The 57,671-nt window shown below is 45.9% G+C and carries 57 protein-coding genes, 1 pseudogene and 2 riboswitches (2 of these 60 running past the window's edge); of the genes and pseudogenes, 15 read left to right on the top strand and 43 right to left on the bottom strand.

Features of this window, described 5'->3' with window-relative positions; genetic code table 11:
* From MKX41_RS27380 to MKX41_RS27370, 3 genes are all read right to left on the bottom strand, one after another.
* On the bottom strand, positions 1–144 hold the start of the coding sequence (locus MKX41_RS27380) for a MerR family transcriptional regulator (RefSeq protein ID WP_042184564.1). 249 nt of this gene lie to the left of the window's left edge; the window shows 144 of its 393 coding nt (coding positions 1–144); it begins with the start codon at positions 142–144; the stop codon falls past the left edge of the window.
* A gap of 148 nt (positions 145–292) precedes the next feature.
* Entirely contained in the window at positions 293–928 is a 636-nt protein-coding gene (locus tag MKX41_RS27375; RefSeq protein WP_339800095.1) for a ThuA domain-containing protein, read from the bottom strand.
* Between the two features lie 42 nt (positions 929–970).
* Positions 971–1,693, bottom strand: coding sequence for an SDR family NAD(P)-dependent oxidoreductase (locus MKX41_RS27370; RefSeq protein ID WP_340973959.1), 723 nt, complete (start codon positions 1,691–1,693; stop codon positions 971–973).
* A gap of 227 nt (positions 1,694–1,920) precedes the next feature.
* On the opposite strand from MKX41_RS27370, the gene ytxJ reads away from it, so the two are divergent.
* On the top strand, positions 1,921–2,247 hold the full coding sequence (ytxJ, locus tag MKX41_RS27365) for a bacillithiol system redox-active protein YtxJ (protein WP_042123836.1): 327 nt from the start codon (positions 1,921–1,923) through the stop codon (positions 2,245–2,247).
* A complete protein-coding gene (locus tag MKX41_RS27360; RefSeq protein WP_042184561.1) occupies positions 2,244–2,483 on the top strand; it encodes a glutaredoxin family protein in 240 nt (79 codons plus the stop codon). The genes ytxJ and MKX41_RS27360 overlap by 4 nt, the downstream gene beginning before the upstream one ends.
* A 218-nt stretch (positions 2,484–2,701) precedes the next feature.
* On the opposite strand, the gene MKX41_RS27355 is transcribed toward MKX41_RS27360, so the two are convergent.
* The 6 genes from MKX41_RS27355 to MKX41_RS27335 all read right to left on the bottom strand — a co-directional run bounded on the left by MKX41_RS27355 (position 2,702) and on the right by MKX41_RS27335 (position 10,249).
* A complete protein-coding gene (locus MKX41_RS27355) occupies positions 2,702–5,026 on the bottom strand; it encodes a histidine kinase (protein ID WP_042184560.1) in 2,325 nt (774 codons plus the stop codon).
* A 199-nt stretch (positions 5,027–5,225) separates the two neighbouring features.
* Complete coding sequence (gene kdpC, locus MKX41_RS27350; RefSeq protein ID WP_340975107.1) at positions 5,226–5,834, bottom strand: potassium-transporting ATPase subunit KdpC; 609 nt, start codon at positions 5,832–5,834, stop codon at positions 5,226–5,228.
* Positions 5,835–5,889: 55 nt separating this feature from the next.
* Positions 5,890–7,923 (bottom strand): potassium-transporting ATPase subunit KdpB, encoded by a 2,034-nt coding sequence (kdpB, locus tag MKX41_RS27345; protein ID WP_042184559.1) that lies wholly within the window; start codon positions 7,921–7,923, stop codon positions 5,890–5,892.
* A 16-nt stretch (positions 7,924–7,939) separates the two neighbouring features.
* The gene (kdpA, locus tag MKX41_RS27340) at positions 7,940–9,616 is read right to left on the bottom strand and encodes a potassium-transporting ATPase subunit KdpA (protein ID WP_340973958.1); all 1,677 of its coding nucleotides are present in this window, start codon (positions 9,614–9,616) and stop codon (positions 7,940–7,942) included.
* A 12-nt stretch (positions 9,617–9,628) separates the two neighbouring features.
* Positions 9,629–9,706 (bottom strand): K(+)-transporting ATPase subunit F, encoded by a 78-nt coding sequence (gene kdpF / locus MKX41_RS32370; protein ID WP_076101420.1) that lies wholly within the window; start codon positions 9,704–9,706, stop codon positions 9,629–9,631.
* 132 nt (positions 9,707–9,838) lie between these two features.
* On the bottom strand, positions 9,839–10,249 hold the full coding sequence (locus MKX41_RS27335; RefSeq protein WP_340973957.1) for a hypothetical protein: 411 nt from the start codon (positions 10,247–10,249) through the stop codon (positions 9,839–9,841).
* A 190-nt stretch (positions 10,250–10,439) separates the two neighbouring features.
* Positions 10,440–10,629, bottom strand: a riboswitch (cyclic di-AMP (ydaO/yuaA leader).
* Between the two features lie 420 nt (positions 10,630–11,049).
* Positions 11,050–11,215: riboswitch (cyclic di-AMP (ydaO/yuaA leader) on the top strand.
* A 133-nt stretch (positions 11,216–11,348) separates the two neighbouring features.
* Here MKX41_RS27335 and MKX41_RS27330 point away from each other — a divergent pair.
* Genes MKX41_RS27330 through MKX41_RS27320 form a run of 3 tightly spaced genes read left to right on the top strand, consistent with a single transcriptional unit; the run spans position 11,349 to position 12,858 of the window.
* Positions 11,349–11,840, top strand: a complete 492-nt coding sequence (locus tag MKX41_RS27330; RefSeq protein ID WP_340973956.1) for a hypothetical protein — start codon at positions 11,349–11,351, stop codon at positions 11,838–11,840.
* 16 nt (positions 11,841–11,856) lie between these two features.
* Entirely contained in the window at positions 11,857–12,366 is a 510-nt protein-coding gene (locus tag MKX41_RS27325; RefSeq protein WP_052404137.1) for a hypothetical protein, read from the top strand.
* Positions 12,367–12,405: 39 nt separating this feature from the next.
* Entirely contained in the window at positions 12,406–12,858 is a 453-nt protein-coding gene (locus MKX41_RS27320) for a hypothetical protein (RefSeq protein ID WP_042184551.1), read from the top strand.
* Between the two features lie 98 nt (positions 12,859–12,956).
* Here the strand turns inward: MKX41_RS27320 and MKX41_RS27315 are convergent, their stop codons facing one another.
* The 13 genes from MKX41_RS27315 to MKX41_RS27255 form a co-directional block, all read right to left on the bottom strand.
* The gene (locus MKX41_RS27315; protein ID WP_042184550.1) at positions 12,957–13,148 is read right to left on the bottom strand and encodes a hypothetical protein; all 192 of its coding nucleotides are present in this window, start codon (positions 13,146–13,148) and stop codon (positions 12,957–12,959) included.
* A gap of 34 nt (positions 13,149–13,182) precedes the next feature.
* Positions 13,183–14,472 (bottom strand): ABC transporter permease, encoded by a 1,290-nt coding sequence (locus tag MKX41_RS27310; protein ID WP_340973954.1) that lies wholly within the window; start codon positions 14,470–14,472, stop codon positions 13,183–13,185.
* Positions 14,465–15,367: an ABC transporter ATP-binding protein gene (locus MKX41_RS27305; protein ID WP_042184547.1), complete on the bottom strand. Its 903-nt coding sequence runs from the start codon at positions 15,365–15,367 to the stop codon at positions 14,465–14,467. Before MKX41_RS27305 ends, MKX41_RS27310 begins: the two co-directional genes overlap by 8 nt.
* 4 nt (positions 15,368–15,371) lie before the next feature.
* The gene (locus MKX41_RS27300) at positions 15,372–16,229 is read right to left on the bottom strand and encodes an ATP-binding cassette domain-containing protein (protein ID WP_445671350.1); all 858 of its coding nucleotides are present in this window, start codon (positions 16,227–16,229) and stop codon (positions 15,372–15,374) included.
* A 91-nt stretch (positions 16,230–16,320) separates the two neighbouring features.
* Complete coding sequence (locus tag MKX41_RS27295) at positions 16,321–16,716, bottom strand: GntR family transcriptional regulator (protein WP_042184543.1); 396 nt, start codon at positions 16,714–16,716, stop codon at positions 16,321–16,323.
* A gap of 60 nt (positions 16,717–16,776) precedes the next feature.
* A complete protein-coding gene (locus MKX41_RS27290) occupies positions 16,777–17,505 on the bottom strand; it encodes a hypothetical protein (RefSeq protein ID WP_339244552.1) in 729 nt (242 codons plus the stop codon).
* Between the two features lie 957 nt (positions 17,506–18,462).
* Positions 18,463–18,927 (bottom strand): DUF420 domain-containing protein, encoded by a 465-nt coding sequence (locus MKX41_RS27285; RefSeq protein WP_042123812.1) that lies wholly within the window; start codon positions 18,925–18,927, stop codon positions 18,463–18,465.
* Between the two features lie 26 nt (positions 18,928–18,953).
* Positions 18,954–19,874 carry a cytochrome c oxidase assembly factor CtaG gene (gene ctaG / locus MKX41_RS27280; protein ID WP_076300136.1) on the bottom strand — a complete coding sequence of 307 codons (921 nt, stop codon included), beginning with the start codon at positions 19,872–19,874 and terminating at the stop codon, positions 18,954–18,956.
* A gap of 82 nt (positions 19,875–19,956) precedes the next feature.
* The gene (locus MKX41_RS27275; protein WP_042184535.1) at positions 19,957–20,283 is read right to left on the bottom strand and encodes a cytochrome C oxidase subunit IV family protein; all 327 of its coding nucleotides are present in this window, start codon (positions 20,281–20,283) and stop codon (positions 19,957–19,959) included.
* A 5-nt stretch (positions 20,284–20,288) separates the two neighbouring features.
* On the bottom strand, positions 20,289–20,915 hold the full coding sequence (locus tag MKX41_RS27270) for a cytochrome (ubi)quinol oxidase subunit III (protein ID WP_042184533.1): 627 nt from the start codon (positions 20,913–20,915) through the stop codon (positions 20,289–20,291).
* Positions 20,912–22,759, bottom strand: coding sequence for a cytochrome c oxidase subunit I (gene ctaD, locus MKX41_RS27265; RefSeq protein WP_042193223.1), 1,848 nt, complete (start codon positions 22,757–22,759; stop codon positions 20,912–20,914). The genes MKX41_RS27270 and ctaD overlap by 4 nt, the downstream gene beginning before the upstream one ends.
* A gap of 127 nt (positions 22,760–22,886) precedes the next feature.
* The gene (coxB, locus tag MKX41_RS27260) at positions 22,887–23,933 is read right to left on the bottom strand and encodes a cytochrome c oxidase subunit II (RefSeq protein WP_042123804.1); all 1,047 of its coding nucleotides are present in this window, start codon (positions 23,931–23,933) and stop codon (positions 22,887–22,889) included.
* A 398-nt stretch (positions 23,934–24,331) separates the two neighbouring features.
* Positions 24,332–24,520: a hypothetical protein gene (locus MKX41_RS27255; protein WP_042123803.1), complete on the bottom strand. Its 189-nt coding sequence runs from the start codon at positions 24,518–24,520 to the stop codon at positions 24,332–24,334.
* 470 nt (positions 24,521–24,990) lie between these two features.
* Between MKX41_RS27255 and MKX41_RS27250 the strand changes: the two genes are divergently transcribed.
* The 3 genes from MKX41_RS27250 (at position 24,991) to MKX41_RS27240 (ending at position 27,506) form a co-directional block, all read left to right on the top strand.
* The gene (locus tag MKX41_RS27250; RefSeq protein ID WP_340973948.1) at positions 24,991–26,007 is read left to right on the top strand and encodes a serine hydrolase domain-containing protein; all 1,017 of its coding nucleotides are present in this window, start codon (positions 24,991–24,993) and stop codon (positions 26,005–26,007) included.
* A 92-nt stretch (positions 26,008–26,099) separates the two neighbouring features.
* Complete coding sequence (locus MKX41_RS27245) at positions 26,100–26,438, top strand: DUF4870 domain-containing protein (RefSeq protein WP_060626766.1); 339 nt, start codon at positions 26,100–26,102, stop codon at positions 26,436–26,438.
* 111 nt (positions 26,439–26,549) lie between these two features.
* On the top strand, positions 26,550–27,506 hold the full coding sequence (locus tag MKX41_RS27240; RefSeq protein WP_340973947.1) for a diacylglycerol/lipid kinase family protein: 957 nt from the start codon (positions 26,550–26,552) through the stop codon (positions 27,504–27,506).
* A 100-nt stretch (positions 27,507–27,606) separates the two neighbouring features.
* On the opposite strand, the gene MKX41_RS27235 is transcribed toward MKX41_RS27240, so the two are convergent.
* The 4 genes from MKX41_RS27235 to MKX41_RS27220 are packed head-to-tail and all read right to left on the bottom strand — an operon-like array spanning position 27,607 to position 30,202.
* Complete coding sequence (locus MKX41_RS27235) at positions 27,607–28,200, bottom strand: xanthine phosphoribosyltransferase (protein ID WP_042123794.1); 594 nt, start codon at positions 28,198–28,200, stop codon at positions 27,607–27,609.
* Between the two features lie 42 nt (positions 28,201–28,242).
* On the bottom strand, positions 28,243–28,545 hold the full coding sequence (locus MKX41_RS27230) for a hypothetical protein (protein ID WP_042184527.1): 303 nt from the start codon (positions 28,543–28,545) through the stop codon (positions 28,243–28,245).
* A 22-nt stretch (positions 28,546–28,567) separates the two neighbouring features.
* Positions 28,568–29,386, bottom strand: a complete 819-nt coding sequence (locus tag MKX41_RS27225) for a TrmB family transcriptional regulator (protein WP_042184525.1) — start codon at positions 29,384–29,386, stop codon at positions 28,568–28,570.
* Positions 29,387–29,419: 33 nt separating this feature from the next.
* Positions 29,420–30,202 carry a zinc ribbon domain-containing protein gene (locus tag MKX41_RS27220; protein WP_339244542.1) on the bottom strand — a complete coding sequence of 261 codons (783 nt, stop codon included), beginning with the start codon at positions 30,200–30,202 and terminating at the stop codon, positions 29,420–29,422.
* A 305-nt stretch (positions 30,203–30,507) separates the two neighbouring features.
* Between MKX41_RS27220 and MKX41_RS27215 the strand changes: the two genes are divergently transcribed.
* Positions 30,508–31,182 (top strand): GTP pyrophosphokinase, encoded by a 675-nt coding sequence (locus tag MKX41_RS27215; RefSeq protein ID WP_042193221.1) that lies wholly within the window; start codon positions 30,508–30,510, stop codon positions 31,180–31,182.
* A gap of 100 nt (positions 31,183–31,282) precedes the next feature.
* Here MKX41_RS27215 and MKX41_RS27210 read toward each other — a convergent pair whose 3' ends face one another.
* Together MKX41_RS27210 and MKX41_RS27205 are read right to left on the bottom strand one after the other, a co-directional pair.
* Complete coding sequence (locus tag MKX41_RS27210) at positions 31,283–32,086, bottom strand: hypothetical protein (protein WP_340973943.1); 804 nt, start codon at positions 32,084–32,086, stop codon at positions 31,283–31,285.
* 32 nt (positions 32,087–32,118) lie between these two features.
* A complete protein-coding gene (locus MKX41_RS27205; RefSeq protein ID WP_042184521.1) occupies positions 32,119–35,205 on the bottom strand; it encodes a DEAD/DEAH box helicase in 3,087 nt (1,028 codons plus the stop codon).
* A gap of 499 nt (positions 35,206–35,704) precedes the next feature.
* On the opposite strand from MKX41_RS27205, the gene MKX41_RS27200 reads away from it, so the two are divergent.
* The gene (locus MKX41_RS27200; RefSeq protein WP_042184519.1) at positions 35,705–36,481 is read left to right on the top strand and encodes a TspO/MBR family protein; all 777 of its coding nucleotides are present in this window, start codon (positions 35,705–35,707) and stop codon (positions 36,479–36,481) included.
* Between the two features lie 84 nt (positions 36,482–36,565).
* On the opposite strand, the gene MKX41_RS27195 is transcribed toward MKX41_RS27200, so the two are convergent.
* The 5 genes from MKX41_RS27195 to MKX41_RS27175 form a co-directional block, all read right to left on the bottom strand.
* Entirely contained in the window at positions 36,566–36,946 is a 381-nt protein-coding gene (locus tag MKX41_RS27195) for a RidA family protein (protein WP_042184517.1), read from the bottom strand.
* A gap of 93 nt (positions 36,947–37,039) precedes the next feature.
* Positions 37,040–37,705: an oxidoreductase gene (locus MKX41_RS27190; RefSeq protein WP_339244537.1), complete on the bottom strand. Its 666-nt coding sequence runs from the start codon at positions 37,703–37,705 to the stop codon at positions 37,040–37,042.
* Between the two features lie 20 nt (positions 37,706–37,725).
* The gene (locus tag MKX41_RS27185) at positions 37,726–39,000 is read right to left on the bottom strand and encodes an MFS transporter (RefSeq protein ID WP_081382976.1); all 1,275 of its coding nucleotides are present in this window, start codon (positions 38,998–39,000) and stop codon (positions 37,726–37,728) included.
* A gap of 95 nt (positions 39,001–39,095) precedes the next feature.
* Positions 39,096–40,508, bottom strand: coding sequence for an ATP-binding protein (locus MKX41_RS27180; RefSeq protein ID WP_042184515.1), 1,413 nt, complete (start codon positions 40,506–40,508; stop codon positions 39,096–39,098).
* A gap of 169 nt (positions 40,509–40,677) precedes the next feature.
* Positions 40,678–40,881 carry a CsbD family protein gene (locus tag MKX41_RS27175; RefSeq protein ID WP_042184513.1) on the bottom strand — a complete coding sequence of 68 codons (204 nt, stop codon included), beginning with the start codon at positions 40,879–40,881 and terminating at the stop codon, positions 40,678–40,680.
* 447 nt (positions 40,882–41,328) lie between these two features.
* On the opposite strand from MKX41_RS27175, the gene MKX41_RS27170 reads away from it, so the two are divergent.
* The 5 genes from MKX41_RS27170 to MKX41_RS27150 all read left to right on the top strand — a co-directional run bounded on the left by MKX41_RS27170 (position 41,329) and on the right by MKX41_RS27150 (position 45,839).
* A complete protein-coding gene (locus MKX41_RS27170; protein WP_340973939.1) occupies positions 41,329–41,664 on the top strand; it encodes a hypothetical protein in 336 nt (111 codons plus the stop codon).
* Positions 41,661–42,218 (top strand): hypothetical protein, encoded by a 558-nt coding sequence (locus tag MKX41_RS27165; RefSeq protein ID WP_340973936.1) that lies wholly within the window; start codon positions 41,661–41,663, stop codon positions 42,216–42,218. Before MKX41_RS27170 ends, MKX41_RS27165 begins: the two co-directional genes overlap by 4 nt.
* 48 nt (positions 42,219–42,266) lie before the next feature.
* Complete coding sequence (locus tag MKX41_RS27160; RefSeq protein WP_042184509.1) at positions 42,267–44,147, top strand: FAD-dependent oxidoreductase; 1,881 nt, start codon at positions 42,267–42,269, stop codon at positions 44,145–44,147.
* Between the two features lie 244 nt (positions 44,148–44,391).
* A complete protein-coding gene (locus MKX41_RS27155) occupies positions 44,392–44,841 on the top strand; it encodes a hypothetical protein (protein ID WP_042184507.1) in 450 nt (149 codons plus the stop codon).
* A 17-nt stretch (positions 44,842–44,858) separates the two neighbouring features.
* Complete coding sequence (locus MKX41_RS27150) at positions 44,859–45,839, top strand: polyprenyl synthetase family protein (protein ID WP_340973934.1); 981 nt, start codon at positions 44,859–44,861, stop codon at positions 45,837–45,839.
* Positions 45,840–46,539: 700 nt separating this feature from the next.
* Here MKX41_RS27150 and MKX41_RS27145 read toward each other — a convergent pair.
* The 10 genes and pseudogenes from MKX41_RS27145 to MKX41_RS27100 all read right to left on the bottom strand — a co-directional run.
* Positions 46,540–47,424, bottom strand: coding sequence for a UbiA-like polyprenyltransferase (locus MKX41_RS27145; protein ID WP_339268475.1), 885 nt, complete (start codon positions 47,422–47,424; stop codon positions 46,540–46,542).
* 38 nt (positions 47,425–47,462) lie between these two features.
* Positions 47,463–48,748, bottom strand: a pseudogene (locus MKX41_RS27140) (aspartate aminotransferase family protein).
* A gap of 97 nt (positions 48,749–48,845) precedes the next feature.
* The gene (locus tag MKX41_RS27135; protein ID WP_042184499.1) at positions 48,846–50,771 is read right to left on the bottom strand and encodes a peptidase U32 family protein; all 1,926 of its coding nucleotides are present in this window, start codon (positions 50,769–50,771) and stop codon (positions 48,846–48,848) included.
* A gap of 43 nt (positions 50,772–50,814) precedes the next feature.
* The gene (locus MKX41_RS27130) at positions 50,815–51,606 is read right to left on the bottom strand and encodes an energy-coupling factor transporter transmembrane component T family protein (RefSeq protein ID WP_340973933.1); all 792 of its coding nucleotides are present in this window, start codon (positions 51,604–51,606) and stop codon (positions 50,815–50,817) included.
* Positions 51,599–52,504 carry an ATP-binding cassette domain-containing protein gene (locus tag MKX41_RS27125; RefSeq protein ID WP_042184495.1) on the bottom strand — a complete coding sequence of 302 codons (906 nt, stop codon included), beginning with the start codon at positions 52,502–52,504 and terminating at the stop codon, positions 51,599–51,601. The genes MKX41_RS27130 and MKX41_RS27125 overlap by 8 nt, the downstream gene beginning before the upstream one ends.
* Positions 52,495–53,349 carry an ATP-binding cassette domain-containing protein gene (locus MKX41_RS27120; RefSeq protein WP_340973929.1) on the bottom strand — a complete coding sequence of 285 codons (855 nt, stop codon included), beginning with the start codon at positions 53,347–53,349 and terminating at the stop codon, positions 52,495–52,497. The genes MKX41_RS27125 and MKX41_RS27120 overlap by 10 nt, the downstream gene beginning before the upstream one ends.
* Before the next feature lie 29 nt (positions 53,350–53,378).
* The gene (locus tag MKX41_RS27115) at positions 53,379–53,936 is read right to left on the bottom strand and encodes a Gx transporter family protein (RefSeq protein ID WP_042123757.1); all 558 of its coding nucleotides are present in this window, start codon (positions 53,934–53,936) and stop codon (positions 53,379–53,381) included.
* The gene (locus MKX41_RS27110; RefSeq protein ID WP_042184493.1) at positions 53,920–54,309 is read right to left on the bottom strand and encodes a NusG domain II-containing protein; all 390 of its coding nucleotides are present in this window, start codon (positions 54,307–54,309) and stop codon (positions 53,920–53,922) included. Before MKX41_RS27110 ends, MKX41_RS27115 begins: the two co-directional genes overlap by 17 nt.
* A 732-nt stretch (positions 54,310–55,041) precedes the next feature.
* Positions 55,042–55,977, bottom strand: a complete 936-nt coding sequence (locus MKX41_RS27105; RefSeq protein ID WP_076300179.1) for an alpha/beta hydrolase — start codon at positions 55,975–55,977, stop codon at positions 55,042–55,044.
* Positions 55,978–56,149: 172 nt separating this feature from the next.
* Positions 56,150–57,671, bottom strand: the 3' portion of a protein-coding gene (locus MKX41_RS27100) for a choice-of-anchor A family protein (RefSeq protein ID WP_340973925.1). 623 nt of this gene lie beyond the right edge of the window; the window shows 1,522 of its 2,145 coding nt (coding positions 624–2,145); its start codon lies beyond the right edge, outside the window — the gene reads right to left on this strand; its stop codon occupies positions 56,150–56,152.

The following is a 57,671-nucleotide window of genomic DNA, read 5'->3' as shown; positions in this document are numbered from 1 at the left end:
CGTTTCTACCGTCTCCACAGCGAGCGGAGAGTACTCCCGATATCCGTTGGCCTGACGGATCGGCGAAATTAATCCCTGACTCTCATAATAACGAATTGAACGGACGCTTACGCCCGTCATTTTAGCAAGCTCACCTATTTTCATAGCAATCTCCCCGGGGTTCATGAGAATTGTTCTACACCAGTATAAACCCTGACATCAATGTAAGAGTCAACAAAAAAAATCCAACCGTAGTTATCCCACAGTTGGACTCATTTATAATCTTACAACAAGTATATCCGCCGCTTATATTCTACAATAATCCTGCTGCCCAAAGCCCACCTCTACGAATCATTTCGCGGAATGGTTCTACTGAGAATGATGGTAAATGATGCCCTGGCATTAAATAAACAACCCGACCCAAGCCAAATTCGTGACACCAAGCCGCTTGGCGCATAGCTCCCTCATGAGAATATTCAGCGAGCACCGTTGTTTCGAAATAAGGATGCATCTCAAAATAATACGGCTCATCCTCAATTACAAATTCTTCAATTCCCTGCATAATGGGATGCTCTCGTGCGGGTATGGACATCTGCAGCGAAGTATACTCTGGATGATGGGTGAAATGTGCGCCCAGCATAGCGCCAAGCTCCTGATTGCGCTGTAAGGAAATTCCGTTATGTACCACTAGTAGTCCGCCCCCGCCAGCCACATAAGATAGCAAAGCACCACTTTGATCCGCGGGGATTTTGTCATCAGAAAATTCAGTGTAGGAGATTACCAGCTTATAGTCAGACAACGTTTCTTTATTGAGAAGTGCATAATCCTCTGAAGAGAAAACCTGTAAGTCATTCGCAAGGATTTGTTCGATCTCCCGGTCCACGCCAGCAAAGGGGTGATATTTAACCTCCGAGTAGCTTCCGAGTGCGAGTGCTTTTAGTGTAGACATGTTATCAGCGCCTTTCTTCTTATCTATTTTGAAATATCCGTTCTACCACGGCCATGAGCTGCCATCCGTATCCAGATAGGCCGGTTCCTCGCCCATATATTTTTTATAATCCAGAACAAGGTCGATAATCTGCTCCGCGGACTGTTCAGGAGTCATTTCCGCTTGCTCATCCTTCTTACCATGCATATAAGTCTGCAGCCAGCCAGGATGGAACACCATTACTTGACCGCCAAGCGTTTTCAGATGATTATGCATCAAGGAGGACTGCATATTCAGTGCTGCCTTCGACATACAATAGCCATACATGTTGATACGCTTATTTCGGGCAATACTGCCTGCCTCCGATGAAATATTGACGATTAATTTATCCTCACTTTGTAGTAATAGTCCCATCAGTGCATTGCTGACTCTTAACGCGCCAAGTGTATTTACATTATATATTTCTGCCATGCCTTCATCATCCAGCTCCACCAGCACAGTAGCATTATCAGCAGAACGAATAATACCTGCATTATTAATAATCATATCGACATATCCAGTTTTACTGGCTATTACTCTTGCAGCCTGCTTCACACTATCTTTATTGCTGATATCTAGGGGGATAAGCTCCAACTGTTCAGGATATTTCTCTTTAAGCGCTTTCAAATCTTCCGATTCTTTTAAAAACTGTCCTGCAAATACTGAGAACTGTTTGGCCAGCAATGAACGTACAAGCGACAGTCCAAGCCCCCGATCAGCTCCAGTTACACATGCAACTCTCTTCATTCTTCTGAACACTCCTATCTCGTAGCGATATGGTTAGGCATGTTGCTTCTTTTCACCTTAGCATGCTGTACTCTTTTTTTCAACGCGATTGGTTTCAGGTATATCGCCTCTTGTGCAAGCCTTTCAGAATCCTTTTTGTTTTAATTTTGATATATGTTACAATCATGATTACAGGTTGTTAACAACACAATTGTTAGCAAAATAACGATCCCAGGAGGGTGATATCTATGTCTATTCAACAACTCCATACGCTGGAGGATCTTGAGCAATATGTAGCTAAGCCTGGCAAGAAGCTGCTGTTCAAACACAGCACGACCTGCCCGATTAGTGCTAAAGCTAATGAAGAGTTTCAGGCTTATCTGAAGGATGCGGATACTGCCGCTGCAGTGGTCTTAGTCATCGAGGATCGTCCCGTTTCCAATCAAATTGCTGAGGATTTTGGCATCAAACATGAATCTCCACAACTCTTCCTGCTTGAGGACAATGAGGTTCGCTGGAACACTTCCCACTGGAAAATTACAAGAGATGCTATCAAAGAGGCTGTGAACCAATGAGTGAGCCAGTGATTGTCTATTCAACCGCAGGGTGCAGTGACTGTAATTTGGTTAAAAATTATCTTACGGAGCAGGGTGTCCCTTTTGAAGTAAGAGATGTTATGACCAGCACAGTCTATCAAGAGGAAGTTGAGAAGCTTGGATTCATGGGTGTTCCTGTCACTGTAGCAGGGGATCAAGCGATCAAGGGATTTAATCTTCCTGCGCTCAAAGCACTCATCGAAGCTGCCCAATAATTAAGGCTGCCCAATAATTAAGCCATTAAACTATTCAGTACATGATGTAATTCATAGCTGCAAAAAAGGGTATCCTCATAGCCAATCGGCTTGAAGGTACCCTTTTTCAAAATATAAGAATCTATAATTTTCACGCTATACATTATCCTTATATTTCTCGCATAAACGCTTACCGTCCTTTAGGGACGCCGAAGGCGTTTTTACTTGTTAGTCATAGTCTATGCTTCCTCACGTATGAGATCTGCCACGACCAGCACATCCACGTTTCTGGCAGAACGCAGAATCTGCTTGGTAACATCGCCGCGAATACTTTTTCGCAGCCATGAGCGTTGTGATTGACCAATAATAATCTGAGTACTCTGCAAAGCTTGAGATCTTTCAAGCAGCAAGGACGCCACTCGTGCAGGAAGTACGTTAGGAATCATCTTGAACGTTCCACCCAGTCGTTCCGTCAATTCCTTTAAATCATTTATACGTTTATCATATACGGGTCCATTTTGTTTAAATTCCTGCACATACGTAACATACCAGCAAGCTTTTAGACGATATGCAATCCGAAAACCACGCCGAATTAAACGCTCCGCATGATCCCCCAAGGTGATACACACATATATTACTTCCTGACGCCGCCAAGGTCCCCGTAACGAACCAACACGTTCCCAAGATTCTAGCCTTTCATCAACATCATCAGCAATTTCCCGCAACGCCAGCTCCCGTAGGGCGATCAAATTCCCGATTTTGAAAAAAGCCCCCAGCGCCTGATCCACCTTGGCCATGGCATATATTTTTCCGTCCTTCATTCGCTCTTGAAGCGTCTTGGGTGATACATCGATAAGCTCTACCTCATTTGCCCGCTGTAGAATGCTGTCCGGAAAAGTCTCCCTTACTCTAACTCCTGTAATTTGCTCTACGGCGTCATTCAGACTTTCTAAATGCTGCACATTCACGGTAGAAATCACAGATATTCCCGCATCCAGCAGCTCCATAACATCCATATACCGCTTCTTATGTTTGCTGCCTGGCATATTGGTATGAGCGAGTTCGTCCACTAGCACGACTTCTGGATTACGCTTAATAATTGCTGCCGTATCCATCTCCTCAAGGATAGTCCCGCGGTACTCCATACGTAGACGCGGAAGGGTCTCCAAATCGCCTATTTGTTCAAGGGTTTCTTTGCGGCCATGTGTCTCCAGGAGCCCTATCACGACATCGATCCCTCTCTTTAAGAGATCGTTCCCTTCACGCAGCATCTTGTAAGTCTTGCCCACACCGGGAGCAGCCCCAATATATACCTTAAAGGTTCCTCCGCGAATCGCATCGATTTTATCCTTTACTTCCTGACTGCTTAACCTGTGATAGGCATCCGCTTTCCGTTCATTACGACTCTGCCGGGTTGGAAGTACACGTTCTCCTTCGCGATCTGCGCGATCCGCTACGAAGAACACATCCACACCTCGGATTTGCTTCAGTAACGAATTAGCGATTGAGCCTTTCCATAATTCCTGCCAAGCGGTCTGCTTGGAATGTCCCATAACGATCCGGGTAATATTATGTTCGATCGCGTATTTTACCAACAGATGTGGGATCTCCCGCTTCGAGCGAAAGGTGATCTCCTCCATAGAGGCACCAATCTTCTCGGTCAGCTTCCAGAGGGAACGCTTAAATGTAGCTGCTTCCTTAGAAAGGGTGAGACCCTGCTTCCAGAATGACACTACTGAAAGATCCCCATTTAACCGCTTGGCAATCTGCTGTCCACGTCGGATGTGGATCGAGCCATTCCAATAATACTGCGCAGATACCAACACTTTTTCTGCGATCCCCGAAGCTCCCTGCAGCCCTTGTTCTTCCCGGTGTTTCTCCAGCGAGTCATTAACATCCTCAGCGACCATCCGAAGTGCCAGCTCCCGCAGCTTGCTTAAATTACCCTTATTAAAAAGCGATCTCTGCTGGCGTTTACCTAAATGTCCATCGGACAAGCGCTGAAGTATCTTTTCTGGAGTCACATCAATTAGAACGATATCATCGGCAAGGGTAAGCACCTCAGCGGGAAGAGAATGCTCTACCTCAATCCCGGTCCATTTCCGTGCCAGATCCGCAGCACCTTCTAGTTCGTATACATTTACAGTTGTGATGACACTAATCCCATTGCTCAATAAGTATTTGATATCGTCCAGTCTTCCAGATCTCTCCGCACCCTCGCGATTCTGGTGGGCCAAGCCATCGGTTAGCACAACTTCTGGATTACGTGCCACAATAGCTTCTACATCAAGATCCTTCTTCTCTATATCTTTCTGAAACCAATGAATACTTGGTATCCGTTCCAAATCGCCCAGCTGATCCTTAGTTTCTGGACTCTGATTCGTCGAAACCGCACAGATCACAACATCAATTCCCTGTGCTTTTAGCGCCTGGCCCTCACGCAGCATCTGATACGTTTTGCCCGACCCACTGACCGGACCGATATAGATCTTCAGACGTCCCCGATGCAGCTCATAGATAGAGAGCAGCAGCTCCTCCGGCGTCTTCCTCCGGTATGTTCCCATCAAGACCACTCCTTAATAACCCCGATCATGCATGTACCCTTCTGTTCCAAGAAGAAACGACATTGTCGTCCTTCAAAGATGACAGCCGTTTCTCGTAGAAATATAAGAAAGTATAATGTGAAACTTATACTTTCTTATATTTTAGAAAGCAAGATATCCCTGCCCGATTCTAGAGATCTGGCAGGGACATTTACTATATTTATTTGTTCGCTAGTTTCACTAGATCCATGTTCAGCTTCAACACATTGACCCGTTCTTCACCAAACAACCCTAAGTCACGACCCTCGGTATGCTTATTTACGAGCTCTTCCAGCTGTTTCGCAGGAATACCGGTTAAATTGCTAATCCGAGGAATCTGCACCATAGCTGAAGCTGGTGTGATATGCGGATCAAGCCCCGAACCCGAGTTGGTGACCAAATCAACTGGCAATTTGTTCACGGGCACATCCGGATTATCGAGCTTCCACTGCGTAATGAAATCCTTTGTCCGCTGCAGCATATCCGGATTGGATGGAGCGTAGTTATTGGACCCTGAGGCTTCTGCTTTATACTCAATACTAGACACACGACCATGAAATAGTGCTGGGTTCGTAAAGTTCTGCCCAATGAGTTCCGAGCCTACAACTACTCCAGCATCATTCTTAAGCAAGCTGCCGTTCGCTTGCGACGGCATTAGAACCTGGGCAAGCGCTGTAGTTGTCAGAGGATAGATCACTCCGCAGAGAACAATAAATACTAAACTTAGTCGCACAATAATAAAGAAATAAGCACCTTTCGATGATGATAACTGCTCTTCAGTGTCCTCCATGGCGTTTCCGTTATTCACGATGCTCTCACCCTTTCAATGATTAGTCAACACGTCGTTAAATCCATACACTTACGATCATATCAATGAGCTTGATGCCAGCAAATGGAACAACCACTCCGCCTAGCCCATAGATAAATATATTACGTCCAAGCAGCTTCGTAGAGCTCATAGCTTTATACGACACACCCTTCATAGCCAGTGGGATGAGCAGCGGAATAATAATCGCATTAAATATTAAGGCGGATATTATAGCCGAGCTTGGCGAGCCTAGTCCCATTACATTCAGGGCTTCCATTTCAGGAATGGCGAGCATGAACATCGCCGGAATAATAGCGAAATACTTCGCGATATCATTCGCGATACTAAAGGTTGTTAACGCACCCCGCGTCATCAGCAGCTGTTTACCAATCGCTACGACCTCTATAATCTTCGAAGGGTCGGAGTCCAAATCGACCATATTTGCTGCTTCCTTAGCAGCTGTAGTGCCGCTATTCATGGCTAAGCCCACATCAGCTTGTGCAAGGGCAGGGGCATCATTTGTACCATCCCCGGTCATCGCAACCAGCTTGCCCTCGTTCTGTTCGCGGCGAATGACTGCTATTTTATCCTCAGGTGTACTTTCAGCGATGAAATCATCTACCCCCGCTTCACGGGCAATCGTAGCTGCGGTCAGCGGATTGTCACCCGTACACATGATGGTCTTGATCCCCATTTTCCGCAGCTCATCAAACCGCTCTTTCATGCCTGGCTTAACGGTATCCTTCAAGTAAATAAGTCCATAGATTCGATTGTCTACCGCAACCGCTAACGGGGTCCCCCCCATCCGGGCGATGGCATCAGAATTACTGTCGAGGTTCGCGGGAATGACACCGCCTTTCGACTGTACCCATTTCTTCACGGAGTCTACCGCACCTTTGCGTACGCAGCGTCCATCTTGCAGGTCAATACCACTCATCCGAGTTTCGGCCTTAAACTCTACGAATTCGCCACCTTCAGCAAGCTTGCTGTCATAGCTGCGTTCCAGCTTTTTGGCCAGCTCAATTACAGAACGTCCCTCAGGCGTCTCATCCTTTAGGGAACTGATGGCCGCCCATGCCGTAAGCTCCGCTTCGGATTCATTTCCGACTGGTACAAATTCACTCGCCATCCGGTTCCCAAAGGTAATCGTACCGGTCTTATCTAGGATCATCGTATTAATATCGCCAGCAGCCTCAACGGCCTTACCAGACATCGCGAGTACATTAAACTGGGTCACCCGGTCCATACCCGCTATTCCGATTGCGGATAGCAGTCCCCCGATAGTTGTCGGGATCAGACAGACCAACAAGGCGATCATAACCGGAATATCAAGATCAACACCTAGATAAGTTGCAATCGGCCGCAAGGTCACTACTACAATCAAGAAAATCAGCGTCAGACTGATCAAAAGCGTATTTAGCGCAATTTCATTCGGTGTCTTCTGACGTTTCGCCCCTTCAACAAGAGAGATCATTCGATCTAGAAACGACTCACCAGGATCACTTGTAATTCTGACTTTAATCTCATCACTGACGACCCGTGTACCGCCTGTAACGGAGCCAAAGTCCCCACCAGCCTCCTTGATTACAGGTGCAGATTCACCTGTAATCGCTGATTCATCTACGGAAGCCAGCCCTTCAATCACCTCACCGTCACCAGGGATGAGTTCTCCCTGACTGACAATGACGATATCTCCTTTACGCAGCTCGGAGGAAGAGACTGTCTTCACCGCTCCTCCAACCAGTTTGTTAGCTGTGATATCTTGTTTTGTTTTCTTGAGCGAATCGGCTTGGGCTTTCCCCCGGCCTTCTGCCAGTGCTTCAGCGAAGTTCGCAAACAGCACTGTAAACAGCAGAATGAACAACACTGTGATATTGAAGCCTATCGATTGCTCTGCATTAAAATATCCAGGAGCCAGCACCATGAGGAGGACAATGATCGTACCGACCTCTACCACGAACATGACGGGATTTTTGATTAGCGTTACTGGGTTAAGCTTTATAAAACTATCCTTTACAGCGCTAAGGAGTATGGGTCCCGTCAGCAGCTTTTTTCTTTTTACAGTACTCATCTTATTCTCCCTCTTCCTACCGTAAGGTTAGATATTCTGCAATGGGGCCGAGTACAATGACCGGCAGGAACGTCAACGCACCGATAATCACTACTGTACCAATCAGAATTCCCGTAAACAGTCCATTGTCTGTGCGGAACGTGCCAATCGTCTCAGGAACCGGCTTCTTCTTAAGCAGAGAACCTGCTACCGCCAGCATTGCAATGATAGAGACATAACGACCTAGCAGCATGACAATCCCGGTTGTGACATTCCAAAAAGTTGTATTGTCTGCAAGCCCTTCAAATCCTGAACCATTGTTCGCGGCAGAAGAGACATATTCATATAACACTTGGCTGAGTCCATGGAATCCAGTGTTCGTAATCGCCCCTTGCCCCAAATCGGTCAGGAACGCAGCTGCGGTTGGCACAAGGATAATGAACGGATGCACAAGGATCGCTATGGCAATCAGCTTCATCTCCTTGGCCTCTATTTTCCGTCCGAGGAACTCCGGTGTCCTGCCGACCATGAGACCGCACAGGAAGACACCCAGAATCGCATACATCAGCATATTGATCAGTCCGACACCTTTACCACCGAAGACATTGTTGAGCATCATCAGTGCAAGAGGCGTAATGCCTCCCAGCGGCGTCAGCGTATCATGCATATTGTTAACACTACCTGTCGTAGCTGCGGTTGTTACTGAAGTAAACAAGGAAGACTGCGGTATGCCGAAGCGCACCTCTTTACCTTCCATACTACCTTGTGAAGATTCTATTCCTAGTGCATTGATCGCCGGATTGCCTTTCGATTCAGCATAGAAGTTTAGGCTTAATAGCAGAACAAACAAGGTCATCATTGCGGTAAAAATTACCCAGCCCTGACGCTTGTTCTTGGCAAACAATCCGTACATATAAGGGAGCGAAGCTGGCAGCATCCACATAGAGAGAATCTCTAGCACGTTCGTAAGTGGATTAGGGTTCTCAAAAGGATGCGATGAATTGGCTCCGAAGAAGCCGCCACCATTGGTGCCCAAATGCTTGATCGATTCCAGAGAAGCTACTGGACCGATAGCAATTTGTTGCGTTTGCCCCTCTAGTGTAGTGACTTCAAGCGATGGTTTGAGTGTTTGCGGCACATGTAGTCCTACCAGTACCAATGAAACCAGCAGAGCTAGAGGAATGAATACACGAATATGTGCTTTAACGAAATCCTCGAAGAAGTTCCCGACTGATTTCCGTCCTGTGATCCCTCTGACAAAGGCAACCGCAACAGAAAATCCGCTCGCTGCAGACGTGAACATCATCATCGTGATGACAGCCATTTGTGAAAAATACGAAAGTCCCGTCTCCCCGCTGTAATGCTGCAGGTTTGTATTAGTCATAAAACTAATCACCGTATTGAACGAAAGCGTCTGTTCCATATCCGCAATTCCATTCGGATTTAGCGGTAAACCCCGCTGCAATCGAAGAAAGATATAGCTGAAAGTAACCAGTACGATATTCGTTAAAACAAAGCTGAGCGCATACTTCTTCCAGGACATACCGTCACGTTTTTTCAGGCCGATCAGCTTAAAAATTCCTTTTTCCATACCTCCAAACCATCGATCCGTACGGTTCGGTTCATTAGAAAACACATAATATAAATACGTGCCCATCGGCTTAACCAGCAAGATGAGAATTACGATTACAGTAACAATTTGCAAAATGCCCATGAATGCCCCTCCTTAAAATTTCTCCGGATGAATCAATGCATAAACCAGATATATAAACAGCAGTAGGGTAACAGCGATTACTAGAATCACAGCTTATCCCTCCCCGTATCCTCAACTACACCTGCACACCAGCGCATAAATCCATAAAACAACCCGTAAATTACAGCTAACGAAGCCACCATATACAGATCCATCATATCTTCCGCACTCCTTCTTTTATCCTTAATGAGGTGATCTATCTACCAGAAAATCAGCATCACCGCTGTGGGAATAGATTACATAACTCGCGCCAAGTCTTTTATAGACCAATCTAGGATTTATTGAGCTTGTAATTACAAAAATCGGCTGTGTCGTCCAGGTACGGCACATCTGAATGTAACGGCAGCATAACGTAAAGCTGCTCTCGAACAGATATACCCGGCCTACCGGAAACGGCGGGCGAAACCAAGTATTCTGATGGCGGGTATCAACTAGAATAACTTGTTCAATCCCCATCTCTTCGAGTAGGGCCTTCTCAGGCAAGTTGTTGGTCAATCCGGCCATCTTAATGCCTCTGAATTTTAGAAGCTTAATAAAATGTTCGCCTGCCTTCGTTGGCGCACATACCAGTACATATTCATTCTGATCTGTCATCTCTTATTCTCCTCAAATGCTTTGCTTGTAAGATCAGAGCTTGATCACCCTGGTCTTGAAAGAAAAGCTACCGCTAATGATGAATATAACGACCTCTTCGTGAGGTTTTCCATAAATGCTTTGCTTAAAAAAGCACAGCAAAAAGCCACAAAGGATTCTCCTCTGTGGCTCGCTAGCGGTCACATTGCACTCATCCTCTCTCCATACGCTTACGAGGTTAGCTGTCGGATTCGGGCGGTGAGAGTCGCCCTACCTGTATAGATGCGAGCTCACTGGCATCTTCTACAGGATTCACCCCATAACCGGCTTCCGACTCTCACATCGTCTGCCGATTGTTGGTTCCCCCGCTTTCCTTATCGGAAATTAAGCGGATCAAATATTCGATTGTTGTTGAAACAGGAGTAATCATACCCTTATGCAGGAAGTATTGTAAAACCTGATTGATGCCAAAATAATGCAAATTAAAAACTATTTTCGCATTGGATAGCGCTTACTTGATATCCAATCTCTCTATATCTCTTGTTTACTCGAGTTTCAATCCATTAGCGAAAAACGGTCATACCATGTGATTTTATTCACCACAATTAGTGAAATCACCAAAAATCGCCTTTATAAGAAAGGGAACAAGAAAGCGAGATTAAGCGAGGAAGCAGCCCGATAACTCGCAATAAATACCTATTTGGTTCCCTTTTTCGTCGTAGTAGGCAGGATTTGGTTTAAATTGCGCTCAAAAGAACACTTTCTGTTTTTACAGAAACACCTTGAAAAGAGTATGATTCGGGTTGAATCTATTTCACAAAATACATTCAACGCTGAGTTCCTGCATTTGCAGGGAACGGGGGAACCATCAGGCCACATGGCCTACTTGGGGTGAATCCGAAGGAGACTGTTCAAGTCTCACATAGGTAGGGCGACTCTCACCGTCCGAATCCGACAGCTAACCTCGTAAGCGTAAAGAGAGAGACCCTTGATCCGCCACGCTTTGGCACAGGTGTGTGTATACCTGTATTCCAAAACCGCAGCAGAGGTCCTCCTCTTGCTGCGGTTTTTGCGTTACCTGAATCTATAGGGTGATAGCATGCTGGACGGGGTGAAAGGAATGAAACACTATTATTGGGGAACTCAGCAAGGGCTACTTGAGCCGATAAGTCTAAATTATGTTTGCTTTGGAGCGTTGTGGTTCGAAGAGGATCATCACAGAACTATTATCGGCTATGCTTTTGGTCAGAAGCAGATTGAATCACTTCGTCATTTCAGCAGCCCATCTACCTGTGAATACTGTATGGACCGAACAGTTATATACGAAATATATAAAAATATCCGAGAAAAGCAACAGCTGCAGGATTGGTCAGCACACCAACGTTTTCCGTGGCTCACCGCTTTTAAGGAACCGTGGAAAGACGTTGCAGTCGGTTGGTACGTAATGAGATCCCGCAACACCTTTCCCTTACATTTATCCGTTATACGCAAACAGAAATTCCGACTATGGCTGGAGCATGCCGCAGTCTGTGAGAATGAAGCTGAAATGCTCGCCTGTATAGAGAAGGCTAACGTCATTCACCATGTAAATCTTAAGCTTTTGGAAACCTAAGGAGGAGAAATCTGTCATGGACCAGCGAAGACTATCTCGCATAGAAGTATTCGTCTTTGATTCACCAGAGCCTATTCACTATGGAATGGAGGCTGATCAAGACAGCCGTTATGGCATCCTGAAACTTACCTGTAAAGGAGGTAGCAGCTGGGGGGCATGTCTTATCTCTGCCAATACCAAAACTTTCGACCTTATTAAATGGAGTTCTTTTCTCAGAATGATATACCATTGCCGGCTAGAGGAAGCGATAGATAAAGTACGTACCCATGGTTCAGAGTGGGATCAGACTCAGTTTGAGCTAGTGCAAGGTGCTTTACAGGATTTAAAAGCCAAGTTGCAGGGTAAATCCTTGGCAGGGCACATTGAGCAAGGTCGTCTGTACAGAGCTGTCGCTGGTGGGAGAGATTCCAAAGGAGGGCGGCTATATTATAAACCATCCAGTGTAGCGCTTCAAAAACATAGTTATCCAGAACCTGATACCGCCGAGCTTATCAACAAATCCATTTCTTACTTTTCTTTATTATAAGTTCATCCCATAACCCATTCTGAAAGGATCGTGTTTATCATGCCTGACCCCTTACCTTCCGAATCACCCCGTAGAACTATATTTGCAGAGTGTGTTCAAAAGTGTACGAATGATATCTATACGCTCAGTTCCATGTTGTTACAACAATCAGTAGAAGCCGAGAAGGTTACTATCCGTACTTTTAAAGAGCTTCATAAAATATTCCGTCAAAAAAGCTTCGACAGCCAGCTATTCTCTATCGAAGCTTACCGCTCTTGTATCCGACAATGCGCCGATTATTACGCACGCCGGTCTCTTCTGTCTGCCAAGACATTGCCTTGGGAGGAACAGCTTATAAAAACGATGTGGTATGGCCTAAAGCTATCTTTACCTCAAATAAGCATCATTCTGCAAAAGAGTGTTCCTGTCCTAAAAGCACAGCTTAGGCGTGTGCGGGAGCAACTGACTGCTCAAGAGGATTTGCTGCCTAGTGGTAATCTATCCGTTGTCTAACTCCCTCAACTATCTTCCAAATAACTTTTACGATACATACACAAAAAATAAAAAAGCCACGGCATCTGCCGCGGCTTCCTTTCCCTATTTCCCTACTATTACGCTTTACTCTTACGAGCCTTTCCGTACATCCACAATCCCGCAATCATCCCCACCATGGCAATCCCAGTCAATACACCCTGAGTGAAATCCATTAAAGTGGACCCATTGGTCGAGAGCATTCTACTAACCGTAGCCAGAGATACCGAACTCATTAAAAGCATCATATTGTATTGTTCACTTTTAGTCATGATTACCACTCCTTAAAAGTTTATATGAAGCCACTTAGATCTTGTAAGCCTTCATCGCTTTTCTGATCTCTTTAATACTTGGACGTTTGCCGTACATCAATACGCCTGTGCGATAGATCTTGGCAGCCAACCATCCAAAGATGAACGTGGTAACAAGCAGGATGGCTAATGATACAATAACTTGCCAGATCGCTACTTCACCAACACCAATCCGGAGCAGCATGGTCAATGGAGAGGTGAACGGCACATAACTCGCTACCTTAACCAGCAGAGTGTCCGCATTGGAGATACTGAACAGTGGAACATAGAATGCTACGAAGCCTAACATCATAATCGGCATAACCGCTTGACCAAGATCCTCTGTACGGCTGACAATTGAACCTACAGCTGCATACATCAAGGCATAGAGGAAATAACCTAGTACATAAAGAACAATTCCATAAAGCAACAAGTTAATATTAAGCTGGCCTAAATCCAGGTCTAAATCTTTCAAAATCGTTGCATTATGCGGAAGCTTAAGATTGACAACTACCGCTGCGATAATGACGCCAATTTGTAATAATCCTACTAAGAAGACACCGATAACTTTACCGAACATTTGCGCTAAAGGTGAGGCACTTGTAATCAGAATCTCCATGATCCGTGAGCTCTTCTCTGAAGTAATCTCAGCTGCGATCATATTACCGGTCATCATGATAGACATGAAGAACAGCATAAGCATGGCGTATACAATGACGTAATTAATAGGTGGAGCGGATTCCTGCGACGCATCCTTATCTCCCGCAGTCCCATCAGGGTTGAGCTGCTGAGTAGCTATCTGTACCGGTGTTGACATAGCAGCAATCTGCTCCTGCGTCAGCTTGTCGCCAACGACGAACTGGGTGTTGACCTGCTGAAGGGCATTTTGGAGATAGATTTGTACATCGCCCTTCAATTCACCATTCTCACTATGATAAGTAACGGGTGGAAGTCCTTCACCAGTCGGTTCTGCAAAAGTAACATACCCTTCTACAGTCCCTTCATCTAAAGCTTTCTTTAGCCCCGCATCGTCGGCAGAAGTATATTGCACAACTTTTGCCTGCGGCATTCCTTCAGGTGAAGTATAAGCCTTCAACAACTCTGCAGCCTGATTTCCATCTTCCGCGATCACAGCAATTTGAGTCTCTGCGTTTGTTGTAGAATCTCCCTTAAACTGATCGATGATGTACGGAAGATTCATCCCAATGCTGAGCAGCAACACTAGAATTAACGTAGTAATCATGAATGATTTCGTTCTTACTTTATTTTTAAAGGTAAAGCCAATAATTGTCCCCATCTTATTCATGAGATTCACCCACCGCTCTGATAAAGATTTGATTTAACGTTGGTTCCTTAATTTCAAAATGCTCCACTTCACCCTGCGCCATCGCCTGCTGTAAGATACGTTGTGCTGCGCCGATCTCACTGATTGACAACAGATAACCTCGCTCCTGTCGCTGTACTGCTGTTACACCTGCAATTGATTCTAGACCGGTCACTTCGTTATCCGTACGCAACAATACTTGTTCACGAGGATATCCACTCTTAATCGTACGAATATCGCCCTGCACGACAGTATTGGAACGATCCAAAATCGTAATATTACGGCAAAGCTCTTCAACATGCTCCATCCGGTGAGTAGAGAATAAGATACTCGTTCCTTGATCACGCAATTCTTTTACCGTATCTTTCAGTAGTTCCACGTTAACAGGGTCCAAGCCACTGAAGGCTTCATCAAGGATGAGAATTTGCGGCTTATGAACGACTGCGGCGATAAAGCCCATTTTCTGCTGATTCCCTTTGGAGAGCTCTTCAATCTTCTTATTGTAGTAATCCGGAACCTCAAACCGATCGAGCCAGTAGCGAAGGCTCTTATCTGCATCACTAGCCGACATCCCGCGCAGACGTGCCAAGTAGACGATTTGATCGCTTACCTTTACCTTTGGATATAATCCTCTTTCTTCGGGCAGATAGCCCATGATTTGCTGAAGTTCGCTGTTATACGACTTTCCATTATACAAAATATTCCCGCCATCAGGGTAAATTAGGCCAAGCACCATGCGCATTGTGGTTGTTTTCCCTGCACCATTTGCCCCCAGTAATCCGTAAATTTCCCCCTTGCCTACCGTTAGGTTAATTCCGTTTACAGCGGTTTTTTCTCCATATTGCTTCATTACACTTTCCAGCTTTAAGGCTTCCATTTCTCTAGTCCCCTCTCTTGTGATCAATCAGGATAGGACGGTGTCCCTGTGTCCATAAACCCAATATTTCGTCCAATTCTAAACTGCGACTCTTGATAACCTTTACGCCCAAGTCCTGAATGCGTTTCTCGTTCTTAGAAAATTGTTCTATGATAAAAGAAGCTACACCCGGTGTATCCATGGTAAAGTTTATACCTCCCGGTAATTCCGCTGATAACTCAGCAAGCTCCTCTTCACCTGCAACCTGTACCCATACCTCGGTCCAAGTACCGAATAAACTGTCTTTCTCGGCCATACCCAGCAGTTCACCTCTATGCATAAGCATGATATAATCTGCCAACCGCCGCACCTCTTCCACAATGTGTGTAGAGATGATGATCGTAGCGTTGTTCTCATCCATATATTTAAGCAGCGTCTCGATCATAATCTTCCAGGCAAAGGGATCAAGACCTGATGAAGGTTCATCCAGTAGCAGCAGACTTGGGCGTGACGCAAGTGCTGCGGCAATTTCGAATTTCCGACGCTCACCCTTAGACATCTTAGAAAGCCTCATATGATATGGAACCTCAAAGCGATCCATTAGATCCTGAAAATACGACTCATCCCAGTTCGGATACCAATGCTGTCGAAATTGAGCGGCCTCTTCTGCATTCCAGTGGTTCTCCTCAGTAATCGACGTCTCAGGAACATAGGCAATGGTCTGCCGCAGCTCCAGAGGCAACCCGCTATCATACTTGTTCTCAAACCAATATATCTCGCCTTCCTCTGGATTGGTCAACTGCATCAGTAGATTCAGTAGCGTGCTTTTGCCAGATCCATTCTGACCTACCAGGGCTGTAATATATCCTCTTGGCAGATTCATGGTCAGCGGTCCTATCGTCTTGTTTCGCCGCTGTTTAAGTACATTCCGCAATTCTATAGCCATCTGTACCATATGAATATGCGCCCCCCTTTCATTCCTTTGCTCTATACTTGCGTTCTACAATCTCCATAAAAATCTGCTCAAGTTCATCCTTGCTGCAATGTACCGATCGGCCGATATCCACAGCACTTTCAAGTGCTTTGCCTACCGTGTCTCGTTTGTATTCTTCCATTGCTCCGTCGCCTATGTGGGATACAAAGGTACCTGTTCCTTGTCTCGTTCGCAGCAAACCTTCGTTCTCCAGATCCTGATATACGCGCCGCACTGTAATTACACTGCATTTCAGATCTCCTGCAAACTCACGAATCGAGGGCAGTAGCGTACCTTCTGTAATGACTCCGCTAATGATTAATGATCTAAGCTGAGTCTCTATCTGATGATAGAGGGGCTCTGCACTATTTTCGTTGATTTGTACCGGTATCCACATTATTTACACCTCGCCTTCCACTCTAGCGTGCTAGAGCGCAGTCCTTGCCATTCCGATTTTTTATACGAGATTGCGACTCTTCAGTCGATGTATAGTCCATTTAGAGAATAACTGCACAGATATTGTCCCCAGCAGAAGTGATCCCCACATGATCGGAGATAACAGCCCCCACTCCTTGGAATAGGAGATACTGTATAAAAACAAATTACCTCCCCCAAGTGTAACTAGGAATGATATTCCCCACGATAACACTACGATAAGCAATGTTAGCCATAGATAAGCTTTGCCGCTAAAAAGATACTCAATAAAAATATATAGACCTGAGACCATGAATCCGAAGCCGAGCCATGTAATGGCAAAAGCTATATACGAGGGAACCGCCAGCTCTGTCCGGAAATTTTCCCCTAACAAGTAAACAATACCGAAGAATAACGTACCATTTAGAATAAAGGAGCAAACTCCCTGAAGTTTTCTCCGCGATAATATTACTGCAGCTGGAATTGGTAAGGTTCTTAAGTAAACCAACATTTTTGTGTAAGAGTCTTCACTCCAATATTTCATGGAACGGCGAGAGAATGTTAATCCCAATAAGGGTATGAAGGAGAGAAATAAGAAATCCGTTATCATCGTCCGATCCTGCTCACCTAGTACGTCATTTGCTACCAGGCTAGTCATTCCACCAAGATAACACATAAAAATAACTGTTATTACGAGGGTCCCAAATATCTTTAATTTGTCTCCGCGAAAATCAGAGCGCAACATAAACCATGAATCTTTTAATGTTCTCATTAAAACTAACCTCGCTTTACAATGTCTTCAGCGTCTAGCAGAAGCAGGTGTTCATATCCCTGTGCTTACTGTATATATCTATATACACAGTATATGACCTTAATTTACCATTGTCAATCCTGTAAATGGAAAACATTCAAGTTGATTAGGAGGTATGCGCTCCCCGTCCCTTTGGAGAAGGGTTTGCACGTATGAGAAACTGATCATTATTGGGATTAACTAATCAGAGGATTAAACATTACTTATGGAGAGGCTGTATGTGAGCGAAGGACGCGGAGTGAGGTCAGCCTCATTGTTGTTTCGCCAATGGGTTGTAGGTGTAGGGCCAGTTGTTGCGGCTCGGTGGGGTGACTGAAGGGCGGGAGCGACGCCTCTGTGGGTGTGACCACTAATGGATGCGACTCCTGGGGTGTGCGGATACTACTGGGTGGTGTGAACGCTCAATCGATGAGAGGGCTCGGCGGGTGCACTGCTGAGTGGATGTGACCGCTCGGCGAGTGTAACTGCTAGTAGAAGAAACAATTAGGGAAAATCTCCCTCTAATTACTTGGATTTAGCCTGAAATCATCGTTTTTAGGGAATTCCTCCCTATAAATTCAGCCATTTCTGCGTTTTAGAGCTTAAACGGTTAAAATACAGGGGGAAATTCCCTAATTATCGTTTTCCGAGCCCAAAACTCATCTTTTTCAGGGAGGTTTTCCCTAAAAATAAGTAAATAGAATGCTTCACATCACGCCACTGTTCATATCACGAGTGATTTCACAGTTCAATTTTACAACTTCAGCACTCCCCCAACTCCATAAACTAAAATAAGCCCGTTATCCATCATCCCTATTTAGGAACGAACAGATGCACAGGCTTATTTCATTACTATTCACACAAATTCATGTAAGATTCGCACGCATATTCACATGCTCTTTTCACACGCCAATCACAAGCTCTATTCACGCAACTATCTTACGCGCCCAAAATAACTTCCCACACCGGCTTGGTGTGTCCACCTGGATACAGAACATAAAGCAGCACATACACCATAACGCCAGTAATCGCAGTAATGAACCAGATTATAGATGTCACTCTGCCCCACTTACGGTGCTTGGAGTACTTCGCCTTAAATCCAAGAGTTAACGTAGTAAGTCCGAATACCGCAGCTACCGTTGCCAGCACGATATGGAAGATCAGAAACACTTGATAAATCGTCTGAAGTTCATCAGGTCCGCCCCATGAGGTGTTTCCCACAAACAACGTTCTAGATACGTAAACAATAAAAAACAGGAGCGCGGCGATTGCAGCAGCAATCATCGTCTTCTTGTGCGCCTCGCGTTTGCCCTTAATGATGAGCCACCAGCCAATAGCTACGAGCACCGCACTAAGCACGATGAACGATGTGCTAATAGTTGGAAACACCGTAAAAATATCCATGATTCTCCTCCTTGGCAGTCTACCAGTTATGCACGGGTCAAGGTGCTCTCCTCGAGTGCTGAGGAAGGCGTCGATAATTCATCGCCCTCTTGTCCGTTCTCTTTTTTATACCAATGATAGAACACATAAGCAAGCATAGAGGCAAAAATAAATTCCTGAATGAACTTCATCGCGATACCTCCCACCTGCTGATCCACTTTTGGTGACAACAATGAAAAGAACGCAGGACCCCCAAAATTCTGAAGTAAGGCAGAAGGATCACCCGATATACAATAGCCCATGGCAAGTGCCCAAGTCTCCGGATCACTGTAAGTAGCATAGAGCGGTTGATCTGCAAAAATAATCAGTCCGCAAGCTGGTGTCAGCAATACCATGTTTAGAAAAATAAACCCAATCTTGCCCAGTCCACTCGCCATTCGGCGCTCCGGTAGCGGATTGATCAATGTCCACCACATTAAGGCAGCTGTTAGGAATAAAACAATATAGTAGATTCGGTGAACGGTAAAATGCAGCATCACATAATCATGGATAACAGGAATATGGTACAAGGAAAATAGTCCATTAAACAGTAGAGCAGCTACCACCGGTCGAGCTAAAAAAGACAGCCGGCGAAATGGATTTACTCTCAATATGCTGCGCCAGATAAAATCTGGAATCCCCAGCATAATCAGCGGCACCGCCACTAGGTATGACAAGGCCATACTAACCATGTGGAAGGAAAACATCATATGTCCTAATAGACTAACAGGACCACCTTGTGCCAGATAAAGCGCAAGCATTCCGCACACAAATAGTGCTCTTCGCCAGAACGGAACCGGAACTGAATCGGCATGACGTCCAGCAATCGGACCAATCCAAACGAAATAACCCGCCGTCAGCAGCAGCATGACCGCCAGAAAAAGCGGGCTCCATAGTTCTGCAAAGCTAAAATATTGTAATCCGAGCATAACCCTAACCCCTCCTAGCGCAGGATCTAGTTAAACACCAAAAAGAGGGGGCATCTCAGCCCGCCTCTTTCTTTATAGTCCGTTAATTCCACCAAACCCAATACAGCGACATAATAATACAGGTACCGGCGGTAAAAAAACCACCCAGCATGAAGATAATCGGTATTAGATGTCCTTTATCTTTCAGGTGCATCCAGAAGCCCATCTGCACAATGACCTGAATGACTGCCATCACCAGGAGTAGAATAACCGCAAAGGTGGCATTCACCCCTCCAGCCGCAACAGCGGCGAAAGCAATTAAGGTCAAGACAATGGACAGTATAAAGACAACAATATGCCTCTGTGGCCCTTCATGCCGATGACGATGCTTATACCCGTCATTCTCTGGCACATGCTGATCTGTCGTCATAGTGTCTAGCCCACCTTTCCAAGTAGGTATACAACCGTAAAGATGAAGACCCATACCACATCAATAAAATGCCAGTACATGGCTGACACATACACTTTTGGTGCAGTAACTACGGTTAATCCTTTACGCATGAGTTGCCCAATCAGGATGGCGATCCATGCAATCCCGAAAGCTACGTGCGCACCGTGGAATCCTACTAATGTATAGAATGCCGAACTAAATGCACTTGTAGTCATTCCGAAGTCTTCGTGTCTCACATATTGAGTAAACTCATAGATCTCCAGAATCAGGAAGCCAAGCCCTAAGGCTACAGTTACCAAAAGCCAGTTACGAAGCACAGCCGGACGGTTCCTATGCATCGCTTGGATAGCGAATACACTCGTCAGACTGCTTACCAAAAGAATGAATGTTGCAGCAGCTACAAGCGGCAAGTGAAACAATTCATTCGCCGATGGCCCCTCATTCGTCTGATTACGCAATGCGAGGAACGTAGCGAACAACGTACCGAACAAAACCGCTTCCCCACCTAGAAACAACCAAAAGGCAAGAACCTTGTTTCGTCCTTCGAGCGTAGCTTTTTCCGGCTCGTGAGGAAATTCTTCCTTAGAAGCTTCTGCATGTGCCGTTGTCATGTCCGCTCACTTCCTTCCAGCTCTTCAGGTTCAATATGCCATCCATGATCATCATACAGCGAACGCAACAGCATAGATCCAAACGTGATGATAAGACCGATGGCTGTAACGATATAATTATTAAACATAAAGCTCATAAAGGCGTTGCCGAAGTCATCCCGACTGAACATGAAGCCAAGTCCAGCGATGAAAATTCCAACAGACATAGTAAACGGCAATATAGTTGCAGACGGCATATGGATCGAGCCGACCGGTTCTGCCGGAGTCATGCCTTTATTTCCTGCCATCTTTTCTTTCCAGAATGCATCAATACCACGGATAAGTGGGGTTTGCTTGAAGTTATATTCTGGTGGTGGTGAAGGAATCGTCCATTCTAGTGTACGTCCATCCTCCCAAGGATCATTAGCTGCATCCGCCGGTCTTCTTGAAGTTAGATAGATGTTAACCAAGAATATAATCATGCCCACACTCATCAATCCAGCACCGATTGTACTGACTAAATTCAGCAAATCGAATTGCTGATTCGGCAAATACGTGAATACCCGACGTTGCATCCCCATGAGTCCAAGGAAATGCTGTACAAAGAATGTCAGATGGAATCCGATGATAAACGTCCAGAAGGTCCATTTGCCCAGCTTCTCACTTAGCATCCGACCAAACATCTTCGGCCACCAGTAATGCAGACCTGCAAACAGGCCAAGCACCAAGCCGCCCACAATAACGTAGTGAAAATGTGCTACAACAAAATACGTATCATGGAACTGAAAGTCAGCAGGCGCAGAAGCCAGCATGACGCCAGTGACGCCACCCATCGTAAAGGTAGGAATGAATCCTGCCGCGAACAGGTTTGGTGTCGTGAAACGTACTTGCCCGCCCCACATCGTGAACAACCAGTTAAAAATCTTGATTCCTGTCGGAACCGCAATCAACATCGTCGATACAGAGAACAACGCATTAGCTACCGGCCCAAGTCCGGTAGTGAACATATGGTGAGCCCAAACCATGAAGCCCAGGAAGGCAATCAGGATGGTAGCGAACACCATTGAGCTATACCCGAACAATCGCTTCCGTGAAAAAGTCGGGATAACCTCCGATATAATTCCGAAGGCAGGCAGAATGAGGATATATACTTCTGGATGACCAAATATCCAGAAGATATGTTGCCAGAGCACCGGATTCCCCCCAGCCCCAACCTCGAAGAAATTGGCTCCAAGTATCCGGTCGAATGTCAGCAGTACTAAACCTACTGTAACTGCTGGAAATGCAAACAAAATAATTGCGGAAGTAATAAATGTAGTCCAAGCAAACATCGGCATCCGCATGTAGGTCATTCCCGGCGCGCGCATCGTAATGATCGTGGCTAGAAAGTTAATCCCCCCGATGAGGGTACCTAATCCGGCAATTTGAAGACCAATCGTATAAAAGTCTACACCGTGTGTAGTGCTGTATGTACTCGTAGATAGTGGGGTGTAGGAGGTCCATCCGGCATCAGGAGCGCCACCCATTATCCAGCTGAGATTCAGTAGAATTCCGCCGAACAGGAAGGTCCAGAAGCCAAGTGCATTTAGAAAAGGAAAGGCTACGTCACGTGCACCGATCTGTAGCGGTATGACGGCATTCATTAAGGCGAAGATGATTGGCATGACGCCGAGGAATATCATCGTCGTACCATGCATGGTAATAAGTTCATTAAACGTTTGGGCATCCAAAAAATTATTCATCGGCTTGATGAGTTGCCAGCGAATCAGAAGTGCTTCAATTCCGCCGATACCAAAAAATAATCCTCCGGCCCATAGGTACAAAATTGCGATTTTTTTATGATCGACGGTTGTTAGCCAATCCATAAGTCCTGTATGGCGCTTCACACTGTGGCCATGCCCCAGAGGCTTGGATGAATTCAAGGTATGCGCTGCTTGAGCCAAAGTTCGTACCCCCTTTTTCGAAAGTTCCGCCCGCCTTTAGGCTAAGGCATTAGTCCAGCTTATAGTTGGCCAGATACTCAGCAATGCCATCAATCTCCGCATCACTTAGGCCTAGATCTTTGGGGTTAGGCATCAGATTGCCCGGTTTTACGGATTGTGGATCATGCAGCCATGTTTTGAGATTCTCCTCAATTGGTGCACCATCCTCCCTCGTGTCGTCGTTGAGCAGGATCCCTGCAATCGACTCCCGAGAACCAATTCCGGTCAAGTTCGGCGCATTATTAATCCCTTGATCACCTACAGCGTGGCAAGTCAGACACGCCGCTTTGAACTTCTCAGCTAAAGCAGGATCCTCTGGCAGCACAGCTACGGGTGCTTTCATCGAATCTATCCACTTCTGAAAATCTTGCTCACTAACCGATTTCACCTTAAATTCCATGAATCCATGAGACGGCCCGCATAGTTCCGCACATTTCCCACGGTAAACGCCTTCATTAGGTGCACTGAAGCTGAAGCGGTTAATCGTCCCGGCTGGGTTGGTGTCAATTTTACCGGAAAGGGAAGGGACCCAGAAGGAGTGCAGCACGTCTTTAGTCTCCAGTTCAAAAGCAATATCTTTGCCCACTGGAATAATCAGATCCTGCGCTGTAGTCACCTTGTAATCGGTATACTCAAACTCCCACCAATATTGGTGGCCGGTTACTTTAACCTTAATCGCATCCTTGTCATTGGCATGATCATCTCCTGCGGCGAACACTGCTTTCACCGTTGGAACTGCCAGTACCACTACGAGGATAAGCGGAATGACCGTCCAGAGAATCTCAAGCTTGATGCTACCCTCAACCTGCTCAGGGATTTCATTCTGACCCGGCTTTCGACGGAAACGGATCAGTACATAAGCTGCAATCGTAAAGACAATCAGCAACACGACGATCATAATACTGATCGACAGCTCCATTAATCCATAAGACATTTCCGCCTGAGGCCCCTGTGGTCTGAGCACTGACAAGTCCTCACGGCCGCACCCGGCAAGAAAGAGACCAAACATAGCGGTCATGGGAAGGAGTCGCTTTACAGCCTGCCACGTTTTCATCATTGATCTACCCCGCTTTTCCCGATTTCGTAGGTTCCTGTTTTTTTCTGTCAATTATAACAATCACTATTAATATAAGTTTAAGGGAAAGTTTTGTCAATCGTTCACAACTAGTTCACATTGTAATTTTCGACATAATAATTCCTTGTCCCACCTGCATTTATGCGCATTTTTTGAAAACGCAATCAAATAAAAAATGATCGTTAAAGCGCATTCATTGTGAAATGTGTCTATTAATTCATTTGACTATTTTATGAGAGACAATATTTCTTATTCATAAATGTACATACAAAAAAAACCGATTCCTGCAACAAACGCTGCTCGGGCACGGTTTATAAGAATCCTCGTGGATGTTATTACTCAAAATGATGTCAAAAGTAAGTGACACTCGTATCTGTTAGCTAGGAGACGGATGAATTCATCTTTACCAGCTCATGCTCCACGACCATGGTCAGTTCTTCTTCATAGCCTCCGGTAATCCGATATTTTCGGACGTACTCCTTTACGAATTTCTTGGGATCTTTGGGCCGGAAAATACGTGTCATTTCCCGTAAACTTTCCTTGACTTCGTTATGACCTTTACTTGCCATGATCAGTTCCCTCCCAAAACATTGAAAATGAATGCTCCGTTGTAGAGAATGCATGATGAAAAGTACGCCGTAACCTCGAATGCAAGTGAAGCAACCATTACACATACGTGGCTTGCATTATCCGCCAAAACGTAAAATTCAAAGCTTCAAAGCCTTGAGATACTGGTTCGCCGGTGAAGCAGGTTCGTCGTGATTTGGGCTGAGAGTAAGGACGCCTGTTGAACGAAAGCTCCTTGACACTTTTATTACCCGAAGAGCCACTTACTGAATCACCCCTTTCGGGCCTTATCGTTATATTGTATCATATTCCGGTCCAACTTCCACCTTTCCTTGTAAAATGTGCTAATTGGAAAATTTTTATTTTTTTACAATGTTCTTCGTAAGTCATATTGCTCGTGTCGGGTTAAAATACAATATGCTCTATAGCAGGCCACACCTAGCACATACCACAGCAAGAAAAGGAGATCATTATGGGCCAACCTACACCATTACTGACTTCATCTTATAACGTAGTTCCCGCGATGACTACCGCGCTACCCGAGGAAACTGCAACGCGCCGTGAGGGTCTTGAACAAGCTGATTATGCTATTCAGAAAGAATATCCAAAGATGCATAGTATGCTTATCGCTCGCCATGGCAAGCTCATCTTTGAACGTTATTACGGCAACCATCATGCCGGGGCATTAAATGATCTTCGATCTGCGACTAAAAGCTTTATCAGCGCAATTACCGGAATCGCTATCGATCGGGGAGATATCCCTGATATCGATGTCTCGGTTTCCAAGGTACTTCGTAAACATGTTCCATACCTGCACTCCCCTCATTTATCAAAAATCACTCTCCGTCATCTGCTTACCATGACTTCCGGATTTAGCTGGATCACGGGCAAGAAGCTGGGGGAGCCTTTCGTCCGGAATCTCCATCGTAGTCGCCGCTGGGGTTCCTTTGCTCTTAGTATGAACATAATTCCGGAACATATCGGTCAATTTCAATACCGTAGTATCGACACCCATCTGATTTCGATGATCCTTAGTGAATCTACAGGTCTTGATGCATTCACCTATGCTGCTGAGCATTTATTTAGCCCTCTCCGAATGACTCACACGGCTTGGTTACCGAGTCCCGAAGGACATAGTATGGGACATATTGGTCTGTACTTAAACTCAAGAGATATGGCTAAATTTGGTATATGTCTGCTTAATAACGGCGTATTTGCAAAACAGCAGATCATTCCGAAGCATTGGCTGCAAGAAGCACTAACTGCACAGACTACGGGATACCCGGCTTTTGGAGATTACGGATATCAGTTCTGGGTAGGTACGATGAGCGGCCAACCCTACAAGCTTGCCCACGGTCATGGCGGACAGCAAATCCTTCTCCTGCCCAAGTTAGATACGGTAGTGGTCTTTACAGCAGAGAGTAAGACAAACAATTGGAAGAACCCCCGCAAGCTGTTGGAAAAGTATATTATACCCACAATGAGCTAAACATACTTTTTCCTGACAAGTCATAGGCTTTTAAGGAAGAAGGAGTAGCGAACTAACCCCCTTCTTCTCCAAGTAGAAGGAGAGTGAGCCCTTTGTCCCCTTTCAAATCATCCACCGGATTGCCCGATAATATTGCGGGCGCGCTGTGCTATTTTTTCCCTTTTATCGGCGGTGTTGTCTTTCTCGCTCTGGAGAAACGCAACCGCTTCGTGCTGTTCCACGCGTTGCAATCACTGCTTACGTTCGGCGTGCTGATGATTCTCCATGTCCTAACCGGATTTATCCCTTTTCTCGGTTCCCTGTTGAGTGCAATCCTCTCTCTTTGCAGCTTTGCTATATGGCTGCTTATGATCTATCAAGCTTTAAGCAGCAGATGGTATAAGCTCCCTTGGGTTGGGGATATCGCAGAAAGTCAGATTCGGCATCTATAAACACCGCTGAACTAACACCTCTTATCGCTGAAAAGTATTCCCTTTTGCCCATCCACTCCTTACAATGGAAAGACGGGCATCAACGGAATTCTACAGGCTGGAGGAATTTAAATGTATCTATTCATCATAAACCCGCGTTCCGGCGGGGGCGCAGGCGGGCGGACCTGGCATACTGTAGAGGCGCTCATGAAAGAGCGGATGCTGCCCTATATGACCTTGTTTACGCATAGCGCAGAGGGTACAGAAGCTCTCGTTCTAAATACACTTAAACACCGTGAGGACTGGAAAGCCGCGATTGTAATCGGCGGCGATGGCACGCTGCACAGCATTTTGGGTGCCCTTCGTGGCAAAGATATTCCTATGGCAATCATCCCTGCCGGCTCCGGTAACGACTCCGCACGCGGCTTCGGCATTCCGCTTTCGACTGAAGCCGCGCTGGAAGCTGCACTTAGCGAACGGTATATCGAAGCCGATCTGATCTCAGGCGCAAACGGACTGACTTTAACAGCCGTTGCCAACGGCTTTGATGCTCAGGTGGCCGAGAATGTGAATGCCAGCCGTTACAAACGGCTGTGCAATGCCATTGGCGCAGGCCAACTGGCTTATATCATCGGCATATTGCATACGCTGATGACGTTTAAGCCATGCCGGGTGAGTGTTGCGTGCGACGGGACGGAGCACGTCTTTGAGAAGGCATGGCTGGTCTCGGTCTGCAACCTGCCCAGCTACGGCGGCGGGCTCTTGATCTGCCCGCAGGCGAAGGCCGATGACGGCCAGCTCGACGTCTGCGTCGTGCACGGGTGCAGCCGCGGGCAGCTGCTGCGGCTGTTCCCAACGGTACTGAAGGGCAAGCATGTAGTGTTGCCCTTCGTGTCGATGCTGCGTGGACGTAGCGTAGCCGTCAACTTCGCAGAGCCCCGGCCGGCGATCGGCGATGGCGAGAGCTTCGGCAAAGGGCCGCTTGCCGTGCGCTGCGAGCCTGGATCGCTGCGGGTGCTCTCGCCGCTGGCGGCGGTTAGCGCGCAGCGCCACGCCGATCCTGCAGCGGCATGCGGTAGCAACGGGTAATCCATACCCGTGCATCACAAAAAAAACAGCAAGAGACAGGCTTATAAACCTGTCTCTTGCTGTTTTGTGTTAACTTCATCCGAATCTACACCAAAGAGTCTTAGCTAAGTAGCCCTTCCTCTTCTTCCACGAAAGAGATTCTTCCGTCCTCCAGTGAAGCGATTCGCACGAGTGATTCTACCCGGTAACCAGCTTCCTGCAGTAACCGATTTCCTGGCTGGAACGCTTTTTCGATCACGATACCAATCCCAACCACACTTCCTCCTGCCTGCTCAACAATACGAGCAAGTCCGAAGGCGGCTTCGCCATTCGCCAAAAAATCATCAACAATCAGAACTCGCTCACCCGGAGCAATGAACTTCTTGGAAACGGTAATTTCATTCGTTTCTTTCTTCGTGAAGGAGTAAACCTTTTCTACATAAATATCCTCTGTCAGCGTCAACGATTTCTGCTTACGGGCAAAAATCAGCGGAACCTCCAGCTCTAATGCCGTCATAATCCCCGGAGCAATTCCCGAAGATTCAATCGTCAGTACCTTCGTAATCTCTTCGCCGGAAAAACGGCGGGTAAACTCACGGCCAACCTCACGCATTAGAAAGGGGTCCATCTGATGATTCAGAAAAGAATCTACCTTGAGCACGCCTTGCCCGAGTACAATACCTTCTTTTAACACCTTTTGTCTCAACAGCTCCATTGTGCTCCTCCTTCTCCCATCAATGAATCCTTTCTCCCCACTTTATAGACCTGTCGGTTTTTGTGGCAATAAATTTCCAACGATAGATTTTAAATTATGGTCATCCTTGCTCTTTTCTTGCCCATTATCATAACCCGTAATTCGGATCTCCACGAAATCGCCCGGATTTACCGGTTTAAAGATCAATTTCTCGCGGTCTTCCAGTCTCACGTTAAATTTCATGTCCTTGAACATTTCAACTAGCTCTGCTTCTCCGGGACTTGCTCCTTTATCCAGAAACAGCAGTCCACGCAATTTTTTAGGACCATCCTCATGCACCACTTCAAAATGTACGATACATTCCATGCTTTTCACCTCCCTGTAATAGCTACTGCGCCTGTTCTTCCCCATCATCGCCTGGATCATGCATCACATATTTGCTGTGAATTTTGCTGTAACGCTCACCATAACGTTCTTCTAATTCTGCGCCCATATCCTGCTCCAGCTCGAACAGCACCATTTCCTGTGCAAAATGATTCAATAGCAGATCTACTAACACCGGGTGCTCGGTTACAACCGCTTGCGCCGATCCATCTTCATAGCGCATCCCGAGCATACACCAGCTCCGATCGATTACGAATGAGAACTTCCGTCCATCTGTTCGCTGAGAATCTCTTCCGAGAGGCGGCCATACCGGATAGGCGGCAGGAGCAGCATTGCCACCATCAAACGCCCACAAGAGTCTAACGCCACGCAACTCCGCCTGTTCAAGTTCACTCCGTAGAAGTGACGCTTCCTCACGCCACATATCCACTACGATCTCTTGCTCAGCCATATTAAGTTGGCGAATAAGAGCGCCCAATACATTGCGGTCACCTTCCACATTATAAAACGAAGGGCTAACAGGTCCACCGCGAGGCATCTCACTTTCCATATAAGCCAGTGAAGCTTGAACCCGTCCCGAGATCATGGTCGCAAGCTCCTCTGGATTGAGAACACTGTACCGCGCAGGTTCTCCTTCACCACATCGTACATATCCCTGCTGCGTAAGGCGTTGTAACGCCGCATACACATTCGATCTTGAAACTCCGAGCTGTTTGGCAACCTCATAGCCAGAAGCCTGACCTTTTGTCGCAAGCTCTACCATAATTTTGGACTCCATCTCTGTGAAGCCCAGATTGCGCAGATGCAGCAGCAGCTGTTCCATCTTGTTGTCCCCCTAAGCTGACTGAAATCCGTTCTATATTTGCTCTGACCCACATCGCGGGCACCATAAGGAGCCCTTAGGTAATTCGTTCCGACAGATTTGGCACTGGATCATATCTCGTACACCATGGTCCTCAGTGACCGCAGATTCCTCCTGGTGCTCATTCTTGTGCCATTCGCCGAAGCGACGGTCTAGTTCAAGCTGTCTTTTTCTTTCCCGTTCCAGCTGCTCGGCTTGTTTACGTTCCCGCTCAATATCTTGCTCGCTCGCCTTATATTCTTCAAGTGGCAGCTCATCATCCGGATGCTGAACTTCAGCATATACGACACTCTGCGGGTGCAGCTTCATTGCAATTTCCTTCTCTTCATCCGTAAGCTCATCTGCGCCATAATATTGATCTTCGTCATCTTCATTCACAGATTGAACAAATACCGGTGTGGAAGGCACCCTTCTCGAAGCGGACAATGGTTCCAGCTTACTTCCGCATTTCGGACAAAAGTTTGCATCAAGCGCCACAATATGACCACAGGAACATAACCGCTCATTTTTCAGCTCAGCAATTCGTGTCCGCAGGACTTCGATTTTTTCCTGAAGTTTGGAACAGTTACGGGACAGCTCCACCATTTTACCTTCAGCTACCGACATATCCTTTGAACGATATCCTTCATAAAAAAGTCTGCCCATTTTCGTAAATTCAACTTCCATCTCTTGTTCAACATCGGAAATAAGTCCGTTCAGCTTGCCGATCTCTACTGAGTTTTGGGCTTTTTCGGTAACCCGGCTCGCGCTATCTTTAATTTTTTTGATAAAACTCATTACAGTTCCTCCCTCTCCAGCGATACGTGTTTCTATCATACCAAATGTATCGAGTAGATTCATTAATGTGCTTTAATACGCGATTTAGAGGAGAATGTTCCTATAAAATCCATACTAATTGATTTAAGCCACTTCCCTCTTACACTTATGGGTTATATTTCCTAATTTTGAATGTAATTTTGCGTCAGGGGTTCTACATCGGTTAAAATAGAATTATCACAAATAACGAAATCGGGAGAGTTTCAGTGGAAGAACATGAGAGCACACAGCTTACGCTTAGTCAGCTACAGGTACACGTAAAGGATCTGCAACAGTGGCAAGGTAACAGCAACGAGGATTTCGCTAAACTGGTTAACGAGTTCGAAGCCTTACCGGCACTCTATCGCCACGCGTTAAATGATCTTCAGAATAAAATTGATGTGATCAAGACGGAATGGCAATCCCGCGACGGCTTCAGTCCCATCGAACATGTCAAATGCCGGATCAAAGAACCAAAGAGCATTCTTCAAAAGATGGAGCGCAAAGGCTACGGTTTCAGCTTGGAAAATATGGAGCAATACATTCACGATATTGCCGGAATGCGGATTGTATGTGCCTTCGTTAAAGATATATACCGTTTAGTAGATCATCTTAGTACACGCGAAGACATCCGCGTGCTTGAGATTAAAGATTATATAGCTCATCCTAAACCAAACGGATATCAAAGCCTTCATCTTATAGTCGGTATCCCACTCGTCCTGCTGGAAGGAACACGCTGGGTCAAGGCTGAGATCCAGCTGCGCACCCTAGCTATGGACTTTTGGGCAAGCATGGAACATATTCTGTATTATAAATTCGATAAGCAGTTGCCTTCGCATGTCGCTGAGGAACTGAAAGAAGCCGCGCGCGCCGCTGATGAACTAGATCAAAAAATGCTTCGTCTTCGCCGCGAAATTCTAGAGCTTTCAGAAGGAGAATTGCCTCCTGCTGGTCAGCATTAGAATAACTAACCAGATACTCTGTTAGATAATTAGGCAAAACAAGAGGCTGTTTCAAGAGTAGCATTCACTACTTTTGAGACAGCCTCTTTCGTATTTTCACTTACCGCTTAATCAGACCCTTATTCGCCCGACGTGCAGACGCTTCTGCAACCCGCTGCATAATCAAAGTTAATCCCTCAATGGCTTTAGGTGTCTGCGGTAGCAACGTTCCCCAGTCTTCTGTAACTTCAGCTACTACTACCGGCGAAGGAAACGGTCTAGCCGCAATCTCATGGAACTGTGGCCCAGGCTGATGTAGAGAACCCTCAGCAGCCGCTTCTGCCAGCCATTCGCCAGAGGAAATGGCCGGACCCTTGCGTTCAAGCCGAGCCAATTCTGTAGAAAGTTCACTAACCGAGGCCTCTTCTTCCTCTGTTTCAGCTTCGCCGCTAGAAATATCCCCTTCAGCCCAAAGGGCAAAAATTCCGTCCAAGAGCTCTCCTTTAGTAAATCCTCTCAGCGAAAGTGCCAGCAGTGGCTCTTCAGCAAGACGTTCTTTAATAAGCTTCAAAGTTTCCGCCTTATGCTCCAAACCCTCACCCTCAAAAAGGGCTTGCTCCAGCTCACTATCCGTAGGTAGAAGCTCAAGCTCTGCCAGCTCACCCGTCAAACGTCCTTGCAGCAGGGCAAATACTTCCCCGGGACTTAGTGCCAGACTTCGTAATATTTCTTTTCTTCGGGAAGCATGCCATACCGGAACCTTCAGAGAGAGAGGTCGATCCGCTTGTTGTTCCTGAGAAGGCGCACTGGCGTTCAATTCACCCTTCGACCGAGACCCTCCCGTCACTTTCCCAGGTAGCACCGACCATGCTGCTTTTACTAATCCAGGCACAACTTCCAGCCGCATCTCTAACCGTTCACTCATTGTTCGATCCCTCCGTAACACTCATATCTGTCTTACATCCAGTCCTGATCCTGCAGTTCAATAAGTTCCTTCAGCTCATGATTGGACATCTCAGTCAACCATGTTTCGCCAGAGCCAACAACCTGCTCGGAAAGATTCTTCTTACGCTCAATCAATTCATCAATACGTTCTTCCAACGTTCCTTGGCAAATCAACTTATGCACTTGAACATTTTTATCCTGACCAATTCGGAATGCCCGGTCTGTCGCCTGATTCTCGACTGCCGGATTCCACCAACGGTCATAATGGATGACATGATTAGCTCTTGTAAGGTTCAACCCTACACCACCCGCTTTTAAAGAAAGTACGAAGAAGGATGGGCCTTTTCCCTCTTGAAAATCATGAACCATCTCGTCGCGCTCTCGTTTTGGAATTCCGCCGTGTAAGAATAGCGGCGCTGTTCCATAACGCTTAGTCAGCTTGCTAACCAAGAGCTCACCCATCGCTACATATTGAGTAAAGATCAACACAGATTCTCCGACCTCCGCAATGCTATCCAGAATCTCGAACATGACTTCCATTTTACCGGAATGCTCACTTCGCGGACCCCTGCCTTCTTCTTTGCGGAATAGCTGAGGATGATTACAAATCTGCTTCAATTTCGTTAGAGAAGACAGCACGAGTCCTCTGCGAGCCATCCCGCTACTCTCTCCAATCACGCCAAGCATTTCATCCACGACACCCTGATATAGGACTGCCTGTGTTTCCGTCAGCGGACAATAAGACTTCAGCTCCAGCTTCTCCGGTAAATCTTTAGAGATATCCGGATCGCTTTTCAAGCGGCGCAACAAGAATGGAGATACCAAGCGATGCAATTCCCTTAGTCGTTCTCCACCCTCTCCAGATACATAACGCTGCCGGAAGGAATGGTAGGTTCCTAGATAACCCGGGTTTAAAAAGTGAAAAATAGACCATAACTCACCTAGTCTGTTCTCTACTGGTGTCCCCGTCATAGCTATGCGATGCGGCGCTGATAACTTCATCACACTTTGCGCCTGTTTCGTCCGATGATTCTTAATATACTGAGCTTCATCCAGCACCACAGTGGACCACTGAACATTCGCTAAATCCTCGCTGTCACGACCTGCTAAATGATAGGTCGTCAATACAATATCATGACTGGCAGCCAGTTCTAAAAAGCTATCTCCCCGCACTCGGCGTCCACCATGATGAATGTGAACTTTAAGCGAAGGCGCAAAGCGCTGCAATTCCCGCTGCCAGTTCCCCAAAAGTGAGGTTGGGCATAGAATCAGCACAGGCTCCTGCTTCTCTTCAGATGGAGCACTTAAAGCGCGGTCCAGCAGGCAGGTAATGACCTGCACCGTCTTACCGAGACCCATGTCATCGGCCAGACACACCCCAAATCCCAGACCACTGAGAATGGAGAGCCATTGATAGCCGCGCTCCTGATAAGGTCTCAGGGTGCCGTGCAGACCTTCAGGTACGGCACGCACTGGAAGATTACGCAATATGTCGCCCCGCATCAGCGATGACAATAGTCCGGATGTTTCCATCCCCGTGACCGACATCCCTTTCCAGAGCCGCTCTTCACCATCCTCAGCCTCTAGGCGCATCCAATCGGCTGCGGTCATTTCCCCATTTTCATGGCGTTTCATATATCTAAGAACCTGGCGAATTTCTTTAGGATCTACCTCAATCCATTCTCCGCGGAAACGTACAAAGGGTACGCCTGCCTCCACTAGTGCGTTTAGTTCTTCTTCACTGATTGTACTCTCCCCAAGTGAGGCTTCAATGCGAAATGAAATCAGCTCTTCCATCCCAAGAGCCACTGGAGCAGGACTATCAATCCCACTCACTACCGGCTGCATTTTCATCTTCATGCCAATCCGGCGGCGTCCCTCACGGCTCCAGCGCGATGGCATCTGCACGGTTATTCCACGCTCACGCAGCTGCTGCACCGTCTCCTTCAAAAAGAAATAAAGACGCTCTGGTTCCAAATCTGCTCCCGTAGGTGCAGGCATAGAAAGAGCGCGCTCTATGTCTGGAGAGATTCTTGCCGCTCGGCCCAGCGCTATAAGAAGCTGCTGCTGTATATTTCGATAGCGTTTCCCCCATAACGTAAACTCTCGTTCCTTACTGCTCCAAATCGATTTTGCCGGAATCCAGAATTCCCCTTCTTCCTTGTTCTCCGCCCAGAAGGTTAACCGCCAGATTTCTTCATTATCTCCAGGGGGCTCAAGACGTAGCCCAAGACCCAGCTGTCCACTCCGCGCTTCTTCAGGTTCCGATTGCGGCACATCGCTACCAGCTGTCTCATTCACAGTAGCCAGAAGATCTGTCACCTCTGCTTGCGTTCCCTGCACGGGTATATCCCGGCTGCCTGTAAGAAGACTATTCCACCACAGCTCAGTTAAAGGGGAGTAACCCCGGCGATAATTGGCTTTGTAAGGGGTAAGTTCACTTTCAATACCCGCAATCACTTTCTTTATCTCTGCAGTCATTACCGCCTGCATAAAGGAGTAAAGCACATAGGCGCCTGCCTCTTCCCTCGAAGATAAATCCCCCGCTTCAGCTATATGCGTCCCTAAGGCCAATACCGGCATGGACGACGCCAGCTGCAGAAAGATCTCCTTATCCTCCTGCTTTCGAAAAGCTGGAGACCAGCAGACCGTTGCTGCTTGTTCACCACCACGACGGCGTGAACCTACCGGACGTGGGGGCAAGGCTCCTGGCGTAACGCCGCCAGTACCCATCAATTCCAGCGCAAAGCGGGCTGCTGCCGCCCAATAGCGCAATTCGCCTCCAGGCTCTACTCCCTGATCTCGGCATAACGTCTCATCCCATGCCAGAAGCAGTTCAAATGCATCGCTAGGGACTAAGGCGAGCCCTTCGAATGTTCTTCCGGGCAATCCACGGCGTGCTGGCTTCCCCTCTACAGGAGGAGCCGGATATTTCACTTCTGCGAGTCGCAGAGCAGCACTCGCAAAAGGGCGAACTCCTCCCTGCAGCTCCAGCCGCTTCACCACTCGGGTCCAAGCGTCAACCTTCGGCTCCGAAGTTTCGCCAGAGAAGCAAAATAACACATCCCCCAACCATATTGCATAAAGATGCTTAGTCATCGGTGATCTCCTGTCTTTTAAGCAAGCAAAAAAAGAACCAGTCCGCCACCATCAGGTGGTAACTGCAACCTTTTTCGCGAGAAATAAATTTTGAAGCTATACAAGTAGAAGTAGTTTCTCCATCCTTTTAGAGATGAGATACACTCCTGTAAGAAATATAAGGATAAAGAACTAGGATAAAACTTATCTGCTCTTGAATCTTCATCTCTTCATCTTATACGAAAAAGCGCTGATTTAAAAACGTTTCTGCATATTTTCTGTAGATTTTTATACAAATAAAGTTGAAGTACGTAGAAACACTCATGAATTTGATTCATTTCAGCATATTTTTAATAAATGTTCTAGCCACTATCGTAAAATACCCTTCACCACTACCATACTATCCATGAACATTATGACTCGCTAGTCACTTCTTTTCTTGTTTATAGTCTTAATTGTACCGAAAGCGGGTATATTCTAAGTAAGCATCACCCTATTAAAAAGCTAGGGAGTGAATTCTTTGAGACGTTATAATCCTTATAAATGGTGGAATCTTCTGTTCTTTTTAGGTGTGATTATCGTGAATGTGCTCTCGGTCACCTTACCATTAGGCGGGCACAGCACTGGAGAAATCTCTGATAAATATCAGACCTACATCACACCTGCCGGTTACGCGTTTTCCATCTGGTCATTGATTTATCTACTGTTAGCCGGCTTCATTATTTATCAATTCCGCTCCTATACAGCCTCTAGAGATTCTGTGCGGGCGGTTCAGTTCTGGTTTGTTCTGAGCTGTATTTTTAATATGAGTTGGCTCTTCCTTTGGCAATACTTATACATTGAGCTCTCTCTGGTTGCTATGGTGCTGATGTTAATCACACTGATTGTCATTTACCGAAAAACACGTTTGATCGCTAATCCTACCTCAGGCGAGAAATGGCTGATGAAGCTACCCTTTAGTATATACCTTGGCTGGATCTCTGTGGCTACTATCGTGAACATCAGCGTTGTTCTAGAAAAGAATCATTGGGGAGGTTGGGGTCTTAGCGGTAGCACCTGGGGCGTTATCATGCTCTGCGTAGGAACTCTACTTGCAATTGTGGTCAGCTATCCTTACCGAGATAGCATTTATCCACTCGTATTCGTGTGGGCCTTCATTGCGATTGCCTTGGAACACAAAGAGACCAGCGATGTCTATTTAACCGGAATGATTACAGCAGGCCTCCTGCTTCTTTACAGCATCTGGTTATTGTTCAAACCCCGCCGTAGCAGGTATCGGAGATACAGAAGTTACTAATTCTAATATAAAAAAAGGCAGGCTAGGGTTATCCACCTTAGCCTGCCTTTTTGGTAAAATAATAAAAGTGCAAAGGATAACTCCTTATTTCTTACGAGCTACCGCTTCAATCTCAACAAGTCCGTCTTTAGGCAGACGCGCAACCTCAATAGCACTGCGGGCAGGATAAGGTTCTTTAAAGAAGGTGCTATAAACCTCATTAACGGCCGCGAAATCATTCATATCCTTTAAGAATACAGTTGTCTTTACTACATGGTCTAGTGTTGCACCAGCTTCCTCAAGAATCGCTTGTACATTGTTAAGCGCTTGACGCGCTTGTTCTTGTACACCCTCAACCAAATTACCCGTTTCCGGATTCAGACCAAGTTGTCCTGAAGTGTATACCCAGCTACCCGTGGTTATAGCTTGACTATAAGGACCGATTGCTCCGGGTGCTTTTGTTGTAGCTACTTGTTTTTTGCTCATCTTACTACCCCTCTCCATTATGCGCTGATCATTTATTGTCCATTGTAAGTCCTGTTCTCATCTTAATGCAAATTTATTAGAGACCCAGAAAGCTTAGCGTTTCCCAATCACATGTATCACTTCATTCGTATAAATATGTAATCCATGGGTATCCGCAGACGCAATGTTAACCATAGCTCTTGCGACTGTCGTACCAGGTATTGCACGATATTTAGCCGCCTTACCCACCATTACAAAATCCAGCGCTTTCATCAAACTGGCTCCGACTCTCTCCCCTAATCTGAATTCTTCACGTTGGCCCAGTAGCAAGGAGGGGCGAAATATATGCATACCTTGAAATCCAATAGCGGTTAAACCTTCTTCCGCTCTTCCCTTAGTCCGACTGTAGAAATTACGCGACTTCGCATTTGCCCCTATTGAAGAGACGACCAAAAACTGTTTAACACCCTGTTCTCTCGCTATGGCTGCAGCATCAAGCGGATAGTGTAGATCGACTCGTTCAAACTTTTCTTGTGAACCCGCCTTTTTTATCGTAGTTCCTAAACAACAGAAGATGGAATGTACCCCTTCGAACGACTCTGTATAGTTTCTTAGGTTCTCCCAATCTACAACGATTTGTTTAAGCTTAGGATGTTCTATGGCTAACGGTGTCCGTACAAGCACCCTTACTTCTTCCCAGTTATCACGATTTAACAATTCCTCCGTAACCGCTTTGCCTACCAATCCGGTGGCACCTAATACCATCGCTATTCTTAACAAGGAATAACCCCCTTTTACTTCTATTCGTCCTTTAGAATACGACGACCTAGCAGAAACGCAAGTGCAATCATAAGCGTCCCTACCACTAGCTGCATACCGTATACCTGAGTCCATTGCGGCCAGTGCGCAATTTTTTCATAGAGCTGACCGCCAATAAGCGGACCAAAAAAGGATGATAACCCGGTAAGCGCCGCATATGTGGCCATATACATCGGCCGTTCTTTTTTCGGCGTGTCTCCAATAATAAAGTTAAAGGCCAGCTGGTTGAAACCGCCTACACCAACACCAAAAACGATATGGGCCGCAAATAAGACCACCAGCATCGGCATCACAGACAAGAGTCCCCACATCAATGAGGACAGTGCAATAATCGGCAAAGTAAAGAATAACAGTCGCTTATTGCTGTATTTCGCATTTAGATTGCCCCAAACGTAGAAGCTAGCCATCATAAACACGGTCTGGGACACATTAAGCAATGACAACGTTTCATAATTAATATGAAGTAACTGCAACATGACATAAGAGTATAGCGGAACCGTTAGGTTCTGCAACAACAGCCAAGCAGCCAGAAACAAGGTTGACTTCATAAATAATGTATCTTTAAGCGGTTTCTTAAACATGGGCAAAAATTTATGCTCTTCTGATTTCTCGAACGGTACATCCGGATAAAAAAAGAATACTACGACATTCGATATCGAGAAGATCCACACAACAATATATAGAATCAGAAAACCATGACCCCCGGGATAACGGTCCAGAATAATACCTCCGCCATACATAACCAAACTTCCAAGTGCATTCAGGACCGTGTTACGAATCCCAAAATAACGTCCACGTACCCGTGCGGGAACTAGATCACTAATCACTGAGCTCCACAACACACCACCAGCAGTATTGGCAATAAAAGCAGTAGTATATAAAGCAATAAATGCGATGACCCAATATTCTTTAGGAAAAATAAACGGGATTAGTCCCGTAGAACCCCAAAGTATCCTATGCAGACCGATAAAAGTAACCATAGCCCATTTGCGACTTGGCAGCTTCTGAATCAGAAAAGCTACCCCAATCTGTGCCACATTAACTAATGTAGTAAGCGCTAGCACAAATCCAATTTGACTAGAGGAAGCTCCTAAATATAGTAGAAATCCTGTTAGGAACTGCCCTTGCAGCAGTACCTGAAAAATAGTTGACGGCACACCTTCCAGCGTAGCTATACGCAAATTTCTGCGATGCACTGAAGGTTTACGAACACGTTTTGAAACCGTAACCTTATGCTTATTTTCCATGTTGTCCATAGAGGCGGTAACACTCCTTTGATGCGGCATTGGCTTCATTCTACTCCGCATCAATCTACTGTCAATACGCCAAATCACCAAATAATATTGGAGCTTTACTCACTATCCACTTCAAGGGGCAAATAAAGCGAAAATCGACTCCCCTTCTCTTCCTTACTCTCTAGAGAAATGAACCCGCCGAGCAATCTGGCCAAGTCATTACTAATAGAAAGTCCTAGTCCTGTTCCACCATATTTCCGGCTAGTCGTTCTGTCTGCCTGTTGAAAGGCTTCAAAGATCATGGCATGCTTCTCCGGTGCGATTCCTATGCCACTATCCTCCACATCAAATACAAGCCAATGTTGCACGGCATCCCCTTCCCCACCTTCCTGCTCGTGGATATGCAGCGATACGAAACCTGTCTTTGTAAATTTAAAAGCATTTGAGAGCAAATTACGCAAAATCTGCTGTACGCGATGTGGATCGGAATGAATCATTGGAGGGACATTCTCATCCATGGAGATATTAAAAGCCAGTCCTTTTTGTTTGGCCGTCACAGCGAACTGCATTGCCAGCAAATCTGGGATCTCGCTAACATTTAATTCTTCATTTATAATATCTAATCGACCTGCCTCCACCTTGGATAAATCCAGAATGTCGCTGATGATCATCAATAATTCATCACCCGAACGATGGATAATGGCTGCATACTCTCTTATTTCTGCTTCCGTAAGCAAATCATCATTTTCTTCAATTAATTGCGATAGATTAATGATGCTATTCAATGGAGTTCTAAGCTCATGTGACATATTGGCGAGAAATTCCGATTTGAATTGAGATGCCATCATTAACTGATTAGCACGCTCTTCAAGATCAAGCTTGTTCTTATGTAATTCTTCAGTCTGAGCAGACAACTGCTCGTTAGCATGCTGGATCTGCTCATTCCTTAGAAGACCGAGTTGAAAATCACGGATAATTAATGAGAACAAAATACTTAAAATTAGCCCCGCAGGGAACGTAATTGGCATAATCTCTCTTATGTACTCTTCCACAGGGATAACGCCTAACGCCATAATGTTTATGGCATTCATAAGATTAACGATTAGAATAACGATCAGACCTTGATTCACAATACTGAGGGTTGAGCGTCTGACCCAGTAGCTAAGCGCCGCGCAAATAACTCCCAAAATAAAAAGATTTAGCATTCCTGCAACTGCTGCCTCTGTCACTCCGAAAGTTAACCTTGTAAGCCCCGTCCCTATACCGATCAAAATAAGTGTGATGGGTCTAGGATACGCCAGCGTCGAGATGATTAAGGGTACAAACCGCAAATCAAAGATCACATGGTCGTCCAAATTATAACCAAAAAGAGTACTGATCCAACCAGCAAAGATCGCCAGGATCACCCAGCTCGCCTTTTTTATTCCTACACTTGCATTTGAAATGGTATGTTTATAGATCAGATTAGCCAAATAGGCCACGGCTATAAGAATTGCGGTATTCCCGAAAAATATTTTAAGATACCCCATAGTTTTGCTCCTGCCTGCACAAGATAAATTACAGATTTCATCTCACAATAATACCATAGCTTAACCTTCGCACACCTAATTGTTGCATAGGAAGAGCGCAAATCGTATACGATTTGCGCTCTTCCTATGCATTTTATATTTGGGTACTTAGAGTATAAGCTATTTTGAATTAATCTCGGTAGGAACGTCCCCAGCTTTGATACTCTTTTTCCGCGTCTTCTTTCGAATGGCCATAACGCTCTTGTAGTTTACCTACCAACTTATCCTTTTCACCATCAATCACATCAAGATCGTCATCTGTAAGCTTGCCCCATTGCTTTTTGGCCTCGCCTTTGAGCTGTTTCCATTTTCCTTTAAACACATTGTTGTCCATTATATGCTCATCTCCTTAGCTGAATTAAGTAGGGTAGAATACTATCCTGTGTTATCGTTACATTACCCTGTCCTATTCGCCATGAATCTTACCTAATCTATAGAAAGTCACAATTTGTCAAATAATAGTTTAAAAAAAGGTATTCAAATCCTTTAAAATTTGATACAATCAATGTATAAATTAAACATTTAATTTTTTAAGTGATTTTTTTCACATGAGTTATTTGCTCTATGTGCTAGAATGCCCTCGGAGATGAAACAACATCATTAAATTTTTTTCTATCGGATGCCGATATATGTCATGATACTGTTAGAGTTTGGCTCTTCACCCCAAGATTAAAGTGACAAATATCATTTATAAAGTGATTTTTATCACTTCGCATTACTATTAAAATGTTTTACATTTTAATATATATATTTTAAACTATATTTTTGGAGGTCATAACAAATGAAAAAAACAACAGTAATCTTGTCGACTGCCCTTATCTTAGGTAGTTTGCTTGCAGGTTGCGGTAACAACACAGACAACACACCGGCGGCTACTAATGCTCCAACAGAAAACAGTACAGCAACTAATTCCACTAACACTGGAACTGAAGCGGCTACGTACAAAGACGGAACTTATTACGCTACTGCTGATGTGGACGCTAAAACTGGCTGGCAATATTTCGCACTCCTAACTGTAGAAGGTGGAAAGATCACTAAGGCTGACTGGGATGCTTTTAACGTAAACACTGCTGGCGATCTGAAGAAAAAGTTTCCGAAGATGGTAAATATGGCATGAAAGCTGGTGGTGCTTCTTCTGAATGGCACGAGCAAGCAGCAAAAGCTGAAGCTTTCTTGATTGAAAAACAAGATCCAGCAGCTATAACTTTAGACGCTGAGGGGAAAACTGATGCTATCTCCGGTGTATCTGTACACGTATCTGACTTTGTAAAAGCTGCTCAAGCTGCTCTGGCTGCTGGACCTGTTGAAGCTGGTCAATACAAAGACGGAGGTTACCATGCTGAAGGCGAAATGGATAAAGACTCCGGTTGGAAATCCACTGTTGACTTGACTGTTGCTAACGGTAATGTTGTTGCTGTTAAATTCAGTGGCGTAAATGCTGCTGGCGACGACAAAAAACAATTCTCCGTCGATGGTAAATACGGTATGAAAGCTGGCGGCGCTTCTGCTGAATGGCATGAAGAGATCGCAAAAGTTGAGCAATACTATCTTGAAAAAGGTACTGCTCCAGAACTTACAGCTGAAGGTAAAACTGATGCAATTTCCGGCGTGAGTATTCATGTTGGTGAATATTTTACACTTGCTGAAAAAGCACTCGAAGGCGCGAAATAATTTCGCATAACCTTCTGCAGTTAATCAGACGAATGAGGTGAATTTCTTTTGAAAAAAATAGTCATTTTGGGCGGCGGCTACGGCGGCGTACTCACGGCTAAGAAACTGGCAAAGAAATTTAAGAAAAACAAAGATGTTGAAATCACACTGATCGACCGGAATCCATATCACACTCTATTGACTGAGCTGCATGAGGTTGCCGCGAACCGTGCTCCAGAGGATTCAATCAAGATCGATCTAAAGAAAATCTTTGCTGGACTTAAAGTGAATGTTGTTCTTGACGAAATCAGCAATATTGATTTCAAGGGTAAGAAACTCAAATCCAATAAAACTACCTATGCGTACGATTACCTTGTAATCGGTACAGGTAGCAAACCAACCTTCTTCGGCATTCCAGGTGCAGAAGAGAATACCTTCTCCTTCTGGTCTTACGATGATGCGGTAGCATTGAAACGTCAAATCCGCGACATGTATACCAAAGCCGCTATGGAGAAAAATCCAACTGTACGCCGTGCAATGTTAACTTTCGTTATCATTGGTGCCGGCTTTACAGGTGTCGAGCTTGTTGGGGAAATGGCTGAGCAACGCGAGGAATTGTGCAAGGAGTTCTATATCGACCCATCCGAAGTAAGATTGATTGTGGCTGATATGGCTCCGAAGATTCTGCCTATCCTTCCAGATAAGCTGATTCAAAAAGCCGAAGCTCACCTTCGCAAGCTGAACGTGGAAATTGTAACAGGCGCCAAGATCACTGAAGTAGGCGAAGGTAGTGTTGCCCTTGGTGAGAAAAATGTTGTCGCTTCACAAACCATTGTTTGGACTGCAGGTGTTGAAGGTTCTGAAATCGTGGGTGGACTTGAAGTACAACAACAAGGACGCAAACGTATTGTTACGAATGAGAACCTTGAAAGTGTAGATCATAAGAACGTATATGTAGTAGGGGACAACATTTTCTTCATTCCTGAAGGTGAAACTCGTCCTGTACCACAAATGGTTGAGAATGCTGAACAAGCAGCTCCGATCGTTGCTGGTAACATTGCAGCTGACATTCAGAACACTGCTAAAAAAGCATACAAACCAGGTTTCCACGGTACTATGGTATCCATCGGTAGCCGCTACGGTGTAGCAAACGTTGGTTTGCCAGGCAAGTTCTTTATGCTTACTGGTTTTATGGCAATGTTATCCAAACACTTTATCAATATGTTCTACCTGTCACAGGTTGTAGGCTTCAATAAAGTTTGGACTTACATGATGCATGAGTTCTTCCATGTTGAGAACCGTAAGAGCTTCTTGGGCGGACACTTCTCCAAGCGTTCACCTAACTTCTGGCTCGTTCCGCTTCGCATGCTGCTTGGTGGAATGTGGTTATATGAAGGTATAGATAAGCTACGGAAAATTTGGGTAGATCCAAATAAGATATTCCTAATTCCAGCCGCTCCTTTTGCAACGGATGCTTCATCAGCAGCCAGCGTAGCGGTGGATGCAGTTAAAACAACAGTAGATGCACAATCTGCAGCTTCAGCAGTATCCACTGCAAAAGAAGCGGTTGAAGCATTGCCAGTTCCTGGCTTCGTTTATAATATTACAAACTGGTTCATGGATTTGATGTTCTACAACAACGACGGAAGTTATACTTTCCTCGCAAAATGGTTCCAAATCGGTATGGTATGTGCAGAAATCGTGTTCGGTATTATGCTCATCGTTGGTCTGTTCACAGCTATTGCTTCTATAGCGACGATAGCCATGTCCGTCATGATCTGGTCGACCAAAATGGCTTCTACAGAAATGTTATGGTATGTTGGTGCGGGTATCGCCTGCATCGGCGGATCGGGCAGCACATTTGGCCTAGATTACTATGTACTTCCTTGGCTTAAGAAACATTGGAAGAGAGTTCCGATCGTCAGACGATGGTATCTATACACCGACTGATTATAAAGCCCTGAGTTCGTGTAATTTATTTCAAAGAAAATATGTAGATTGCATGGCAGTAAGCTAAATATGGATGTACTTCAGAGTAATGTGTCCCTAGGACACATTACTCTCCTTATTTACAAGAAGAAAATAATCTTCCTAATATCAGGAAATGGTCAATTTATTCTTTAATGAATGGTTTTGTAGGGATGATCAGGGGTATGGTTTCTTCCGGCAAAACCGACAAGAAGGAGAGAATCTTGTGAACAAACAACTCATAGAAGATACCCTCCGGTTGTTGCATACTGAAATGTCACCTATTGCCGGAATTGAGCTTAATCCCTCTCCGGCTGCATGTGAGCAGCTAATCTCGGTACTAGAACGCCATGATCTGGAATACAACCGCAAAGTCAATTTGCTGGGTATTTACACTATTCTCACTTTGGCAGCTGAGCGCCATATGGAATGTATCCCACATCATCCCGACCTTACACGCAACATTTTGGATGGAGATTATTTGTACAGCTTTTACCTTCAGTTTGCGGTGAAATGCCGTGAGCTCGACCTAGTTGCTTATCTAGCTCCTTCGATCAAAAAAATGCAAATTAGACGGTCAAATGGAGACTTCGCGGAACATGATCCGGCGGCTGGAATCGAACAGTTCTTGATTCAAGAGTGCAGACAGCGCAGTCGCACAAGCAAAGCCATTTGACAGGTGGGATCTATAAGATGAAGCTGCATGAGGCCTTAAACATAGACATAGATGAAATTAATCGTGAAATCGTAAATCTTGTGGCACGAGATAAGGATGTTCCTAAGAAATCACAACTCGGGCAGAGTGTTCTTGAGCTTATAAATTCTGGAGGTAAACGCCTCCGTCCTCTTATGGTCATTGTTGGCAGCCGTTTTGGCCGAAAGGATACGGGTCGAAGAGCGCTTCAATTAGCTGCTGCCGCTGAATTTATTCATGTTGCCTCATTAATTCATGATGATATCATTGACGATTCTGAGTTACGGCGGGGCAAACCCGCCCTACATACTAAGACGGGCACACTATCAGCTGTGCATATTGGCAATTATATGTCCGCTCGGGTTATCGAACTGTTAAGCAAATATACCGGAGACAAAAACAAATATGTTCATGACTTATCTTCTGTAGCTACTGCTCAGCTCTGTCTAGGTGAGTATCAGCAAATGGAACATGCTTTTGATTATGAGATTACAATGGAACAATATCTTGAGAAGTCCTTAAACAAAACAGCTCTTCTTATGGCCACCTGCTTACGTGTGGGTGCATTATCCACCGAAAGCTCAGAGGAAGTGGCCAACCTCCTGTATACCTTTGGCGAAGCCTTAGGCATGTCTTTTCAAATACAAGATGACCTGCTGGATTTCACGCAGTCTGAGGCTGTACTGGGTAAGCCCGCCGGTAGCGATCTGCGTCATGGTCAGGTTACCCTGCCAGTGCTTTATGCATTACAGGATCCAAAGCTTTCGCCTGTGATTCGTTCAATCGGCCCTGATTCTTCGGATGCTGAGGTGGCACATGTGCTCGCCCTTATTAAGAGAAGCGATGCCTTAGCTCGCGCCGAACAGTTCAGCCAGAACTACCTAGATAAGGCTGGAGCGATTGTGCAGCAGCTCTCCTCCTATCCGGCGCAGGCCGATCTGGATACGCTACTGCAATATTTTGCCGACCGTGATCGCTAAGGACAATCAAAAACGGATACCACCCATTTACTTGGGTTGGTATCCGTTTTTTTGTGTGCTTGCTAAACAAGCCGAACGTAGCGCAGCGTCCGTGAGCGTGTTTAGCCTTTTAGCTTCCAGGCTCTACTATTCCGAACATATAGGGAAATCCTCCCTATAATTAACTTAAAATCGCTTATAATCCACGATTATAGGGAATTCCCCCTCTAAAAACCTGAATTTGTATGGTTTATAGACTAATCAGCCAATTTAGAGGGAGACTTTCCCTATAACAAGATCGAAAGTCACTTAAGCTCGGAAATATAGGGAGTTTTTCCCTATAAGTCTACCTTGGATTAGTTCAGCCCTCTCGCACTGCTCTAGCCCCCCTCGCAGATGCCCACAATAACAAAAAAGGAAAGCCGCGTAGCCAGCTTTCCGATCCCTTTGCCTACCCTCTTTTGGGCAGGCTGTTGTCTTTTGTTGTTAGCTTGGAGGTAATGCGCCAATGATTAGGACTTCACTGCGTGGGATTTTGGAACTGTAGTAACGAAGTGCTCGCCCGAAAGCTTTCCTACGGAAAGCTCACTTCGAAAGCATACGCTATTCTCGGATTTCTACCGCAGACAGCCGGTTCAAATCAAAGAAATCCGAGAATAACAGCGATCGAAAGTCCAACATTCCACGTAGTGCTGCTTCCTAACCACCGCCTTATTGCTCCCTAGCTAACATAAAAAAAATCAATCAGCGTACACAATAAAATCACTATGCTGATCACCTGATTCAGATTATAAGAGGCCACCTTCATCAGCTTACGATTCGATGGTTTTATAATCTTATGTTCGGTCATCAGGAGCAGCGTCGCAATTCCAATCCCCACCAGATAGATCCAGCCGAGATCACGCCATAGATATAAGAACAATAGCAGCATAATCATGATGAAATGTAGTCCTTTTGCAATGCGCAGCGCGTTCTCTAGACCGAAAAAGCTAGGAATAGACCATAGACCATGCCGCCGGTCAAAGTCGATATCCTGAGTGCCGTAAATAATATCAAATCCGGCAATCCACAGCATAACAACTGTTCCGATAACAAACGGTGTAAATGCGATATTTCCGGTTACAGCGAACCATGCGCCAATCGGTGCAGAAGCAATAACAAATCCTAAATATAAATGACTGAGAAAGGTAAACCGCTTCGTGTAGGAATAGGTCGATATCAATACGATAGCCACCGGTGACAAGATCAAGCAGAGCAAATTAAGCATGCCTGAAGCCACAATGAAAATGGCATAGTTGACAATAACAAAGACAACAACTTCTTTTTCCGCCAGTAAGCGTTGAGGCAGATGTCGATGTGCCGTACGAGGATTCTGTTCATCGAACGTACGGTCCGCCAGCCGATTGAATGCATTGGCGCCATTACGGGCGCCTATCAATGCAATCAATCCCCAGATCATCACATGTCCTGATGGCCAGCCCCCAGCGGCCCACACCATCGAGATAATGGCAAATGGCAGCGAAAAAAGTGTATGAGAGAACATCACCAGTTCGCTGAACATTTTAAGCTTTAGGCCTGCAGTTTTAAAAATGTTTAGAATAGCCATTCGTTTTCCTCTTTCTTCGCTACTTGAAATTCATTGTATTAGTCATTAAGCTCCGCAAGAACTTCGTTCAGGACGTCAAGCATCCCGTCGATATCTTCTTCTGTAATAATCATCGGTGGCTGGAAGGCTAGTACATTGCGTCCTATGCCATTTTTACCGATTAGATAACCTCGGTCCTTCATCGCCTCCAGCACTTGATCTGTAAGTGCCGCTGCACCCTCAGCATCTACACCCGTTAGCTCCGCACCCAGCATTAGTCCAGTTCCCCGCACATCAACTATCATCGAAGGATAACGAGCTTGCAAAGCCTTCAAACCTGCCTTCAATCGTTCTCCGAGCTGTACCGAGCGTTCAGGAAGCCGTTCATCTCGAATATAATCAAGCACAGCCAGCGCCGTTGCAGCAGATACCGGATTCCCCCAAATGTGGAAGCTGAAGGACGGTTTAGGGCAAGGGCAATCTCATCGGTTGTAGCGAAGGCTGCAACTGGAATTCCGTTACCGAGTGCTTTGGCCATACTTATAATATCGGGTACAACGTCAAAATGCTCCATAGCAAACATTTTACCAGTACGTCCAAATCCAGTTTGGATTTCATCAGCGATTAGGAGTACACCGTATCTCTCTAACAATGCTTTTACATCACGGAAGTAGGTTCGGGTTGGCATAATCATTCCGCCGTTGCCTTGGATTGGCTCTACGATCATGGCAGCGATAGTATTCCCCTTCTCTTCAAGCACCCGCTCTAGCGATTCCAGGGATAACGATGCCGCTTCCTCCAGCGATAAATCCGGATGATAAGGGCGAGGAATAAACTCAACGTCATGATCCAAGTATTTATCGGTACGCCACATAGGCAGGCCTGTCACACTCATAGTTAGATTGGTACGGCCATGCAGGCCACTCTCCAGCGCTATAAACCCTTTACGTCCCGTATACATCCGAGCGAGCAGCAGAGCTCCCTCATTAGCCTCAGAACCACTGTTAACAAAGAAGGTCCGTCGTAGCCCACCCGGCATAACCTCTTCCAAACGCTCTGCCAAATCTACACTCGGTTGGGTCAGATAGATGGTTGTCGTATGCTGCAGCTGCTGCAGTTGTTCAATCGTGCGTACTGTTATAGCCGGATTACAGTGACCACATGCGACTACGGATACGCCAGCGAAGAAATCCGTATAGGACTTTCCTTTTTCATCATAAACAAACTGCATTGAACCACGAACAAGCTGAGGTGCATCACGGTAAAAATGCTGTGTACAAGGATAGAAATATTGCTTACGTTTGGCTGCTACTGCTTCTCTTCCGATGAAGTCTTGTTGTTCCATGAAGGGTTCTCTCCTTTTTGTGAAAATAGTAACTTATTCATAGAGTCCTGTGCACCGCCCTATCACTAGGCGATATTTAGTTCCCATTAAAATACAATTAGTTGAACTGTAGCGAGCCCAAAGTATAACCAGCATAGACCGGCTTAAGGCCGCCCAGCATGTCATCCCCGCTATCAGATCCGTTGATTGCCTGTTGATAAGAAACAATAATTTCACGTAGCTGTTCGACGCTATAGGTTGCTCCTTCAATACGGAAGCTTGATATCCCTAGTCCACTCATCTCACTCAACAAAGGTAAATAGCAAAGCTCTTTTGCGAATAAAAGATGGCAACGGCCGTGCTGATCACGATATACCGGATTCTCGCCTTGGTCTGTCTTTAGTACCAATACATTATTGTGTACATATTGATTATCCTCTTCAGCGATAGGCTCCATTAACTCCGTATTCTCATAAAGATCATGTTCCATATACATTAGTGCAGGTGTACCATGAACAACAACTTCCAATGGCGTTTTGCAACGAGAGGCAAAGGTAGCAAAATGCTCTAGCGTCATTTCTGGCGATACCGAAAGCTGAGTTAAACCTAAGTTAGCATATAATTGCGCTGAAAGATGATTGTATACATTTAAGTTACTGTCCCCAATTAGCGGATAACCTGTATTGTTATAACGACGAATAGCTCCTAAATTTGTAACGATAATACCGTCAATCGGCAAGCGTTCTCCGCCAAGCAATTGATCATATTGGTCAAAATGCAGCTCGGTCATCATCCGTGGTAAACCCAAGTAGATTTTGCTATCGCCCTTTAGCTCACCCAGTTCCTTGATGTCACGCTTTGTAAAAGGTTTATCTGGTTCAAATACATCCCCTGGCAAGTACAGGCTATCTACACCAAGCTCTAAGACCATCCGTGCCTGTTCCATATTATTCACACGTACAGCTAACTTAGCTTTTGTCTTTTGCGGTTGCTCGACCTCAGCCAATCTTTCCCGCAACTGCTCAACTCGTTTCTCAGACAGCTCACGCTCTGCAGTTGGTGTACTGAATACTTTTCCAGTGCTATAGAATTTACCAGTTCCTTCATAACGGCGGTTAATGTTAGTCAGTCCTGGTTTGCCGAAGGCATACGCCGTCGAAAAGTCACGTTTACGGTTGTTATGAAGCTCTTTCGTATCTACCGTACGATCAAAGCCAATCGGATCATCGATATACCGGTCAATGGCTTCGCCGTAGCTATTCGCCAGCATCACCATAAACTCCTTATCCCGCATGCGGCCCTCTATTTTGAAGGAGGTAATCCCTGATTCAATCAATTCCGGAAGATGTTCATACATGAACATATCTTTTACAGCTAGGGGGTATTCGGCCGGATATACATACCCGTCTTTTTTAACCCGATAATCCCAGCGGCAAGGCTTCATACATTTCCCACGGTTACTGCTCATACCGAATACATGGGAGCTGAAATAACAATTCGCACCGTGAACGGAGCACATATCCCCGTGAATAAAATACTCCAGTTCCATCCCACTCCGCTGACCTAGCAACTTAGCTGTCTGCAAATCCATTTCCCGCGAAGTAACCACACGACTTACACCCAGATCACGCAATGCGTAGATCATTTCCAGATTGTGAACATTCATCATGACCGAAGAGTGAATAGGAAGATTAAGCTCCATCTCGCGAATTAGCTCCAGCACTGCCATATCCTGAACAATCAAGGCATCGGGACGAGCACCATCAAGGAAACGCAAATATTCTTTAGCCTCTTCCACATCTTCTTCACTAAATAGGTTATTCACTGTGATATACACTTTTTTGTCTAGACGGTGAGCAATATCTAGTGCCTCTACGATCTCCTCATGAGACAGATTATATCCTTTACGCATCATTCTCATATTCAATACAGGTCCACCAAAATAAACTGCATCACATCGTGCCTGGATCACTTCCTTGAAAATCTCAAACGTTCCTGCGGGTGCTAATAATTCAATCTCTCTACCATTAAAATAACGTGCCATTCAAGTTCCCTCCCAAGTTGATACTCTCCATACAAGTTGTACTTTACACCAAAGCTACTGCAATCCCCATTACAATAAACATAGTAATAAAAATAGTATCGAATATGCCCCACCTTAGGCGGTGATACTGGCTACGCGGAGCATCCATACGAAAGCCACGAGCTTCCATGGAATATACCAGATCCTGCGCACGCCTAAACGCACTAGCGATAATCGGAACCAGCAAGGACACTAACATTCGCCCCTTTTCCTTTAAAGGTAGCTCTTTCAGATCAGCACCCCGTGAGGCCTGCGCTTTCATGATAATCTGCGACTCGTCTAGAATCGTAGGAATGAAACGAAGGGAAATACTGATCATCAGTGTGATACGGTCGGGCTTCAAGCCAAACTTTTTGAATGGAGCCAAAATCCCCTCCAGCCCTTGATTCAGCTTACCCGGCGTTGTGGTGAATGTAAGTAACGCCGTGAAAGTGATCAGAAAGAACATGCGGATGACCGAAAATGCGCCTAATCTTAGCCCTCCCTCATAAATGGACCACGAACCAAGCGTCAGCACCGCCTCACCCGTCTTCACAGACAGCAGCTGTACGATAAAGATAAATAGCATTAAATACCGTAAAGGCTTAGCTGCTTTCAGGAAGTATTTAAGCGGAATCCGAGTGGAAGCCATAACCGCTATTGAGAAAATAGCCAGTAGCGCCATAGCCATCCACGAACGGGAGAGCAGGATAATAGCTACGTATAATAGCATTCCGGTGATTTTGGCACGAGCATCTAGCTTATGTACCCATGAACCGGTCTCAATACTGCGCCCTATGATTAGCTTCTCATTCATGGCCATCCCTCTTTCCTTCGTGCTGCTCGCTAGAGTTGCCTGATCCAGATGGCAGCGAAGCGATTAGCTCTGCTAAGCTCTCTGCCGTTAAGCGAGGAGCTTCATCCGTAAGACCAAAGCGATCAGCTACTGCACGCCAGTAACGAAGGGACTGCGGAACCGTCAAGCCACACTGTTCCAGAATCGAAGGGTCATCTGCCAGTGCCTTTACGCTGCCTTGAAATGCCGTACTGCCCTCTTTAAGGACAAGCCAGTTGTCCGCGTAAGGCAATAACTCATCCATCCGATGCGTGACGACGATGATCGTTCTCCCCTGCTCACGGCATAAACGCTCCAGCAAGTGGATTAGTTCTGCACGGCTGATGGGATCAAGCGTAGCCGTCGGTTCATCCAGAACGATGACTTCAGGGTCCATAGCTAGTACGGAGGCGATAGCTGCCTTACGCATTTGCCCACCGCTCAATTTAAAAGGATTCCGCTCTAGCAGCGCCAGATCCAGCCCCATATCCAACATGGCCTGTCTTGCGCGTGCCTTTGCCTCTTCGAGGCTCATGCCGAAGTTAAGAGGACCGAAGATAAGATCCTTTTCGACCGTATCTTCAAACATTTGCTGCTCTGGAAATTGAAATACCAATCCGACTCTACGGCGCAGCGGCATCAGCTTAGGTGATTTCTCCCCCGCCTGGATGGTTACATCGAGTACTTTTACCGTACCCTCCGTTGGTTTCAGTATCCCGTTAAACAACTGCAGCAGTGTCGATTTACCAGAGCCTGTCGCCCCAGCAATACCAACCATAGAGCCTGTTGGAACACTGAGGTTAATGTCGCGGAGCGCTGTCAGCTTCCATAGGCTTCGGTCAGCATAGGAATAACTTACTTGCTGTAATTCTATGGCCATAACGTGTCTATAAGCTCCTTTTCACTGGCGGGAACATCCACATGGATGCCCCGATTCTGCAGCTCGCGTGCAAGACGCCAAGGATACGGCTCACACAGATGGCATTTTTGCAGAAGCTCCTCGTTCCGGAACAATTCCGCCGGTGTAACATCAGCAGCTAAACCACCTCCATGCAGCGCAAGCACCCGATCCGATGCCAAAATCTCATCTGCATCATGCGTAATCATAAGGATCGTATACTTTCCTTCCGCTCGCATATCTTGCAAAATACCAAGAAGATCATTTCTGCTTCCTTCATCCAACATAGAAGAGGCCTCGTCAAAAATGACGATGCCTGGTTCCATAGCAAGAATGGAGGCGATAGCGACACGCTGCTTTTGGCCTCCAGACAGCTCACCTGGGTGTTTGGACAGCAGATGATTTATTCCCAGCCTCGTCGTATAAGAGTGCAGCCGCTCAGCCATCTCTGCGTACGACAAACAAAGCCCTTCCAGGCCGAATAAGATATCTTCCTCTACAGTGGCTCCAATAAACTGATTATCTGGATTTTGGAACACCATACCGATGCATTGCCGAATGCTTCCGATCGTTTCCTCACTCAGTTGCATACCACTAACCACAATCTCGCCAGCACTCTTAGGCAGCAAAGCATTTAGTAGCTTAACTAGCGTAGACTTCCCGCAGCCATTGGGACCAACCAAGCTAACCCATTGTCCCTGAGAAATAGATAACGTTATATTTTGAAGAATCGGATGCTCAGGATCATAACCAAACGATACCCCATCCAGAGAGATGATAGCTTGTCCTTCTCCCTCTAATTCTTGACCTTCATATGATTCATTCATGTTAGTCATCCTTCCGCTGATGTGACTAATCAGTCCAAAAACTCTTCAAACAACGATATTTTTGACAATGAAGCCACCAAATAACGGACTGCATAACCCACGGCAATTCCTGTTACTACTCCAGTGATTAGCAGCATGGGAAGATAATAAAAAATACTAAGGGATGAGAATACCATAGAAGCTGCCAGCAGCTGACCGATATTATGTGCAATCCCACCAGCTATACTAATGCCGATCAAGCTTATACTCTTGCCTTTGCCACTAATCAGCATTAACACGAACATTACAACAAAGCTAAACAGCGAACCGAATAAACTGAATAGTAAGCTTGAAAAAGTACCTAGCAAAAATGCAGTAAGCAACGTTTTGAGGATGACAAGCAGGAATGCGTCCCGTCCACGTAAAAAGTAAATACAAGTCAAAATCATAATGTTAGCTAATCCTAGTTTAGCACCCGGCACCAGTCCCATTCCTGACAACGGAATCTGCGCTTCTATTAGACTAAGCACTACTGCCACTGCGGCGAAAATCGCAATAATTACCGTTCTTTTTAAAGCTGTTGCAGATTCACTACTGGACATAGGCATCTATATCATCCTCCCCCGACGCACTTGTGATTTCCACTAATACTCTATGCGGTAGACAGACAATCGTCTGTTTGGGCAGGGTAATAAAACCAAAACCTAGGCATACTTGATCCGGGCAGTCGGCATCGTACATTTCAATCCCGTAATCATGCACCTTCAAGAGGTTATAGCCACGTTCGGTACGGACCTCAATGGTTTGTTCTTCTTTTGTAAGCTTTACCGTTTTAAATAACTCGCCGTCCACCGTTACATTGGCTACGAGATTTTTACCGGCCCCACCTTTATCATCATTGTCCGAAAACCATCTCGGTGCGAGAAAAGCGAGCGCAGCAATTAACACGATGGAAATCAACCACACATCTGCGCGTTTCATAAAAATCTCCCTTATTTTTTAATTAAAATCCAGACTTATTAATTATAACGGTCTACCCTCAATCCTTCAATCAATGTTGGGGTTTAATGTAAGTTTTAGAGACCAGTTCACAAAATAGGCACGCAAAATAACCCCCACAGCCCCATTTACTCTGGCTTTCTAGCTTTTCCGAATTAATCCACAAATAATCCAGCATACGATATATTCAAATCAAACGCTTTCTCTTGCTCTGCTTGTTCCCCTTCTAAATCAAACAACCCTTATCTTGGAATTCATTATTATATTTGCCTTTTAAACAATACTGTGTTATATTTATATCGTATTTGTTTTTCGATATATTGAATATCCCCATCAAGAAGATGTCAGGCCGACTATTTTACACTTCGGCAATTTGGACACAGAGGCTTCATGTTTTCTTGCAGAAACTTTCCTTTTTATGAGACTAAATTCGAAATATAGCATTCCGATTCACACTGGCGCGGTCAATGGAGCCGCAAGGGCAAAAGAGAGAGGTAGGGCTTTTGTCGTATTGGAAGGATTATTCTCGCCACACGGCTGCTGGAAATAACAAGGAATTAAGACACCCGTTACTCACGAACGGCGGGGGATGAATATAACGAAAAAGCATGGCTGTACGAACCTTACATAAGGACACATGCCATGTGTGGAAAAATATAGGCGCCCGATAACCGCTACCTAGCGGATATCGGGCGCTGTCTACGTTCAGGGCATCTAATTTACATACTGATTCACAAAAGCTGTTACTACGTTTATATACCCCGTCTTATCCATATCGTAAGCTAACCCATGCCCTGCTTGCGGCACTACGAACTTCTCTTTGGGACTCTGACATGCCTCATACAATTCATTCATCATACTATATGGTACAAAATTATCGGCATCCCCATGAATAAATAGAATCGGCACCTTCGCCTTCCGCACCTGTTTCAAGGCAGACGCTTCACTAAACCCATACCCTGCTTTCAAACGAGTAATAAGACTCGCACTTTGAATAAAAGGGAAACTTGGCAAGCGATACATACGCCGTAGTTGGTAGGCTAATTGTGCTTTAACTGAGCTGTAAGCACAGTCCGAGACAATAGCTTTGACCTGCGGCGGGAGATTTTCACCTGAGGTCATTAGCACTGTAGCACCACCCATAGAGACCCCATGAAGCACAACTTGAGCACTGGGCCCAGTCTTTTCTATTATATATTCAATCCACTGCAAATAATCCTTGCGCTCATGCCATCCAAAACCAATATAATTCCCAGCGCTTTCCCCATGTCCCCTGGCATCGGGAATCAGGATATTAAAGCCCAGTCTCTCGTAATAGATTTTGGCGTACGCCCCCATATCCTTCCCTTTTCCAGAATAACCATGAGCTAGAATCGCCGTACGACCTTCAGCACGATCCGAAAGGAGCAAGTACCCTCTTAGTTGTAGCCCGTCCTCAGATGTAATCTCCACATTCTCAAAGCTCTGACTGGAGATCCAATCCTTCCCCTCACCCCAAGAAGCCCCGGCAACCGGGGGATCAACCTTCAAATCACGATTATTACTCAGGAATTCCTTCGGTGCTCGTTTAATAGCAATTCCATAAAAGAAAAAGCCCGCATAGATCAGAGCTCCTATGACGATGACAGCGCTAATGAAGAACCATACCAATTCATCTTCCCCGTCCTTTCCTCATATCCGTTGTAAATCAGTATAACATCTACTTAGAATGCGCCAAAATATAACAATCATAACAAAAGAAAACCGCCCTCGGAATATGTCCCGAAAGCGGCTTTACTATTCTTCACGGCATAACTTGTATTCAAGCTACAATCACCGTTTATTATTTCTTGCTCGAGAATCTATTTCTCATTAGCAATCCAATAAGTGCAAAACCTAGACCAGTTACATAATAAGGGACTGAACTTGATTCTCCCGTTTTTGGAAGTTCATCCACAGGTGGATTACCTAGCGGGATTGTATCATCCACTACAGCAATATCCTCTGGTGACGGCGTTGGTGTTACTGTCAATACTGGTCCTAATGGAATCTCCTCCTCATCAACAAGTACCTCTGTGTTGCTCGACGGTGTTGGTGTTGGTACTAGTGCTGGAGTCGACGAAGCTACAGGGCCCAGCGGCACAGGATCATCATTAACAATGATAGTGCCAATTACAAATGATGGTGTTGGTGTCGGGAACACCGGAGGCTCCGACGACGATGTCGGTGTTGGCGTCACTTCCGACGACGGTGTCGGTGTTGGCGTCACTTCCGACGACGGTGTCGGTGTTGGCGTTGCTTCCGGCGACGGTGTCGGCGTTGGTGTCACGATCGGCGTTGGTGTTGGTGTCACGGTCGGCGTTGGTGTTGGTGTCACGGTCGGCGTTGGTGTTGGCGTCACGGTCGGCGTCGGTGTTGGCGTCACGGTCGGCGTTGGTGTTGGCGTCACGGTCGGCGTTGGTGTTGGTGTCACGATCGGCGTTGGTGTTGGCGTCACGGTCGGCGTTGGTGTTGGCGTCACGGTCGGCGTTGGTGTTGGTGTCACGATCGGCGTTGGTGTTGGCGTCACGGTCGGCGTTGGTGTTGGCGTCACGGTCGGCGTTGGTGTTGGCGTCACGGTCGGCGTTGGTGTTGGCGTCACGATCGGCGTTGGTGTTGGCGTCACGGTCGGCGTTGGTGTTGGCGTCACGGTCGGCGTTGGTGTCGGCGTCACGGTCGGCGTTGGTGTTGGCGTCACGGTCGGCGTTGGTGTTGGCGTCACGGTCGGCGTTTGTGTTGGCGTCACGGTCGGCGTTGGTGTTGGCGTCACGGTCGGCGTTGGTGTTGGCGTCACGGTCGGCGTTGGTGTTGGTGTGTGTGTTGGCTTTGGTGTGTGTGTTGGCTTTGGTGTGTGTGTCGGCTTCGGTGTCGGTGTTGGCTTTGGTGTGTGTGTTGGCTTCGGCGTTGGTGTTGGCTTCGGTGTGTGTGTTGGCTTCGGCGTTGGTGTTGGCTTCGGTGTCGGTGTCACGCACGGCGTAGGCGTCACGGTCGGCGTTGGTGTTGGCGTCACGGTCGGCGTCGGTGTTGGTGTCACGGTTGGCGTTGGTGTTGGCGTCACGGTTGGTGTCGGTGTTGGTGCCACGGTCGGCGTTGGTGTCGGAGGTGGTTCTTCCCCTCCATATGGATACCAATGCATCTGCACCCCACCAGCAAATCCCTTTGCAATCAGCGTCCCATGCAGTTCACCGGAATTATAAGTTACTTTTGCAAGCGGAGCTAGGATAGTTCCTTCTATTGTTAAACTTCCAATGTCAACAGTGCTAGCTTCATAAAAATTAAATAATACCTTGTTAGGGCTACCTCCCCAGATTTGAAAGCTTGGAATG

It is taken from the genome of Paenibacillus sp. FSL R5-0475 (assembly GCF_038004585.1).
Taxonomy (GTDB): Bacteria; Bacillota; Bacilli; order Paenibacillales; family Paenibacillaceae; genus Paenibacillus_AQ.
The sequence above is the reverse complement of the archived record's forward strand: the minus strand, read 5'-3'. Positions and strand labels throughout refer to the sequence as shown.

What these genes read in the sequence shown, in the direction of transcription:
- MKX41_RS27250 (WP_340973948.1), top strand. Translation starts at nt 24,991, where the DNA reads ATGGGCCAACCTACACCATTACTGACTTCATCTTATAACGTAGTTCCC.
- MKX41_RS27240 (WP_340973947.1), top strand. Translation starts at nt 26,550, where the DNA reads ATGTATCTATTCATCATAAACCCGCGTTCCGGCGGGGGCGCAGGCGGG.
- MKX41_RS27145 (WP_339268475.1), bottom strand. Translation starts at nt 47,424, where the DNA reads ATGGCTATTCTAAACATTTTTAAAACTGCAGGCCTAAAGCTTAAAATG.
- MKX41_RS27170 (WP_340973939.1), top strand. Translation starts at nt 41,329, where the DNA reads ATGAAAAAAACAACAGTAATCTTGTCGACTGCCCTTATCTTAGGTAGT.
- MKX41_RS27210 (WP_340973943.1), bottom strand. Translation starts at nt 32,086, where the DNA reads ATGAGTGAACGGTTAGAGATGCGGCTGGAAGTTGTGCCTGGATTAGTA.
- MKX41_RS27275 (WP_042184535.1), bottom strand. Translation starts at nt 20,283, where the DNA reads ATGACGACAGATCAGCATGTGCCAGAGAATGACGGGTATAAGCATCGT.
- MKX41_RS27330 (WP_340973956.1), top strand. Translation starts at nt 11,349, where the DNA reads ATGAAACACTATTATTGGGGAACTCAGCAAGGGCTACTTGAGCCGATA.
- MKX41_RS27185 (WP_081382976.1), bottom strand. Translation starts at nt 39,000, where the DNA reads ATGGACAACATGGAAAATAAGCATAAGGTTACGGTTTCAAAACGTGTT.
- MKX41_RS27120 (WP_340973929.1), bottom strand. Translation starts at nt 53,349, where the DNA reads ATGAATGAATCATATGAAGGTCAAGAATTAGAGGGAGAAGGACAAGCT.
- MKX41_RS27220 (WP_339244542.1), bottom strand. Translation starts at nt 30,202, where the DNA reads ATGAGTTTTATCAAAAAAATTAAAGATAGCGCGAGCCGGGTTACCGAA.
- kdpB (WP_042184559.1), bottom strand. Translation starts at nt 7,923, where the DNA reads ATGAGTACTGTAAAAAGAAAAAAGCTGCTGACGGGACCCATACTCCTT.
- MKX41_RS27180 (WP_042184515.1), bottom strand. Translation starts at nt 40,508, where the DNA reads ATGGGGTATCTTAAAATATTTTTCGGGAATACCGCAATTCTTATAGCC.
- kdpC (WP_340975107.1), bottom strand. Translation starts at nt 5,834, where the DNA reads ATGGAGGACACTGAAGAGCAGTTATCATCATCGAAAGGTGCTTATTTC.
- MKX41_RS27325 (WP_052404137.1), top strand. Translation starts at nt 11,857, where the DNA reads ATGGACCAGCGAAGACTATCTCGCATAGAAGTATTCGTCTTTGATTCA.
- MKX41_RS27205 (WP_042184521.1), bottom strand. Translation starts at nt 35,205, where the DNA reads ATGACTAAGCATCTTTATGCAATATGGTTGGGGGATGTGTTATTTTGC.
- kdpA (WP_340973958.1), bottom strand. Translation starts at nt 9,616, where the DNA reads ATGGGCATTTTGCAAATTGTTACTGTAATCGTAATTCTCATCTTGCTG.
- MKX41_RS27335 (WP_340973957.1), bottom strand. Translation starts at nt 10,249, where the DNA reads ATGACAGATCAGAATGAATATGTACTGGTATGTGCGCCAACGAAGGCA.
- MKX41_RS27175 (WP_042184513.1), bottom strand. Translation starts at nt 40,881, where the DNA reads ATGGACAACAATGTGTTTAAAGGAAAATGGAAACAGCTCAAAGGCGAG.
- MKX41_RS27295 (WP_042184543.1), bottom strand. Translation starts at nt 16,716, where the DNA reads ATGTGGATACCGGTACAAATCAACGAAAATAGTGCAGAGCCCCTCTAT.
- MKX41_RS27225 (WP_042184525.1), bottom strand. Translation starts at nt 29,386, where the DNA reads ATGGAACAGCTGCTGCTGCATCTGCGCAATCTGGGCTTCACAGAGATG.
- MKX41_RS27375 (WP_339800095.1), bottom strand. Translation starts at nt 928, where the DNA reads ATGTCTACACTAAAAGCACTCGCACTCGGAAGCTACTCGGAGGTTAAA.
- MKX41_RS27130 (WP_340973933.1), bottom strand. Translation starts at nt 51,606, where the DNA reads ATGAATGAGAAGCTAATCATAGGGCGCAGTATTGAGACCGGTTCATGG.
- MKX41_RS27290 (WP_339244552.1), bottom strand. Translation starts at nt 17,505, where the DNA reads ATGAGAACATTAAAAGATTCATGGTTTATGTTGCGCTCTGATTTTCGC.
- MKX41_RS27315 (WP_042184550.1), bottom strand. Translation starts at nt 13,148, where the DNA reads ATGACTAAAAGTGAACAATACAATATGATGCTTTTAATGAGTTCGGTA.
- ytxJ (WP_042123836.1), top strand. Translation starts at nt 1,921, where the DNA reads ATGTCTATTCAACAACTCCATACGCTGGAGGATCTTGAGCAATATGTA.
- MKX41_RS27255 (WP_042123803.1), bottom strand. Translation starts at nt 24,520, where the DNA reads ATGGCAAGTAAAGGTCATAACGAAGTCAAGGAAAGTTTACGGGAAATG.
- MKX41_RS27230 (WP_042184527.1), bottom strand. Translation starts at nt 28,545, where the DNA reads ATGGAATGTATCGTACATTTTGAAGTGGTGCATGAGGATGGTCCTAAA.
- coxB (WP_042123804.1), bottom strand. Translation starts at nt 23,933, where the DNA reads ATGATGAAAACGTGGCAGGCTGTAAAGCGACTCCTTCCCATGACCGCT.
- MKX41_RS27370 (WP_340973959.1), bottom strand. Translation starts at nt 1,693, where the DNA reads ATGAAGAGAGTTGCATGTGTAACTGGAGCTGATCGGGGGCTTGGACTG.
- MKX41_RS27235 (WP_042123794.1), bottom strand. Translation starts at nt 28,200, where the DNA reads ATGGAGCTGTTGAGACAAAAGGTGTTAAAAGAAGGTATTGTACTCGGG.
- MKX41_RS27110 (WP_042184493.1), bottom strand. Translation starts at nt 54,309, where the DNA reads ATGAAACGCGCAGATGTGTGGTTGATTTCCATCGTGTTAATTGCTGCG.
- MKX41_RS27360 (WP_042184561.1), top strand. Translation starts at nt 2,244, where the DNA reads ATGAGTGAGCCAGTGATTGTCTATTCAACCGCAGGGTGCAGTGACTGT.
- MKX41_RS27135 (WP_042184499.1), bottom strand. Translation starts at nt 50,771, where the DNA reads ATGGCACGTTATTTTAATGGTAGAGAGATTGAATTATTAGCACCCGCA.
- MKX41_RS27150 (WP_340973934.1), top strand. Translation starts at nt 44,859, where the DNA reads ATGAAGCTGCATGAGGCCTTAAACATAGACATAGATGAAATTAATCGT.
- MKX41_RS27115 (WP_042123757.1), bottom strand. Translation starts at nt 53,936, where the DNA reads ATGCCTATGTCCAGTAGTGAATCTGCAACAGCTTTAAAAAGAACGGTA.
- MKX41_RS27165 (WP_340973936.1), top strand. Translation starts at nt 41,661, where the DNA reads ATGAAAGCTGGTGGTGCTTCTTCTGAATGGCACGAGCAAGCAGCAAAA.
- MKX41_RS27195 (WP_042184517.1), bottom strand. Translation starts at nt 36,946, where the DNA reads ATGAGCAAAAAACAAGTAGCTACAACAAAAGCACCCGGAGCAATCGGT.
- ctaD (WP_042193223.1), bottom strand. Translation starts at nt 22,759, where the DNA reads ATGGATTGGCTAACAACCGTCGATCATAAAAAAATCGCAATTTTGTAC.
- MKX41_RS27300 (WP_445671350.1), bottom strand. Translation starts at nt 16,229, where the DNA reads ATGAATCTGCCAAGAGGATATATTACAGCCCTGGTAGGTCAGAATGGA.
- MKX41_RS27355 (WP_042184560.1), bottom strand. Translation starts at nt 5,026, where the DNA reads ATGGGAACATACCGGAGGAAGACGCCGGAGGAGCTGCTGCTCTCTATC.
- MKX41_RS27320 (WP_042184551.1), top strand. Translation starts at nt 12,406, where the DNA reads ATGCCTGACCCCTTACCTTCCGAATCACCCCGTAGAACTATATTTGCA.
- MKX41_RS27270 (WP_042184533.1), bottom strand. Translation starts at nt 20,915, where the DNA reads ATGACAACGGCACATGCAGAAGCTTCTAAGGAAGAATTTCCTCACGAG.
- MKX41_RS27125 (WP_042184495.1), bottom strand. Translation starts at nt 52,504, where the DNA reads ATGGCCATAGAATTACAGCAAGTAAGTTATTCCTATGCTGACCGAAGC.
- MKX41_RS27305 (WP_042184547.1), bottom strand. Translation starts at nt 15,367, where the DNA reads ATGGAAGCCTTAAAGCTGGAAAGTGTAATGAAGCAATATGGAGAAAAA.
- ctaG (WP_076300136.1), bottom strand. Translation starts at nt 19,874, where the DNA reads ATGCTCGGATTACAATATTTTAGCTTTGCAGAACTATGGAGCCCGCTT.
- MKX41_RS27310 (WP_340973954.1), bottom strand. Translation starts at nt 14,472, where the DNA reads ATGAATAAGATGGGGACAATTATTGGCTTTACCTTTAAAAATAAAGTA.
- MKX41_RS27285 (WP_042123812.1), bottom strand. Translation starts at nt 18,927, where the DNA reads ATGGATATTTTTACGGTGTTTCCAACTATTAGCACATCGTTCATCGTG.